Below are 42094 nucleotides of genomic sequence, written 5' to 3'. Positions count from 1 at the left end.
AGGGGGTAACCGCTGAAAGCATCTAAGCGGGAACCCCTCCCCGAAAAGAGGCGGCCATCTGCTACTGGGGTTTCCCGGTAGCGGCGAGGGCTCCCGTAGAAGACGGGTTTGATGGGGTGGGGGTGTAAGCCTCGAGGGTTCGCCCGAGAGGTTGAGCTCACCACTCCCAATCGCCCGAGGCTGTTGGGCGCACCTGGGGGCGGGTTGCACGCTATTATGGCACGCGTGGCCCGCTGTGGGACTCTAGCCAGGGCTGAGAGGCTGGGATTAAGCCTCTTGCCACATTGGAGTCGGCCTTTGTAGTCTGGGCTTCAAAACCCTAAAACGGCGCTTCATCTTTGTATTACCTTGTTGTAATGATTAATCGTTGTTATGGATGAATCTCCTCTTAGGGTTTAATTTTGCCGAGTAGACTTGACCCTGGAGAGGCTCCTCCCGAAGTCGAGGATCTAGGAGTTAGAAAAGCCATAGACGAATATCTATTGGCACTAGAGTTAGCTGGTGCTAGTAAAAGAACCCTCAAAGTTTATAGGGCAGCTTTACTCGATTTCGCCAGGTTTGTAGGTGAGGATGTGAAATGCTCCGATGCTGCTAAGAGGCTTAGAGATTGGCTTGTTGCTCGGAGGAGAAATGGATTTTCCAGGAGTAAGTCAAAAGGCAAAAGTGCCATTGTCACACTTCACTATTATTACATGTTTGTCAGGAGATTCCTCTCCTGGTGTGGAATTAAGCTCCGTGCACCTAGAGTTCCAAGGCCTATGAACGGCATTAGCGATGTTTTAAGGTGGGATGACATTGTTAGATTACTTAGAGCTTCTAGAGATTTGCTTGATAGAGTCATTGTTTTATTGCTAGCTGAAACAGGTTTACGTAGCAGTGAGCTTCTAGGATTGAAAGTCGAAGATATAGACTTTGATTCTGGAGAAATTGTAGTTCGGAACGCTAAGTACGGAAAAGAGAGGATAGTGTTCTTGGGGGAGGAGAGTGGAAGTGTTCTCCAAGAGTATATAGACTTAAAGAGGCTTAGTTCCGAGGAAAAAATTATCCAATTATCATACCAAGCATTATACAAGAGGCTCAAGAGACTCGCTAGAGACGCTGGGCTTCCCGTTGAGAAGGTTAGGCCTCATGTGCTAAGGCATACTTTTGCTACAGAGGCTCTTAGAAGGGGAATGAGTTTACCTGCACTACAGAGGATTCTCGGGCATAGTGATATCAAGATTACCCAGGTTTACCTGCATCTGGTTAAGGAAGATGTGAAAAGAGAGTATCTTAGCATTTTCAACAAACTACCTCGTGATAAGGCCGGGATTTCTAGTAATACTTGAGGCTATGTACGTCCTCAACACTTCTCTGGCTCCCTCACCTATATCTAACGCCCTCGAATCTCTGTAGAGTCTCTCAGGCTTAGAGTGAAATTCTAGTCCCCTTCCACCATGTATCTCCACATCTATCCAAGCAGCTTTCTGTGCTATGTGAGCTGCCTCATTCTTCAATACAGCAGCATCTACAGGATCTATATTAGGAAGCTGATCCACTGCCTGTTTGTATAACGCCCTTACAGACTCAAGCCTCGAGTAGGCATCAGCTATCATCCATTGAATGCCCTGAAAATCCTTGAGACTCTTGCCGAAAGCGCTCCTACTCTTAGCATATTCAAATGCATCAAAAAGAGCTCCTTCAGCTATTCCTACACCTATGGCAGCATACCCTAGTCTACCTAGATTTATAGCCTGAAGAACTGTTCCCAATGCTTTTCCCTCGCCTAATCTAACTGCTCTTGCACATTTATATAGTACTCTAGAAATGCCAGCACCCCTAAATGACGAAAGATTAAGCGGCTCCACCTCTATAGAGCTCTTATCATCCGTCAGGAATAGTGAAGGTTCACCATTGTATAAGGCAAGAACCAGGAAGTAGTCCGCATATAAGCCATTGCTCGTAAATATTTTCTCACCATTCAAACAATAACTGCCTCCAGCTCCTTCTGCTTTAACAGTTACATTTCTAGCAAGATCGCTTCCCCCTCCTTTTTCAGTCAGGGAAACAGCAGATAACCCTCGGCTTAAGACTTCTATAGCTAAACCGTCCCCAGTATAACCTACAACATGATATAATAGGAACTGAACGCTCAGATTTATGAGTACAACACTCGCCAATCCAACAGAATCTCTAGCCAACACCCTTACAGACTCGATTCTCCCCTTAGCGGTCTCAACACCCGTATAAGGGCCTAGTAAGCCAGACAACTCTAGCCTCGACAAAATACTTGAAGGAACATTGTTCTCCCTATCTATAAGCGAGGCTTCCTCCTCGCTCAGGCTTGGAAGCGTATAGTTAACCAAAGCAAACACCCTAAACAGCTCTAAATGGTGCGGGGGGTGGGATTCGAACCCACGCTGGCCTACGCCAACGGGTCTTGAGCCCGCCCCCTTGGGCCGCTCGGGCACCCCCGCAATCCACTGCTCCAAAATGAATACGGGTCACTGGAGGGCTATAAAACCTAACACACTCACAAGCCATGGAAACAGTTACAATGAACCCTCTAACTAGGATAATGTGATAACCTATAGAGCCATCTATAGTTTGACAGCACAGAACAACAGGGAATGATTAATGGTAGTCACAAAATGCCCCTACTGCGGTTCAAAAAATCTGGTTACAGACTATTGGACAGGCACAATAATATGCGCGGATTGCGGCTCTGTTATAGAAGAGAACATAACAGAATACGAAATGAATGAAGCTAGAAAAACCACTAGGTTAAAGAGCAGGTTTAACATGAAAAAAAGCGATGCCAAACCGAGATTCAATAGAATGGTGTGGAAAAATGGCAAACCGGTACATATTGCCTCTTATGTAGCCTTGAACACTTGGAAACTTCTAAAAGAAGAACAACCGTTCATAGAGGAATACCTTAGAAAACTAGAAGACCATTCTTTACTTATAGGTAGGAGTATTAGAGTGAGACTTGGCCTAGCATACGCATTATATCTATACAATAAACGGGGAAAACCCCTCTCAAGAGCAGTAAAGGAAGCTGCATCACGGTTTTATTTAAGTGAGAAAAACCTTAGAAAACTGTTTAACTACTATACTAGCGATACACATCTGGGAATCTTAAATGAATAATAGGCTTGAGACGATTACACCTCCAGAGAAAGCAGAACATATACAGGTACCTGAATACAAGGAACTATTAACAAGAATGAAGAGAAGGTACGAGAAAGTTGGGAGAAACCTCCCAATACTAGAAATGGAATTAGCACGTCTACAAATGATAGCTGACACTATTGAATCTAAAACAAGCTTCGTAAAAGAACTATACCACTTGCTGAAAACACTGCATCCATTTTACAGGAGTCTTATATTCCTAGAATTCGATGAAAACAAGGTTTACAAATACATAGAATGCGTCTTCAAAGCACGTAAAATAGCACAATATTTTGCCAAGAAATACCGGTATATACTTATGGCACAAGAAGAGAGGAAAACCATTAAGAAAAAAGCCAGTGAAGCCAGGGGTAGAATGCTATCCCCTATTAAAAGATGCAGCAAAGGGTTACTATACTTGAAAAACCTTGTTGTTTACCTTTCTCATCTACCAGGAATAAACCCATCCTTACCTACAATTATAGTTGCAGGACCTCCTAGTGTGGGTAAATCCAGCTTTGTAGCATCAGCCTCCAGGGCCAGAATCAACATCGCAGAATATCCCTTCACAACAAGAGAGATACACGTAGGGCACACGAATATACGGGGAAAAGACATTCAACTCATAGATACGCCAGGGCTTCTTGACCGGAAACTAGAAGAAAGGAATGAAATTGAATTAAAAGCTATTATGGCATTAAAACACCTTACTGGCATAGTCATATTCCTCCTAGATCCCACGGAAACTGCCTCCTATCCCATAGGGGTACAACTAGAAATAGCGGATGATGTAAAGAGTATAACTGGAAACAAACCGTTCGTTTATACGATATCGAAAATAGACTTAGTCTCCCGGAAAACACTCTCCAACACCCACGAACTCATCAAAGCTAAAGCAGGAGTAACTCCTTATTCAGTGAAAGCCAGCGACCCTCAATCAGTTCATAAATTACTCGAAGAACTTGTAGACAAATGTTCTGGAGAATAGTTTTTCATCCCCTTGAAAAAGGCTTTACGCCTTTCAGCTTCAAGAAAAAGGGTCCGTCCACTTCCCCGTCTAACTCGTATTCAAACCCTTCATCCCCTAAAATAATCTTCAACAACTCAAGAACCGTTTTAGCATGCATTGTTAATTTAGCCCCTCCTATCTCTGAGACACCCCCAGTGAATGCCAAGAATGGAGGTAACATGTCTGACATATGCCTATCAAATGCCATTCCTGTGGATAGATCCTCAACTAATACAGATGCAGCCTCATCTCCTACCCTCTCAGCAGGCTTCCCCCTAGCTCCTAGGCTATCGGATCCCAAAAGCGTTTTTCCACAATTAGCCCATAAGACTATTCCACTTCCTGGGCCTAAATGCGGATCCCATTCCTTCTTGTAATGTTCAATCTCGACTGAAACAGGTATTTCCCCCAGTTTTTCTCTAATATAATTCCTCGCGGCTAAAGCTTGCCTACTAGCAACATGGAAGGGAAGCTTAACCGCGTGGGATAACCCTTTAATCCCGAGTATCCCACCCCGCCTAATAGCCTTTAAAGGCCTTAACTTGGAGGCCATTTTCTCTATAACTAACTCAACTACACCACCGCCTTTTGGGTAATGGCCCCTACGATGAAGAACTATATCGAAGCTCACGCCGAGTAACCGGAGATTATGCTTAAAAACATACCGCATATAGTCTATCGGGGGGGCCATTGGAACATCAGTTCCACCAGATAACCTCACAGTACTCGGTTCACTTGCAAATAATAGAGGTAAAATCACAGCTTGTATAACTAGAGATACACTACCAGCTGTACCTATATCAAATCTGTACGAACCCCCCTTCAACTCCTTAGGTATGAAGATTACTTCAGTTGAACCTACATGAGCCCCAGACACTTCAGCTTGAGCTATCTGCGAAAGTGCTTTAACAGCAATAAGGTGTTGAGGTCTCAAACCTGGCTTAGACCGTTTTGCTCTAACATCATGTACTCTAACTGGTTTACCTGAAACAGTGGACAAAGCCAAGGCTAACCGTAAAATCTGACCACCACCTTCTCCCATGCTACCATCTATATCGATTACCCTTGTCACCAACTACTCATCGCCTCTAGAGAGTCTCCTAAGCCTCTCAGCGAAACCCATAGTGTTTAAATCCTTAACTATTAATTCAGGAACGCAATCCTCCCATTGAGACCCCTCGATAATAGCTTTCCTAATATGAGTTCCACTACACTTACTACGGTTGAACATAGGAGGATGGTAAACCTCGTATCCGCTATCCTCGAATAATAATTGGACTAGCGGGTTCCCAGAGACCACTGCATGAAAGGGAGGTAGGAGCATTTCCAAATATCTAACCCACTGCTTATTGCTGTTTATATCCATAATAGGAACAATGGTTATCCTATGAAGATAAGTGCCCGCCTCGTTCACAAGAAGCTTTCCTAAGAGAGAGAATCTCTCTCCGGCAGTTAGAGGGTTATTCAATGAAAAACTATCCTGCGCAGACCCAATGATAACTATCAGTTCATCAACCACCTTGTCTAATGCCCATTTAATTGCTTTAACATGACCGTAATGGGGTGGCTGAAATCTGCCTGGAAACACGCCCCTCTTCAAACCTCACGCACCCAAACAATTTAGAGTGAAACCTGTACTATTAAAGATAAAAAGGAAGAAGGAAGGGAGAGAAGTGATAAAGCAACGAAATGGAGGTTTAAAGCAGATTTTCACGTTGGAACCGAGCAGAGAAGCCAGGAGACTAGCAGAGAAATACGGGTATAAACCGTGGATGATTGAAAGATACCTTCAAATGCTCCCTTATAACGAGGTAATAGACCTCCTGGAAGCCAACGAGAAACCTTTACCGAAAGCAATTAGATGTAATAATTTTCTTATAAATTGTGAAACCCTGAAAAAGCGGCTGCTGGAGAAGGAAGTAGAACTAGAGAAGATACCGTTCACAAAATACGGGTATTATGCCAAGAAAGGTAGTGGGAAAATAGGATATTTACATGAATACCTCTTGGGATACTATTACATTCAAGGACCCGCTTCAATGATACCAGTAGATGTGCTTAACCCGAAAGCAGGTGAAGACATACTTGATGCAGCGGCAGCTCCCGGAGGAAAAGCAACTCAAATACTCCAGTACACACATGACAAGGCCTTCCTAACAGCCATAGATAAAAACAGGGATAGATTAAAAGCCTTGAGAAGCCACCTCTCCAGAATGGGTTTCACCAACTACATTATCATAAGAATGGATGCGCTTAACGTGCCTTCCACGCTATTATACAATAAAATACTCTTAGATGCACCCTGCAGCGGAGAGGGTATAATCCGGAGAGATCCCCTGAGGAAAAAATCCAGGAAAATCAGTGATCTAGTCTACTTATCAGAACTCCAAGTCAGCCTTCTAAACCATCTAAAAGCAAACGTGAGGATTAATGGAACCATAGTGTATTCTACCTGTACAATAGGGGTTGAGGAAAATGAGTATGTCCTAACGAAAATACTAGAAAATGATCCGTGCCTAGAACCAGTTGATATTAAAGCTCCAGGAGTAAACGGGTTAGTAGAATACGGTGGAATAAAATTTGATGAAGGAGTGAAGAGATGTAAAAGAATGTTTCCACACACCCTAGACACGGAGGGATTCTTCATATGCAAACTAAGAAAAAAGTGCTAACACTAAGAGAATTGGCCAAGAAACATTCCAGGCTGATATTAAATCTACTACATACAGTTACAAGCTGCAATCACACTGAAATCCTACCTGGAAAACTCTACGGCCAATACGGTGGTCCATATATCGATATATACAATATATCAACTAGCCTATGGGTGCGAGTGAAGGAGATACTTGATGCAAAAATCAATCCATACTCCGCTGGTTTATATATTGCAACTATAAAAAAGAGGGAAGTAACCCCAAGCCTAGATCTAGCAAAACGCATCGCCCGGAAATGCAATCTAGGTAATTACAGGTATGCCAGAGTCTCGCTGAAAGGAGAACAAGTTTTCCTATACGGTAGGGATATTTTCGGAGAAAATATCATCGAGTCAGCTAAGGGAGAAGGCCCCCTTATAATCCTTAGCAGGGAAGGAGAACCCTTAGGATGGGGATACCTGAAACTGGCAGATAGAAAAGAACTTTTAATAGAAAATATTAAGGATGTTGGATGGTACGTTAGGTCAGGAGGGTAAGAACAATGCCTATACAAGATGGAGATATAGTATTAGTATCATATACTATACACGATAAAGAAGGAAACCTAGTTGAAACAACAAACGCTGAACTAGCTAGAAAAGAGAATAAATACCGTGAAGACGAGTATTATGGTCCAAAAACAATAGTTGTTGAAGAAAACATACTTGTCAAAGGATTCTATAAAGCTCTAAAAGAAATGGACCTAGGAGAAAAGAAAACTGTTGAGATACCGCCGGAGGAAGCATACGGTCCCAAAGAGCCGTCCAAAATAAGGAAATACCCTGTCCGGAGATTCCTGAAAGCAGGAATAAGGCCAGAGGCCGGTAAGATCGTTGAAATAAACAGCGAGCTCGGAGTCATTACCAGAGTAACTGATAGAATAGTTGAGGTGGATTTCAATCACCCACTAGCAGGTAAAACACTCGTCTATGAGATTGAAATCCTCGATAAAGCCGATACACCGGAGAAAAAAACTAAATTCCTTGTTGCTAGAAGACTAACAATCAACCCTGAGGAGGTTAATGTAAATATAGAGGATGGAGAAATAATCATAGAGCTAAAACCGTCAGTACTAAACATCAAAGATATCCCTCTCTATATTAAAGTTCTAGGCGCCGAGGTAAAGAAGCATATACCTGAAGCCAAGAAGCTAACATTCAAGGTCTCTATTATATATGAACAGGAGAAACGAGAAGGAGAAAAGGAGAAAACAGAAGTCGGTGAGGAAACTAGTCAATAACCCCTGTCTTCCTAGCTAGTGCTTCAGCTGCTTCCCACGTTAAACCTTTCTCTCCCAGTATAGTGTATCGCTCTGGTCTTATTTTGTGGGCTATAGTTAGAGCCCTTATTACCTCAATATCCTTGATTCCTAACTCTTTAGCCTTCACTGGTAATCCTACTCGAGCCATGACTTTCTTCGCTTTCATCCAGTTTCTACCGTGCAAGTAAAGCATCATAATTGTTCCTAATGCTACTTGCTCTCCATGGAGGGCCGGTTGTTTGGCAACAATATCAAGTGCATGGCTAAACAGGTGTTCAGAACCGCTCGCGGGTCTAGAGGACCCTGCAATACACATAGCCACTCCACTACTAACTAGAGCTTCTAAAATTATTCTAGTACCTTCAGGAGTCATTGAGGCGATTTCATCTGAATTATTTATTACATGCTTAGCAGTCATTAAAGCTAGCGAAGCTGCATAAGCTCCATAGTATTCTCCTTTAAGCTTATGAGCTAGTTTCCAATCCAGCACTGCAGTCCATTTTCCAAGTATATCGCCAATACCCGATCTTATAAGCCGCTTAGGAGAGTTCGCTATCAAACCCGCATCTAAAAGAATTAACTGTGGAACACTAGCCCTAACCGATATAGGTTTTTCAAACCCCTTAAGACTCGCGAATGGAGAAGTTATACCATCGTGAGACGCGGCAGTAGGTATACTAACGAAATCCTTTGACATTTTGAATGAAGCAAACTTAGCTACATCTATAGATTTCCCCCCACCCAACCCCGCTACTACGTTGTATTTCAATTTCAATATCTCTTCAACAGCATGCTCAGCTACATCGACTGTAGGGTTTTCAACAATCAAATAATTTACATCGAACCCTGCGTCTTCAAGGCTTTCCTTTACCCTAGGATAAATAAACGAGTATACGTGAGGTCCCGTCACTATAAGTACATAAGTACCCTTAGGCCATAGTTTAGCAAAATACGATCCTACCTTATCAATCACCCCATTACCCACTACAAGATTTCTGGGAAGGGAAAAATAATGCTCCTCCAACACTTCCACCTTCATTCCATACTCTATCCTTAGAAGGATCACTATCCTTTATTTGTAATGGCTAACTTTTATTATAACTGGTCATTCTAAACCATCTACCAAGGGGAGATCCTTTGTTCGAAGCATGGAGAAACGAGTTAAACCCTACTGGAAACCCGAAAATCGAACTATTCCACGGAACCACGACTATAGGCATTAAGGCAAGTGAGGCTATCGTCCTAGCAGCTGATAAACGAGCTACTGCAGGGCACTTAATAGCTAGTAGGACAGTCAAGAAGATAGTCAAGATTACAGATAACGTAGCAATGACTATAGCCGGAGTTGTAGCAGATGCTCAGTCTTTAGCTGATACGGTAAGGGCTGAAATGGAGTACTATAGTATAACAGCGAAAACGAGGCCGAAAGTAAAGAACTATGCGAGCCTTTTAGCTAGAATACTCTTCTCATCCAAATGGTTCCCATACATAGTCCAGTTAATTGTAGGAGGATACGATGACTCGCCTCGACTATATAGTTTGGATTGGTATGGAAGCATATTAGAAGAAGATTCGTTCACCTCGACAGGCTCGGGATCCCCTATAGCCTTGGGAGTCCTAGAAGAGGGTTACAGAAATAATATAAACGTAGATGAAGCTATTGAACTAGCAAAGAAATCTATTAAAGCAGCTACAATGAGAGACTCTGCATCGGGAGATGGTATTGATGTCATTGTCATAGAAAAAAATGGTTCAAGAGAACTTACAGTTAAGTTCTCTTAAAACCTGTCCTAGAAGATTATTTCGCTGAACAATATTAATCACTTATAAACCCCAATTAACATACCTTAAGAGATAGCATCAGCTCCTAAGACCCGAAACGTGATGCATTCCAAATGAGTTATGAATATCAATCTCTCGAGAGAGGTGCTTAATAGTTTGACATCAACTGATTCACGTGGGAGCGAGAGGTTAACAGGGAAGAAACTTAGGCTATTTCTTATGAGAAATATCTACAAATACCTAGGTAATGCCGATATAAGCACTGTAGAGTTCGAAGGCCCCGAAATAGCTATCTATGTTAAAAACCCGAAATTCATAGTTAAAAATAGCGATGTAATCAAAGAATTAGCAAAAAAACTTAAGAAAAGAGTTGTGATACGAACAGATCCCAGTATCAGGAAACCACAGGAAGAAACCAAGGCATTCGTCCTAGATCATGTAGACCCTGAGGCAGGTATAGACCCCAACCTCATAGAATTCGATGAAGTTCTAGGAGAAGTTATAGTGAGGGCAGAGAAACCCGGGAAAGCTGCAGGTAGAAACAAGCAGTTCATTAATAAAGTACTAGCAAACACCGGATGGCGAATGGTGGTCTATAGGAAACCGCCGTTAATCAGTAACGTTTTAAATAGTATTCTAAGCCATATGCTTAGATCATCCGCGGAAAGAAAAAAGGCATTCAGAGAAATCGGTGAAAGAATATTCAGAGATACCATCAGGGGAACGCAACATGTAAGAATAATAGGCCTAGGATCATTCTGCGAGGTTGGTAGATCAGCTATACTAGTAGATACTGGCGAAAGCAAAGTACTATTAGACGCTGGAATAAACCCTGGGGGATCAGGAGTAGATAGGTTTCCTAAGTTGGATTCGCCCGAATTTAACATCGAAGAACTTGACGCTATCGTAATAAGTCACGCACACTTAGATCATGTTGGAATCTTACCACTGCTATACAAATACGGTTATAGAGGACCTGTTTATGCTACGAAGCCTACAAGAGATATAATGGTTCTAGTTCAGAAAGATCTGATCGAACTAGCACGCAAGGAAGGAGAAGAACCTCTTTACGGTATGAGAGAAATATCTATGATGCTTTCAAGGACAATAACCGTAGACTATGAGGTCGTCACTGATGTAGCTCCTGACACCAAACTTACATTCCATAATGCTGGGCACATACTTGGATCTTCTCTAGTGCATCTACATGTTGGACAGGGGCTTTACAATATACTGTACACGGGAGACCTCAAGTTTTACAAGATAAAGGGGGATACAGCCACGCGTTTACTTCCCCCTGCGAACCACGAGTTCCCCCGCATAGAAGCCCTTATAATGGAGTCAACTTACGGAGCTACAGAACAACAACCAAGGGAAGAAGCAGAGAAGCAATTACTCGATGTGGTTAGGAAAGTCGTTGGAAGAGGGGGGAAAATACTCATACCAGTAATGGCTGTCGGTAGAGGCCAAGAAATTCTAGTAGTATTGAATGAGGCTATGAAGAATAAGGAGATACTTGAAATACCAATATATGTTGACGGCATGGTATATGAAGTAACAGCTATATATACCAATTACCCTGAACTGTTAGTTCCACCTATTAGAAACAAGATACTTCATCAGGGTGAGAATCCCTTCATCAGTGAAAATACTGTATATGTAAGCCATAGAGAAGAACGGGAATCCTTGATGCAGGGAGATAAAAGCGCTATAATACTAGCAACATCTGGGATGTTAACAGGAGGGCCTAGTGTGGAGTATCTAAAGGCTCTAGCAGATGACGAGAAGAATGCCTTAGTCTTTGTCAGCTACCAAGCAGCTGGAACCTTGGGGAGAAGAATAGTAGAGGGAGACCGAGAAATGCAATTCATAGAAGAAGGAAAAGTCAAAAGCCTGAAAATAAAAATGGAAATACAAAGGATAGAGGGGTTCTCCGGACATGCTAGTCAATCAGAGCTACGGATGTTTTACAAGTTCCTGAAACCTAAACCAAGAAATATAATATTGAATCACGGTGAGCCTTCAGCGATTCAAACCCTCAAAAACCTGTTATTTAGAGACGCAACAAAGCTAGAGGAGAAAGGAGTGATAAACAGAAAGCCTGAAATTTATACGCCGAAACTCCTTGAATCGATTAAACTCTACTAATCTAAACTACAGCTCTTTCCATACTTTGTCTCCCACGTAATGAAGATTAGCGACAACCTTTCCACGGGACTTGGATGAAACCATAGCCTCTAATTCCCTAGAAGATACCATTGCCTTACCTACAGACACTGGCGCATTCGACTCTTCATCTATAATTATTACCATATCACCGGGGTCAAAATATGCAGTAACCCTTCTCACACCAGGAGCCATCAAATCTGCTCCCCGCATTAAAGCCTGGACAGCTCCTCTATCTACTTCTATATCGCCGATTGAGATGCTTTTTCTAAATACTTGTAAAAGCCTCTTCAAGCAAGGCACATAAAGGTTTTCTCCTCTGTACTCCACAATCAATATGAAGCACTGCGAGTCACATAGATACACTACAGCGTCATCATATTCACCAACCTCTAATAGATTACAGCTATTGTAATCTAGTATCCTTAGAAGCTTATCTGTAAGAATCCTATGAAGCTTCTTCCTTTCCTTTTTTGATAACAAGTGTCTGTTTTTCAGTTGGGCTGGCATTTCAGCATGTTCACCCAGTAAATTGGTTTAATGAATATACCTTTTTATAGTAGCTTCCCTTAGAAAACGGTAATGAGACCACGACTGAAGCTATAGGTGGAGAAGATTGTCTGACACGCATACACTGCTTAGCGAATCACTCGAGAAAACCGTATACATAAGACTCAAAGGAGGTAGAGAGGTTAGAGGTACCTTAAAGAGTTTTGACCAACACCTGAACATACTACTTCACGATGCAGAAGAAATCAGGTCAAACGGAGAAACAAAAAGACTAGGAATAATACTAATAAGGGGAGATAACGTCGTAATGATCTCCCCGGCAAGCTGAGGTGTAGGTGATGGGTAAAGGAACGCCTTCAATGGGTAAGCATGGAAGAAGCAAGACACATATAAGATGTAGGAGATGCGGTAGAAACTCGTTCAATGTCGCTAAGGGATACTGTGTGGCATGCGGATTCGGCAGATCAAAAAGAATACGCAGATACTCATGGCAAAACAAGAAAGTCACAACAAAAGCTAGATTCCGCTAAATCTACTTCACACACATACCATGCAAACTTCTATACGTAATCGTAAAATACCATTCCAACAAATTTGTGCAATCTATGTTTTAACCCCTAATATCAAACTAAAACTACTTGAAGAGACAGGTGGTTTGACTTGTGGAAATCTCCTTCCAGGCTTGAGAAGCTAGTAGAGAAAGAGGGTTTGAAAGACCCTGTGATAGTAATATCTAATCCTTCTAACGTTACATATTTTACAGGCATACCTAGCCCAATAGGATCTATTCTAATATCTATGCCTGCCAGGCAAAACCATATCATCCTGACAAATATCCTAGAATTCTACAGGTTTCAAGACCAATCCCCCAGTTGGTTGAAAGTATACGGTTTCTATAGGTCTGCCAACGAGATGATTATATCAGACGATATTAAAGTGCTGGGGGATGATCCTTATTCGTCCGTATCCAAGATAATAGGGGAAGAAGGGGAAGTCCTATGTGATCTTGGAGGCCTTCCTTGCAGTCATAGAGAGAAATTTAGCAAAATATGCAAGAAGGGTTCCATTGAAAATGAAATCAGTGAAATTAGAATGATTAAAACGGCTGAAGAAATAGATATTATAACGGAAACAATCAAAATAGCTGAAGAAGCTTTTATTAGAACAGTCAATGATATGGCTGAAGGAGTTTCAGAGCTATACCTTGCGGGAAGACTGGGACTACACCTGCGGGCACTTGGAGGGGAAAGAGAAGCGTTCCCAACTATAATTGCCTTCGGAGAAAATGCAGCTTACCCGCATGCAATACCTACAAACAAAAGTCTAACAAGAAATAATCTAGTTCTCATTGATTGGGGAGCAGTAAAGCAGAACTATAACAGTGATTCTACGAGAACGTTGATCTATGGCGGAAACAGTGAGTTGAAGAAAGTAATAGAAATAGTGAACGAAGCCGTTGAAGAGGCTATAGATACGGTAGAACCAGGGATTAAAGCTAAGGATATAGATAACGCTGCAAGAAGAGCCTTAGAGAACCAAGGATTCGGCCCTAAATTTATTCATGGACTAGGTCATGGAGTAGGTGTGGATGTACATGAGGAGCCTTATATAAGACCGGGCTCAGATACTGTAATCAAAAGGGGAATGATATTTACTATTGAACCAGGAGTTTACTTACACGGCAAGTTTGGAGTACGAATAGAGGATATGATACTAGTTACGGAAACAGGTGCCAAAGTTTTAACAAGGCTCCCCCGAATTTTTAGTTAAGGTGTTCATGAATGTACGTGCAGGGATCGACTGTTGTTGGTATCAGAGTAGATGGAGGCATTATCATAGCTGCTGATAAAAGATATACCCTCGGTAACTTAGTTATTAGCGGAAAAGCAAAAAAGGTGCACGTAATAACTGATAAAATAGTGATTGGAGCCGCTTGGATGTATGCTGATTCGCAAGCAATTGCCTCCATACTTAAACATGAGCTAGAATACTATAAACTATCAAGCAAATCTCCTTTATCAGTGAAAGGCGTGGCAAAATTACTTTCAAGTATTCTTTATTCCAGTAAAATGCTACCATATTTGACTGAAGTTATGGTCGGAGGGGTCGATTATACGGGTTCTCATCTATATGTACTAGATAGTCTTGGAGGATATAGTGAGGAGAAATACGCTGCCCTAGGAACAGGGGCCTCCCTCTCTCTCGGCCTCCTTGAGGATAAGTACCATGAAGAACTGGCCCTAACTGAAGCTGAGAAGCTTGCGGTTGAAGCAGTAAAGACTGCGATTAAAAGGGACTCATTATCCGGTGACGGGATAGACGTGGTTTTAGTGAGTGGCAAAGAGGTTAAAGAGTACAGTGTACAACTATAATTCCACTGGAATGTGTAAAATCATCCGATCTAAATTCAATTACAGAAAAGCGTTTAATGCCCAAAAAATCCTTGCAAGAAAGGTTCTAAAGGATGACTATATAGGGACTATCAGAAGTATCGGGGGGTTAGACCTCTCCTACTCTAGCGATAGGACTATAGGAATAGCTGTCCTATCTATTTTCAACTATCAAACTCTAAAATTAATACAGTGTTTTTATGCTATAACTTATACCTGCGTGCCCTATATCCCCGGGTTACTTGCATTTAGAGAAATGCCGCCAATAGCTTTGTTGCTAACTTGGGCAAAGAAGAGAGGACTACTACCTGATCTACTGCTTGTTGATGGCCATGGAATAGCTCATCCAAGAGCATTTGGTATCGCCTCTCACGTAGGGGTAGCATTCAATATTCCATCGATCGGTGTAGCTAAACACCGATTGACTGGTTCGGAAGAAGATGATAGAGTTATAGATAAAAAATCTGGCGAGGTAATCGCTTATATAATATACAAAGGAAATAGAAAGATATACGTTAGTATAGGACATAAGATATCTCTTAATACTGCTGCTGAAATAGCAAGGAAAACATGGATAAGAGGAAGGATACCCATACCTACTCTTATAGCAGATAGGTTCTCAAAGCAACTCAAGCATAATGTAGATAATAAAGATATAGGTTCAGTAAAGGAATGCCCCTCTTTAAACTTTTATTAAATCGCAATAGTTTTTACATATCAACTCGATAATATCTGTAGAGCTTTTTATGCCGTTGAAAGCCTTTTTAGCGGGATACCTTGTTACCACTGGCCTGTATCCCAGTCTTCTCTCTACTTCCCCAGCAACAACTTCTTCAGATATTGCCTGATCGGGGCCCAACGCGATTATATCGGGGCGAATATCCTCTATAGGAGCGAATATGTCAGCTTCATCACCTAAACGTGCATCATAAACATATCTAATGCCTTGTACAATCCTCAGCCTAATAGACTCTGACAACACTGGGAGCCTCCCTTTAGATTTCAAGACATTAGCATCCCTAGCCACAACAACATACAGTTTCCCTAGTCCTGAAGCCCACTTCATCAACTCAATATGACCTGGATGAATTATATCAAATGTCCCTGCAAGAAAAACCCTCTTCTCCTGCTTACGCTCAGGCCATTGTATTTCTAGTTCACCAATATACTTAAGAGAATCCAATAGACCTTCAGCATAAGCTACCGACACTAAACTTGTTTCAGCATCCCCCTTCTCCAAGTAATAACGGGAGTCATTCACATACCGCTTAATAGCATCCAAAAGACCAGGGTACCTATTACTCAAGAGCCTGGATACTCTGTTCAAAGAGGTTTCCAGCCCATCAATATAGTGCCTAATTCTATCAACGTTAATCTCTAATTCCAAAGCCGAACACCGTTCACTTGTTCCTAACAATAAAACCAGCCATCATTCAACTATAATTTTATATCCCCACTGAAATACCCTAGAAGGATGGAGGGGCCCGTAGCTCAGCCAGGATAGAGCGGCGGGCTTTTAACCCGTAGACCGGGTGCCTTGCCTTTGGGCTCTGGGCGGAGGTCCCGGGTTCGAATCCCGGCGGGCCCGTCACATCACCCGCCGCCCACAAGGCTCCTACGAACTAATATGTCAAGGATTAACATAGAGATGATCAAATTTAATAAACCCGATATCAGACGTTTCTTGAGTTTGCAGGTGGAAGGGGGTTTATATAGAGATGACCCCGTCAAAGGTCAAAGTTAAGAAGAAGATCCTTAATCACGAGCTTGCCCCGAAACACGAGCTTCTTAGCGTAGAGGAGGCAGCTAAAGTGCTAAAAGAATACGATGTAAAACCATACCAGCTTCCTCATATTAGTGTTAATGATCCCGTAGCTAGATTATTGAATGCGAAACCAGGAAACATTATTAGGATTACTCGAAAGAGTCCTACTGCGGGCGAATCCGTGGTCTATCGAATCGTTGTAGCTTATTAGGGGGATATTTAGTTTGACATCAGACAATAATTGGATCCCAGGACAGAGAGAATTGTTCATCTTAGCTAAATCCTTCATAGAGGAAAAAGGCCTATCACGTCAGCATCTTGAGTCATTCAACAGATTTGCACAGAAAACCATTTATGAAATAGTTGCATCAAGAAAAACTATTCATCCAGGACCTGCTAGGCCATATTACTACTATGGTAGACGTCAACCAGTAGAGCCTCATCCTCTTATGTTCTCTACCTTTGTAAAAATTGGCAAATTAAGGATGGGCAAACCTCTCGTGAAAGAGGTGGATGGCGCAAAGAGAAGTGTTAACCCTACCGAATGCCGATTAAGGAACTTAACATATAGTGTTCCACTGTACTTAGAAATGACCCTAGTAGAAAATGGCATTGAACGTGAACCAGAAGAGGTTCACATCGGAGATCTTCCAGTAATGATCAGATCAGTCTTAGATCCCCTAGCAGATAAGAGCGACGAGGAACTAGCGGAGCTCGGTGAAGATAGCAGAGATAAAGGCGGGTATTTCATCATCAATGGAAATGAAAAAGTTGTTGTAGCCCAAGAGGAATTAGCCATTAACAGACCATTAGTATCTGTAGGAGGAGGTAGCTTTGCCGCTTCTTCCAAAGTGACATATAGTGCCAAACTTTCATCTCTCAGCCAAGGTGTTAGAAGCAGAATAATGATCGATAGAATGGCTAACGGTACATTTCAAGCTGTAGTAACAAGGATAAGAGGGAGAATACCTATTGCGATACTGCTTAAAGCACTTGGATTAGAAACCGATAAAGAAATACTCATGGCAATATCACCAGACCCGGAATTCCAGAACGAGTTCATACTTTCCCTACTCGAGGTCTCCATGATAAGAAGCCGAGAAGAAGCACTCGAATTTATCGGAAACAGAGTCGCAAGCGGGCAACCACGAGATATTAGAATACAGAGGGCGCAGGAAATACTTGACAATTATTTCATGCCACACATTGGTAGATCACCCGATGAAAGAGTTAGAAAAAGAAAAGCTTTGCTTATAGCTGACATGATTAGACGTATAATAGAACTCATGAAAGGGTATCGTGAACCAGACGACAAGGATCACTACGGGAACAAACGGCTTAGATTAGCAGGAGACCTCATTTCAGAGGTCTTTAGACTGGCATATGATACCTTTCTAAACAACATGGCTAAGCAGATGGAAATTCTCATAAGCCAGCGTAGAAAGATACATTTAGCCCAAATAGCTAGGTCAGATATAATTACTGACATGTTAAAGAGAAGCCTAGCAACAGGTAATTGGCCAGGTAATAGAACAGGAATAAGCCAAACCTTAGACCGTGTTAACTGGATATCATCCCTCAGTCATCTTAGAAGAGTAGTCTCCAGCTTATCTAGGACGCAAAGCCACTTTGAGGCGAGAGACCTACATGGCACGCACTGGGGAAGACTATGTCCTTTCGAAACTCCTGAAGGCGCGAATTGCGGTTTAGTCAAAAACCTTTCATTATTATCATACATATCCGTAGGCCTTACAGAGATTGAGAACACCAAGCTTATAGATAGATTATATAAGCTTGGTGTTCTACCTGTCGAAGAAGTTCTAGAGAAGGCTAAAAACGATGACTCTCAAGCAATAGATGCGCTTGGGAAATATTCGAGAGTTTTCCTCGATGGTATACCTTTAGGCTTTCACCCCAACGGTAAGAAACTAGCTGAGGAGTTCAGAAAACTCCGTAGACAAGGGGAAATACCCTTCGAAGCAAGCATAGCTTTCATAGAATCAGGTAAAATAGGAGAAGTCTATGTCAACACTGACCCAGGACGATTAATGAGACCCCTTATTGTCGTGGAGAACGGTCAGATAAAGCTCATAAAGGATCATATTGAGAAGATTAAAAAAGGAGAAACTAGTTTCACAGACCTAGTAAAAGGTGGAATAATAGAATACGTCGACCCTGAAGAAGAGGAAAATACATATGTAGCGTTATATCCAGGAGATGTGACCAAAAAACACACTCATCTTGAAGTATGGATACCGGGTATTTTCGGCGTAGCCGCTTCAACTATACCGTTCCTCGAGCATAACCAAAGCCCACGCAACACATACCAGTCTGCTATGGCAAAGCAAGCACTCGGTTTATACGCCGCTAACTATAAATTAAGAACAGACAGTCGCGGACACTTATTCTACTATCCTCAAAAACCGCTAGTACAAACCCAAGCATTAGATCTGATAGGATTCAATGACAGACCCGCTGGAATAAATGCTGTAGTAGCTATAATGTCATTTAGCGGATATAACATAGAAGACGCGTTGATATTCAACAAGTCATCTATAGATAGGGGATTTGCCAGATCCACATTCTTCCGTCTATATTCGACTGTTGAGAATAAATACGCCGGAGGATTAGAAGATGAAATAACGATCCCACAACCAGGAGTCATAGATTATAAGCAACCTGAACATTACAGACATCTAGGTTCAGACGGAATCATTGCTCCTGAAGTTAAGGTATACGGAGAGGATGTTTTAATAGGGAAAGTGAGCCCTCCAAGATTTACTGCCGAACAGCAGCTAGTCACTGGGGTTTCACCTTTCCAGGCAAGAAAAAGAGATACTAGCATAGTGATGAGGCCTAAAGAAAAGGGCATAGTCGATACAGTACTTATAACACAAACGATAGATGGCAACAAACTTGTTAAAGTAAGAGTAAGAGATGAGAGAATACCTGAAATAGGAGATAAATTCGCCTCGAGGCACGGTCAGAAAGGAGTGATAGGTATGATGTTCCCTCAATACGATTTGCCCTATACTGAAGATGGGGTTACTCCTGACATAATAATAAATCCACACGCATTCCCGTCTAGAATGACGCTAGGACAGCTCATCGAAACTATAGCCGGTAAGGTAGCTGCCCTATCCGGGAGATTTATCGATGGAACACCGTTTATAGGAGAGAAAGTAGAGAACATCAAAATGGAGCTTCTGGACAAGGGGTTACCTGAGGATGCTAGTGAAATTATGTATGACGGAAGAACTGGTCTAATGTTGAACAAACCTGTTGTAATAGGCATAGTTTACTACCAGAGACTACACCACATGGTAGCAGACAAGATACATGCACGTGCCAGCGGGCCTGTTCAAATGTTAACAAGACAACCCACAGAAGGTAGAGCCAAGAAAGGAGGATTAAGGTTTGGTGAAATGGAAAGAGACACATTGATAGGACATGGTACTGCAATGGTACTGAGAGACAGGTTGCTAGAGAATAGTGATGCTTATATTATGTATGTATGTAAGAAATGCGGGCATATAGCATGGTTTAATGCAAACAAACGGAAATTTGAGTGCCCTATTCACGGAACAGACGGAGATGTTGTACCTGTAAAAGTTCCATACGCATTCAAACTCCTTCTCCAAGAAATAACTAGCCTGATGATTAAACCTAAGCTCTTAATTTCAGATGTCTCCAGCGTTGTTGAACGTGAAGTAAGGGAAACAGAGTCAAACTCATCAAATGGAAAAGGGAGAACAGGGTGATTTGTGGTGTTGAGGTTTGAAGACTATGTTATTGATGGAATCAAATTCGGTATCATAAGCCCGGATGAAGCTAGAAAACTAAGCAGAGTAGCACTAGTTACCGACAAATTATACGACGAGGAGCTTCCTGTTAGAGGAGGACCCAGGGACCCTCACATGGGTGCCATAGAGCCAGGTGAAAGGTGCCCTGTATGTGGTAATCCCCCATCTACTTGTCCAGGCCACTTTGGTCATATAGAACTGGCTGCACCAGTTATTCACGTCGGATTTGTTAGCATGATAAATGATATGTTGAAATCAACCTGTAGATCTTGTGGAAGGATACTTCTCCCTCAAGATGAAATTAAACGCGACTTAGAGTTATACAGGAAACTGAAAGTGAAATGGCCTCGACTAGCCAAAGACTTGGTTAAAAACGTTATACAGAAAGCGGCAAAAACCCCTAAATGCCCACATTGTGGGGAGCAGCAATACAAGATCATACTAGATAAACCATATAAGTTCTATGAGGAGAGACCTGAAGGAAGAATTTTCCTGAACCCTCACGAGGTAAGGCAAAGGCTTGAAATGATACCTGATGAACACGCTGAACTACTAGGATTAGATCCTGAATATGCCCGTCCTGAATGGATGGTCCTTACAGTCCTACTCGTACCACCGTTACCCGTCCGTACTCCAATATCCCTAGAGACTGGAATTAGAAGCGAGGATGATTTAACGCATATTCTTGTCACTATTATACGCGCCAATAACGATCTCAAGAACATTATCATGAGCGGTGCACCTCAAAGCATCGTCGAAGAGAGATGGAATGTTCTCCAATACAATGTCTCTATTCTCTTCGACAACGAATTGCCAGGTGTTCCGGTTGCAAGACATAGGAATCTTAGGCCGCTTAAAGGGATAGTTCAAAGGCTTAAAGGCAAGGAAGGCAGGTTCAGAGGTAATCTCTCCGGTAAGAGGGTTAATTATTCAGCAAGAACTGTAATTTCACCAGATCCTCTAATAAGTATAGATGAGGTAGGTGTGCCAGAAGAAATAGCAAAAACTCTTACAATAGCAGAACACGTCACTCCCTTCAACATCGAGAAACTAAGGAAACGAGTTCTAAACGGCCCGAACAAGTGGCCAGGTGCGAATTATGTAGTAAGGGATGACGGTAGGAAAATCGACCTCAGATTCTTCAAGGACAGGAAAGCTTTAGCGGAAAGCCTCAGACCCGGCTATATTGTTGAAAGACATTTGGAAGACGGGGATATAGTGTTATTCAACAGACAACCTAGTCTTCACAGAATGTCAATGATGGCCCATATAGTCAGAGTCTTCCCGGGCAAAACTTTCAGACTAAACCTTCTCGTCTGTCCACCGTACAACGCTGACTTTGACGGTGATGAAATGAACTTACACGCATTACGATTACCAGAGGCTATAGCTGAGGCATATGAATTAATGCTAGTGGAGAAGCATATATTATCACCTAGATACGGAGGGCCAATAATAGGAGGCGGCCAGGATTATGTTAGCGGTGCTTATCTTCTGACAAGCAAGACAACACTACTTACGAGGGACAATGTCGAATTTATATTATCAGTAACTGGTTATCGCGGAGAACTGCCTGAACCAGCTATTATTAGACCAGAAGAATACTGGACTGGAAAGCAAATAATTAGCTTGTTTTTGCCTAAAGGATTTAGTTTCCAAGGAAAAGCCAAGATCAACTCGGGTAAACTCGAATGTAGTAGTCCTGATTGCTTCTTCGATTCCTATATAGTGATAAGGAACGGTGAACTTCTGGAGGGTGTATTCGATAAGAAAGCGGTTGGAGCACAACAATCGGAAAATGTAGTGCATCATATGATCAAAGAATACGGAGAATCTTTTGTTAGAGAATTCTTTGACAAGGTATTCAAAACGTTTATCAGAATGCTAGAGCTTAAAGGGTTTACAATGACTCTAAGTGACGTTGAGATACCTCCGGAAGCTAAGGAGAAGGTTGAGCAAGTTATCGAAGAAACATACACAAGCGTAGATGAGCTTATAAAACAATACCAAGAGGGTATACTAGAACCTATACCTGGAAGAACAATAGAAGAAACTCTGGAGCTAAAGATAATTCAGACGCTCAACGAGGGCAGAGAACGTGCAGGAAAAGAAGCCATTGAATACCTCGACCCGTTTAATAATGTTTTTATAATGGCGCGTACCGGGGCGAGAGGCTCAGATGTTAACATAACCAACATGGCCGTAATGCTAGGTCAACAGGTAGTCAGAGGCAAGCGAATAACAAGAGGGTACAGAGGTAGAACATTATCACACTTCGAAAAAGGAGACTTAAGCCCTGAGAGCAGAGGTTTCGTTAAAAACAACTTCAGATCAGGTTTGAATCCTCTTGAGACATTCTTCCATGCGGCTGCTGGAAGAGAAGGTCTAGTGGATACTGCAGTAAAGACCAGTCAAAGCGGTTACATGCAGAGAAGACTTATCAACGCATTGATGGATCTACGTGTAACCTATGATGGAACTGTTAGAGACAGCGAAGGTAATATTGTACAATTCTCCTACGGGGAAGACCTAGTGGATCCTATGAGATCGATGCATGGAAAATCTGTCGATATAGGCAGGATAATCGAGAAATACAAGGAGGTGTAAGAAATGGCTTCTAAATCATTGAAATCTGCTTTAGTTGCAGCCGAAGAAATACTTCCTCCCATAATATATGATGAACTTGTTGAAAAACTGGAAACGTCTGGATTAGACGCGAAAAAGAAAAGAGTCGTCGTAGAGGAGGTAGTTAGAGAATATTTAGCAAGCCAGATACATCCTGGTGAAGCTGTTGGAATAGTAGGGGCTCAATCGATAGGTGAACCCGGTACACAGATGACGCTGAGAACATTCCACTATGCTGGCATGCTAGAGTTTGACGTCACACTAGGTCTTCCTAGGCTGATCGAAATAGTTGACGCTAGAAAGAAACCCTCCACACCAACAATGAGAATATATCTAGGTGAAAAGATAAGGAAAAACCTGGAAAAAGCCAGAGAAATAGCGAGAAAGATAGAATATACCACCATTGAGAAAGTTATGAGTGAACTTCAGAAAGATATTGTAAACTATACTATAACCATAATATTTGATAAGGAAATGATGGATGATAAAGGCGTTACACTAGACGACATCATACCACTTCTCAAGAAACTCAAAATAGGAGAAATAGAGATAACAGGCGATAAGCCGCCAACACTAACAATATACCTAAACGAAGATATAGATATACGTACCTTGAGTAGGGTTGAGGATAAAATAAAGCAAACCAAAATAAAGGGAATAAAAGGAATAACAAAAGTTGCCATAGAAGCAGAAAAAGATAGAGAAGGAAACTTAGTTGAATATATAATAGTAACTGAAGGATCTAACTTAGCTGAGATCCTCGATGTAAAAGGAGTAGATTATACTAGAACATACACTAATGATATTACAGAAACAGCACAAGTTCTCGGTATAGAGGCTGCTAGGAACATAATTATCAGAGAAATGCAAGATGTGCTAGAGAAACAGGGTCTAGACGTAGATATAAGACACCTTATGTTAGTAGCAGACCTAATGACTTGGACTGGTAGAGTCAAAGCTATTGGTAGAACAGGTATAGTAGGAGAGAAAAATAGTCCACTGGCAAGAGCGGCTTTCGAGGAGACTCAGAAACATCTGTATAGAGCAGCTGCTAGAGGGGAGATAGAAGACTTTAAGGGAATAACCGAGTCCATTGTAGCTGGTAAGGTTATAAATGTGGGTACTGGTATGATTATCCTTACACAGGAAGTGCGGTAGGTAGGTGATAGAGTATGGCAAGCTTTGAGAGAGAGCTGAAAAACCTGCTCAAAACTGGGAAATTCATTATAGGATCGAAAGAGTCCATTAAAATGGTGAAAAACGGTAAAGCAAAAATGATAATCGTTGCCATAAACGCTTTGCCTAGGTATAAAGAAAGCGTAAAGTACTATGCAAAGCTAGGCAATATACCTATTTATGAGTATAAGGGGACAACAGTTGAACTTGGAGCTCTCTCTGGTAAACCATATCCAGTATCTATGATAGCAGTACTGGATGAGGGCTCTTCCAGGGTATTAGAAACTATCGAGGAGGGTTGAAACCGGGTGCCTGAACGGAAGCTTGGACCCGAAGAACTAAGGTATATTGCCTTATTTCAAAGCATAACTGGCACAACAGTGCTTGATTGCATAGTTGACGAAGACTTCAACAGAATAATCTACACAGTCCGTCCGGAAGATATGGGAAGAGCGATAGGAAGGAAAGGAATCAATGTCAAGAAACTCTCCGATCTATTGAAAAAGAACATAGAGATCGTTGAACACTCTGATAACCTTGAAAACATGGTTAAAAACGTATTCAGAGAGGCAAGGGTAGTTTCCATTAATCTCGTTGAAAGAGCAGACCAGAAGACATTATATGTACGAGTACCCGACACGGATAAAGGGAAGGCTATAGGAAGAGAAGGAAAGAACTTGAAACGAGCACGGCTTATTCTAAAACGCTTTTTTGACATCGATAAAATAGTTGTAACCGCATAAAACAGCGGAAAGAATATTTAGACCTTGAATGAAAATTACGGTTTACAGGTCAAGAGGTGTGCACTAGATTTGACGGGAAAGAAGTCTCCTATGGGATTGTTTGCAGCTAGAAAATTGAAGAAAAAGAGGCTAAAATTCAGGTGGAGTCAAAGGGAGTTCAAGATTAAAATGCTTGGATTAAAACTGAAGGTAGACCCACTAGAAGGGGCGCCTATGTCGAGAGGCATCGTTCTCGAGAAAGTGGGTGTAGAAGCAAGGCAACCTAACTCCGCTCTCAGAAAAGCAGTAAAGGTTCAACTTGTAAAGAACAACAAAGTTGTCACAGCATTCGTACCATGGGATGGAGGCTTAAAGATGATAGACGAACACGATGAAGTTATAATAGAAGGGATTGGCGGGCCTAGAGGAAGATCGATGGGTGACATTCCAGGTGTTAGATATCGGGTGATAATGGTTAACGGAGTTAGCCTGAAAGAACTGCTAAAAGGGAAGAAGCAGAAACCTAGAAGATGATCCCCAAGACCATATTATATTACTTCACTAACTCTGCTCTCCCGCCTCTTCTACAAGAGACTTGTGTATGTAAATAGGTTTACCCGCTATTTTCGCTAAGAATATCGCGTGACTGGGGATCATTTTCTTCTGAATAGTTACAGTATCAAAGGTTAATTCAATGGTAGCAGTATACAGTCCTGTTGACTCGTCTAGAGAGTCTATTAATACTCTCCTTATGGTTTTCTGAGCACTGTCTTTAAAGAACTCTAACTGTGGCAGAAGATCGAATAATGATTCTCTTTTTACTACATACTCCTCAGCCAATTCCTCATTATCTAGTTGATTAAGAGCAGACACTATTTCTAGGGGTACATAATACATTGTGAATGTCTTACCATTCTCCAAGAAAAGGTTTATCACACCAACATAGCCAAACTCTTCTTTGTCTACTACAACGAATGTGTTAAGATCAACAGCTTCCAAAAGTTCCTTTTCTTTAGAGGAGCTCATTATACCCAACCATCTCCTTGTTCAATACATCCTTGTAGAGAGCATTTATTAATTACATGGTATATAGCCTGAGTTTGCGTGGAAGATTTAAAATAGGCAGATTAAAAGAGGTTAAATGCTTAGAGTGTATGGTGTAGATAGAGGTGTTTGGCTTGTCTAACGAATTAGCGGATGTAGAGCTTAGAGCTGATGAGGTAAGATTATTCAGTAAATGGAGCTTTATAGGAGTTAATGTCAGAGATCCTGGTCTAAAGAAATACATATCGCTTAAACCCGTATGGCTTCCGCATACAGGGGGCAGGCATGAGCATAGAAGGTTCGGTAAAGCAGAGATACCTGTTGTAGAAAGGTTAATGAACAAGCTGATGCGTCCTGGGAGAAACGGGGGCAAGAAACATTTAGCATATAATATTGTGAAAACAGCGTTTGACATAATATATCTCAGGACAGGTGAAAACCCCTTACAAATACTTGTAAGAGCTATAGAAAATAGTGCACCTCGAGAAGAAACCACGAGAATAACCTACGGTGGAATAACCTATAGAGTATCCGTAGATGTGTCCCCACAAAGAAGAGTTGACTTAGCACTAAGATTCATAGCCGAAGGAGCTAGAAATTGCGCGTTTAACAATCCAAAATCTATCGAGGAGTGTCTATCTGATGAGCTTCTCCTGGCAGCAAGCGGCGATCTTAACAGTCACGCTGTCAAGCAGAAAGAGGAGATAGAGCGTATAGCTCTCAGCTCGAGATAATGACATAGTTAATCTTTTAAAACCTCTATCCCACGAAGTATTATCTCCCGAATATATAGGGTGGTGTAGAATGGCAGAGAAATCTCACATGAACCTGGTGGTAATAGGCCACGTAGACCATGGTAAGAGCACCCTAGTAGGTCATCTGCTTTTCCGTCTAGGGTTCGTTGACGAGAAAAAAATTAAAGAACTAGAAGAAGCTGCAAGAGCTAAAGGAAAAGAATCCTTCAAATTCGCATGGCTACTCGACAAGCTAAAGGAAGAAAGAGAAAGAGGAGTAACAATCGACTTAACCTTCATGAAGTTCGAGACCAGGAAATACTACTTCACAATAATCGACGCTCCTGGACACCGTGATTTCATCAAGAACATGATCACCGGTGCAAGCCAAGCTGATACAGCCGTAGTAGTTGTTTCAGCTAGGAAAGGAGAGTTCGAGGCTGGTATGAGTCCTGAAGGACAGACCAGAGAACATCTATTACTAGCTAAAACCATGGGTATAGATAAAGTTGTAGTTGCAATAAACAAGATGGATGCCACAGACCCGCCATACAGTCAGAAGAGATATGAGCAAGTGGTATCTATACTCAAGAAGTTCATGAAAGGACTCGGATACGATATTGACAAGATAGCCTACGTACCAGTCTCAGCATGGACAGGGGCAAACCTGATAGAGAGAGACCCTAATATGCCGTGGTACAATGGGCCAACTCTAGTAGAAGCACTAGACCAGATCGAGCCTCCAGCAAAGCCTGTGGACAAGCCTTTAAGGATACCTATACAGAATGTGCTCCAAGTGCCTGGAGTAGGTGTAGTACCTGTAGGTAGAGTGGAGACCGGGGTTCTTAAAGTGGGAGATAAACTAGTGTTCATGCCTATAGGTAAGATAGGTGAAGTCAGAAGCATAGAAATGCACTACACAAAACTTGAGAAAGCAGAACCTGGAGACAATATAGGATTCAACGTTAGAGGAATAACAAAGAAAGATGTTAAGAGAGGAGACGTGGTGGGTCATCCAAACACACCGCCGACAGTAGCTGAAGAGTTTACAGCACAAATATTCGTAATATGGCATCCATCAGCCATAACAGTTGGTTACACACCAGTCATCCACGTCCACACAGCAAGTGTAGCATCAAGAATAGTTGAAATAGTGGCGAAAGTGGATCCAAGAACGGGTAAAGTATTAGAGGAGCACCCAGACTTCCTCAAACAGGGTGATGCTGCTATAGTAAGATTCAAGCCAATAAAGCCGCTGGTAATAGAGAAGTACAGTGACTTTCCGCCACTAGGAAGATTCGCAATGAGAGACATGAATAAGACCATAGGAATAGGAATAGTCAAGGACGTAAAACCTACAACTGTAGAAATAAAGTAAACCATACAAACCTTCTTTACTTTACTCCAAGAAGAAATCTCATCGTATTTTACTTTGCAAAACAAGTACCTAGGGATTATAAATCAGTCTATGCCGGTAATTCCAACATCTCAAAACCAATCCTCGATACATCAACGAATATAAGCAGTGCAAGGAACCAGCGGAATATAACACTTACAGTTGTACTCGAAAAATCTTCCAGTTGAGGTTTTATTATTGTATACATAGAACATGATGATTTTGCTGATGATTTTGCAGTGAACCTTGGTCTATTCCGAGAAGTATCTTTTAAGATTTATTATTGTAAGCAAAAACTCCTAAGAAAGCTAATGTTAGCCTTGGAATTGAATAAATTGTTTAAGCTTCACTTATATGTCAATTAGATTTATCAGCTACAACAAGCTTTATACTTCCCAGAACATTACTTTTTCGAAACAAAGACTAGTGTTTTAAGATAAAAGTAGAGGATAGACTTATAAAGTGAATATTAATCGCAAATAACCCTTATACTCCTTTATTGTGACAAGCTACATGTTATACTAATACCTAGATAATAAAGGCTCACTCAAGTTTATTGTATTTAGAAGCAATTATCGTGTATGGCAAATGGCGCCGGGGGCGGGATTTGAACCCGCGCGGGCTTCCGCCCACTGGCTCTCAAGGCCAGCCCCTTGGGCCGCTCGGGCACCCCGGCACACCTATTATTATATGTAAAAGTTCTCGATTGTAACTGTAATTAATATTAATGCCTGATCTAGGGATTTAAAGGATTTATGTAAAAGATTAAACTATCTTAATTTCTATATAGACATCCTTTGGTACCCTTACCCTCATTATTTGCTTCATCACTCTTTCATCAGCTACTATATCAATTAACCTCTTATGTATCCTCATTTCCCAATGCTCCCAGTGTTTCGACCCTTCACCATGAGGCAATCGGAATACCGGTACCTTCAGTCTCTTCGTGGGAAGCGGTATAGGGCCTCTCATCCTAGCACCCGTTTTCTCTGATATCTTCCTTATCTGCTCTTCAACATGTCTTAGACTATTTACATTAGGACTCCACAGCCATATTCTGACTTTGTTTACCATACCACTACTCCCCCATAACCTTCTTCCATACATGCATCATCATATAAGGTTTATCCCCCTAATAAAAAGCTAATATTTAATGCTGACCGGCTCTCATCATTTTGCCTAATGGTTGATGAGCGTTGAGTGAATTGGAAGAGGAAGTGATAAAAAAATACTTGAGAGCCGGGGAAATAGCGAGGGAAGTACGAGAGTACTCTGACAAAATCGTAAAACCTGGTGAGAAAGCATTAAACGTTTGTTTAGAACTTGAGAGAAAGATTATAGACATGGGCGGTAAACTGGCGTTTCCATGTAATATATCCATCAACGAGGTAGCAGCACATTTCACTCCTTTATATAACGATACCACAATTATTCCACCGGATGCTGTTGTAAAAGTGGATCTCGGCGTTCATATAGATGGATATATAGCAGATACTGCCAAAACCATAGATTTATCAGATAAACACGTTCTTCTCCTCGAAGCCTCTAAAGAGGCCCTTGAAAAAGCTATTAAAACATTGAAACCAGGCGTGAAAGCGTTTGAGATAGGCTTAGCTATAGAGCATGTTATAAAGAACTATGGGTTTAAACCGGTAAGAAACCTAACAGGACATAGCATCGACCGATATAGAATACATGCTGGTCTCTCTATCCCAAACTATGGAGACAGGTTTGCTGTCTTCAAAATAAATAAAGACATGACCATAGCCATAGAACCGTTCGCAACAAATGGGAAAGGTTTAACGAGAGAGGGGAAAATAGCTAATATTTACTCACTGGCAAAAACGAACCCACGTAAACTGGATCGAGAATCACGAGAAGTCTTCGACTATATTTCACAGGAATATAAAACCCTTCCATTCACACCCAGATGGCTTGTCCCTGTTTTCGGAGAGAAGACTGTTGAACACGCTATGAGAGTTTTAATAAAAACTAAAACCCTTTATGTCTACCCTATTCTGGTTGAGGTGGGTAGAGGATTAGTATCCCAATTCGAGCATACTATCTTGCTTACAAAAGATGGTAAAATGGTTACCACTGCGTGAGGTGCACTTATCAAATGACAACAGATGGAACAAGCTTAGCCGACTGGATTTCAGCTATAAGCCAGCTTGCATTCCTCCTTATATTCGTATTACTGTTCGTTGGGGCCAACCAGAGGTTCCAAATGTATTTATGGGGTAAGGAAGTGAGAGCATCCCTCGGAATATTCTATAAATACTACACTGAGGCTGAAGAGAAAACCCGGGACATGCTTGTTCGGAATGGCGCCAAGAGGCCTAAAACCATAGTCGATAGAATAAAGGATTATGTGACAATTTCACCAGTAGATATAGAGCCGACAGACATTATTAGAAGACTAGATCATATATTAACGACAGAAAGAAACCATATAAAAGAACTCCTACTTAAGGAAATGCCGGAAAGGGATAAAAGCATTCGATATAAAATTGAAACCTCTCTGGAAATCACATATGCACTAAACATGATATACAAGATCGTGAGGCACTATTTAATAACAAGCGAGAAAACCAACAACTATATACTACTAATGCAGCTCAAACTCATTCTACCTCAAATACTCAAGATAGCAGAAAGCTATCGAAAAGCACTAGACGATTTTGCAAAAGGAGCTCCCATAGGCGACGCCATAGGCCCCTTAATAGCACACAGAATAGCTCGATTTAATGGAACACCTGAATGGATAAACATAGATGAAGACACTGTAGCCTCGCTCGTAGAATTCGAAAACCGTAAAATCATACTAGTAAAGGCTAGTGGCCCAGAATCGAATGTAGGTAGACCTGGGGTGGCTATAGAAGAGATAATAGAAAAAGACCTATTCAAAACGGGAAAACCGAGACTGTTAATCACGGTTGATGCTGCATTAAAGCTAGAAGGAGAAGACACAGGTTCTGTAGCTGAAGGTGTCGGAGCAGCAATAGGTGATCCAGGGCCTGAGAAAATCAGGATTGAAAGAGTAGCAACGAAATATGGAATACCTCTTAGAACAGTTATAATAAAGATGGGAATGGAGGAGGCGATATACGCCATGAGAGAAGAGATATACAAAGGCGGTGTTGAAGCATTGAATAGGATAAAGACCATTCTAAAAGAAGAGACTCAGAATGGTGATGTTGTTTTACTGGCAGGCATAGGAAACAGTATGGGGGTATCACAGTAGGTGGGAATAGTGCTTAATACGCAGAATAATCCATATATGCAGTTCCTTTTCCTCCTACTACTTATAGGTTCAACGATTTACCTCTTTATACAATCAAGTCAGTCAAGGAAAAAGGAAATCCCAAGAAAGCTTATTACCTTGATAGAATGTAGTGAAGACGGTAAAGAGGAGAAGAGAGACTTCCAGGAAGGCGACTATATTGGGAAAAACCTTGGAACCTGCGGGGAGCATGGTGTCAAAATAATAAAAGCAATTTATAGTACCGAGATAAAACAGCAGTAACCCCCCTTACAATGTGAGATAACTTTATAATCTTTCAGAAACCGATGTATATGACTTGCCCGGCCCGGTCATAGCGATCGGGGAACACCCGGACTCATCTCGAACCCGGCAGTTAAGCCTGTCGCGTTGGGGTACCCGGTAGGGTCCGAGAGGACCTGCAGGGGCCCTAAACCGGGACCGGGCACTACTTCTTACATTCTTCGGATAACAATTTTATCCCTCTAGTATTTTTCATTGAACAAGCTAGGGCTAATGAAAAGGACGGTGTTAGCTTATGGCTAAGATTATAGTAACATCGGCATGGCCTTATGTAAACAATGTGCCTCACTTAGGTACACTTATAGGTAGTTTGCTAAGCGCGGACTTTTTCGCTAGAGCAATGAAGCTATCTGGACATGAGGTTATATATGTAACAGGAAGCGATGAGCATGGTACCCCTATAGAGCTTGAAGCCAGGAAAAGAGGTATCGAGCCTCGGGTACTTACAGATCAGGTCCACGATTACGACCTTAAATTGTTTAATGAATTTAACATCAACTTCTCTCTCTACAGCCGAACTGAAAGCGAGATCCATAAAGAATTTGTCAGGGAAATGCTTAGGAAAATATACGACAATAGCTATATATTTGAGCAAACAGATATACTTCCATATTGTCCTAATGACAAAATGTTTCTTCCAGACAGATACGTTGAAGGAACTTGTCCATATTGTGGATATGAAAAGGCAAGGGGGGATCAATGCGATAATTGTGGTAGACTTCTACACCCAACCGAACTCATAAACCCCCACTGTGTTTTATGCGGTGTAACACCTATATTCAAAGAAACCAAACATTGGTTCATAGATCTTAGAAAACTACAGAATCGGCTTAAGGAATGGTTGGCAAACCACAAGCACATGCCGGAAAACATTAAGAAATACAGTCTCTCATGGCTCGAAACAGGGCTTAAACCAAGAGCAGTTACGAGGGATATAAAATGGGGTATACCGGCATCTTTCCCTGGAGCGGAAGGTAAAACTGTATATGTATGGTTTGATGCACTTCTAGGATACGTTTCCGCTACAAAAGAATACTTAATAATGAAAACAGGAAATCCTGAAGAATGGAAGAAATGGTGGTTCAACCAGGAAACAAGAACCTATTTCTTTATAGGTAAGGACAATATCCCATTTCACTCAATAATTTTCCCAGCAATGTTAATGGCTTCAGGTGATCCTTACGTTTTACCCTATATAATATCAGCCACAGAATACCTTACCTTCAAAGGAGAGCAATTCAGTAAATCCCGTGGAATAGGCATATGGGCAGATGAGGCGCTTGAAATTGCCCCGTCGGATTATTGGAGGTGGGTATTGGCTAGGATTAGGCCAGAGCAGAGGGATATGAACTTCTCATGGAAAGAATTCTACCGCATAGTAAATACTGAATTAAACGATACCATAGGAAACCTTGCCCACAGAGTTCTCACATTAATATACAGGAAGCTTGATAGGAAAACACCGTGCAATCCTCTGATAGAAGATGAAGAAGCTGAGGTATTGGCAAATGCCCGAGGAAAAGCTTGGAATGTTGTCCATAGCTACGAGGAAGTGAAAATCAGGGCAGCAACTGAGGGAATATTAGAAATAGCTAGACTAGGAAACCAGTATCTAAATGCCTCCGAGCCGTGGAAGTATATAAAAACAAACCGTGACAAAGCTACAGGCATTCTATGGACAGAAGCAAATATTTTATATCTAATAGCCCTCACATCCTGGCCTATCATACCAAATGCGTCTACCAAGCTATGGATTATGCTGGGACAAAAACAAGGAATAAGCAAAGCAAGATGGAGCTACATCAATAAAACACTAGATAAATGTGTTGAGATACCTAGACCAGAGCCTCTTTTCAAGAAACTCCGTGAGGACTTTCTTGAAAATGCTGGTCAAATGCTTGAAAAGGCAAGGAAGAAGGCTAGGCTGAAAAGACCTCCAGTCCTCAAAGGGTATAAGGTCGCGGGATAAAACCTATAAACCAACCAATCTATACATAATTCTTGCCCACAGCAAACGTGGGTCAAGCCGGGGTAGCTCAGCTGGTAGAGCGTCGGGCTGTTAACCCGATGGTCGGGGGTTCGAGTCCCCTCCCCGGCGCCATAACTTGTGGAGAGGGGACCCGGCACGCAAACCTTTTACTCCTAACTTCAGCCCCAGTTTGAGTTAACCCTTAAAACCCTAGAAAGATAATTCATTGAAAACTAGGGGCGGACGGGGGCCGATGCTCCAGTAATCCCTGGCTCCAGACCCGACGAATGGAATACGGGTCTTATGACCCCTAAATGTGGGGATGAACTGTTACTGGAGCTAAGCTCGGAGAGACCCGTAGGTCAGGGGTTCGAGTCCCCCCGGGCCCACCACACCCAAACAGGGGGAATAACGGGCTCCTAACACCCCCAATCACCCATTAAGTTTCCTGTGGGATGAGAATAATGTCATTAATAGTTGAAAACCGATATGGAATAAAGATTATAATCATAATCCGTCAAGAAAAGTTAAACAGTCTAGACACTATGACACTAAACAATCTAGCAGAAAAAATCAAAAACGCCTGCCAAGACTCTAGCGTAAAGGCAGTAATGATAACAGGTAAAGGAAGACTGTTTTCCTCAGGAATAGATCTGGAAGAGGTAGCTAGATCCGAAACACCTAGCGAGGCGAGGAAGCCTTTTGATGCGCTGGGTAACCTACTCGAAGCTATGATAAACTGCTCTAAACCTGTTATAGTATACCTAAACGGCCCAGCAATAGCAGGGGGCGCAGAAATAGCATTAGCAGCAGATATTACTTTCTCGAGCCCGACAGCATTTATATCCTGGCCTGAGATTAAGTGGGGGCTAATGGCTCCAATGCTAGCAGCTAGGCTCCAATCAACACCGCATCACAAATTACTGCATGCTGCATTAACAAGTGATAAGTTGACAGTAAAAGAAGCTGAAAAAATGGGGTTAATCGCTGGTATTTACGATACGTTAGATGGTGCTGTTAAGCATATAGCTGAAACACTTGAAACAGCCTCTAAGAATCCTCTAGCAACAAAACTATATCTTGGATACAGGAGAATGCACCTAAAAGAGAATCTAGATAAAATAACTCAACTAGCAAGATTAGCTGAAACACCTGAACTTATAGAAAAAGCTCGGAAATTTCTATCTAAACAACAAATTTAACACTTATTTATTTAGAACAAATCGATTAAGAGAAACACCCCGGTAGGGCCCGTCGTCTAGCCTGGTTAGGACGCCGCCCTCACACGGCGGAGGTCCGGGGTTCAAATCCCCGCGGGCCCACCACTGGTACAATTTAATTCTCATAGTCCTTATTCGACAGTTATTCAAGGCGATAAAAATTAAGGGCTTCATGCAAGCTATTCTTGTAGGGGGAGGCTGTTAATGACTGTAGGAGAAGAAAAGCTGTTATATAGCGAGTTACGTGAGCTGAGGGCTATACTAGAGCGTATTGAGGCCTTGTTGGAAGAACGGCTTATAGGTATCGAGGAACCCTTGCCCGACGAGGTTGACGCGATCAGAGAGTATGAGGATGATAAAAAGAAGGGGAAAATAGAACTTGTGAGCCTAAATGACGTCCTCAGGGAGTAAAAGTGACGAGATACACTGTTAACCTCACCAAGAAGGCCTTGAAGCATCTCAGGGAGCTCGACGAGCCTATTAGAAATAGGATCCTTGAAGCGCTAGTTACACTTCAAGACTACGGCTTCACGGGAAGACTAGACATTAAGAAACTGCGTGGCTACAGGAATCATTATAGAATTCGAATAGGAGAGTATAGAGTTTTATTTGAACTAGAAAAACCCAACACAATAACAGTATATGCAATAATCCTCCGAAAGAAAGCATATAAGAAATAATGCACTGGAACCCCTTGTTATGCATATGTGATGGTGTTTAATATCATTATTTGATATCCCAACTGATATTCGTTTTGGAGCAAATGCATATTCAGCAATGAGGAAACAAGCAGGAGATAATAGAAGGTCTAGTAGCAACCAAGACCGAAATCCACACTCCAAAACTAGAAGCATCAGACAAGGTAAAGAAATGTTAATCTTTTGGAAACAAAGCAGGCCCGCACCCCAACGAGCCCCAGTATTTGATAAGAAAAATAGAACTATGATTCTACGAGGAGAGCAGGGAATTTAACTCAATAAGAATCGCTAGCATCGAGCTCGATCCAGTCTACTCAGAGCCAGAAATAGCCATAAAGGTCAAACTAGAGAAAAGCGGCATTATATACGCCCTAGTATACTTCAATCTTCACGGAGTATGAGAGGAAAGAAAAGACATAACAGTAGAGTAAAGTAACGCAAAATTATTAAATAATTTTCCATTTTTATAGCTATCTAGTTTTTATGAGCTAAGTTATTGGCCTGTATAAATTAACTTACAGCTACAATCATATTATTATATAAATAGTTACATGACCAATCATTGTACACTAAAAATGACTAGTTATACAAAGGTTTATTAATGCTCTACTAGCATGCTTATTTAAGAGGTGTTTTTTGTATTCTATAGAAAAAACACACAGTGCAAGTGATTGTCCTTGGACTTATGGTGTGAGAAGCCCTGATCCTAGGAAATATGGTATTGATATTTACGGAGGATTTATTGTAGTTAGAACTCCTCTAGTGCTTCCTAAGCTTGATCATTTAGTAGTCGTTTGGGCCTCAGTATCGTCAGATGAGTATTTCTACCAAACTTCTCTAGGCTATCATGCAGAATGGGGATGGCGTATTTCTGCTGGGTCTTGTAGCCGGGAAAATGGTGGCCCTCACCCAAATTTACCATGCGATTGCGGATGTCCCCCATTTAAGGTTGATGATAAGATCTTCAAGCCGCAACATAATCATGTATATGAACTGGGGATCAGATTCATACCTAAGCAAGGCAGTGGTTACAGAGTATTTCTGTATTTTGTTGATTATAGTACTAATATATTGTATAATATTTATACGTTAAACGATAGTAGTAAGCCATCTACGCCTGTTGGGGGAATGATGGAATCCGATACAACTGATACTAGTGATCTAATAAAGGTAGGGAATAACAATGCATTTAAAATAGAGACAACTAATTGGCTGCTAGAGCCTTGGGTTTCGGAAAGGTGGCCGCATGGAAAAGTATATGCAGACTTTAAAGAAAATGAAAAAGATATAGAAGAGCGTATTCAAATAAAACTATTGTCTCCAGGGAAATTCTATATAGGCTATGATATAGGAGGCACTCATTATAAAAAAGAGGCACAATTATGGTAATAGGTGTACAGAAAAATAAGAGAATGATATACTATATTGCTATTATTGTTATTTTACTATTCATGGGAATAATATTTATTAATAACTTCTATACGGTGAAAACTCCTTCAAAATCAGCTACTTCTAGCACACCCCCGGCTTCTCATGTACCTGGCCAAGGTTCTGGCTTGGTTAACGTTCCCAGCCTTGTTAAAGCCTTTCTCGCTAATACATCAAGATTTTACCTAGAGCATAAAGAAGCAAATATTATAGACGGTTTTTGTAGAACATTAATTCTGCATGGGAAGGTTGTAAATGCTACCCTTATCCAGATACCTATAGGTAGCTATAAGGTTCGGCTCATTAATGGCGAAACAGCTAACATTAACCATATTTCGGTTTCTGGAGGTCTTTATCACTACGGCTTATTAGCTTATATATCCTCTAACGGTAATTACTGGTTTGCAAGGCAACTAAAACTAGGAGGCATTGTGGTCACTCACATCTCTCCTTTAGAGAATATCACCATTACTGGTAGTTTCGGTCCAGCACAGTGGTTTCGCATAAGTAGTGATAACACAACAAAAGTGTTATGGTTCACGAGCTACCCTGGAGTCGTGTACAAAGATAAGGTAATATGTAGCTCGGAGGCAATAGAGCTTAAGGGGAACAGTATAATTATAGTTAGGATCTTCATAGTAAAGACGGAGAATGTGCCGAATACAGTTGAGAGTAGTTTATGGCTGGTTCTCTCACCTATTGACACCAAGTAATGTTATAAGCTTTCGCTTCACAAAATATTATAGCATGGCAACTCTAGGATAACTATGTCTCCTTGTCTATACTTTGAAGAATTCTCTAGCATCTTCACCCTCCCTTAAAAGCCTGAGGTATGCATAGAGTTTCTCAACATCAACATCTTTGACACCCACAATCTTTATCCTAACTTTCTTACCCTCAAGCTCGGCCAAACTCTTCAGTGGAATAATCACACCGCCCTTAACGATACCCTCTATCTCAGGCATACTCAATACACCAAATGCCATTATTACGGTAGGAGGTAATCAATTTCGCTTAATTTTATATTTATTCTAGCCAATGCCGTAAAACGAATGCATAACTTTTAGGTGGTAGGCCCGGGGTTCAAGTCCCCGCGGGCCCACCATTATTGTGTGGTAATACCTGGAGGAATTCAAGCCTACTTGTTTTATAGACAACCTGCGTCTTAACAAGAAACTTCTAAAATAATACTATGCAAAGAGATTTACTTTATGTGCCTCTCCTAACTTCAGCGAATTCAAAATAATCTATGTTTATACAAAATCTATTATGACTTTCGTTTATGGATAATATTATTAGCAATAAACTTACTACCGCTTAATATATAGATTCTTATTATTCTTTCCATCATAATATTTTTATATCTAAACACGTAACCTATAAAACATACATTTTTACATAAAATCAAAGAGAACTCATTGGATAAAGGTGGGGAAAATGGCTAGTCCTCCTCCTCTCTCTGAAGTGGCTATGACTACTCTACTATGGGAAGCAGCTGTCATGACCCTGGTTATCGGTTTGGTGAACCTGGGGGCAGGCAAGGAAAAAATTAACTTAAAGGACTATGGTGTGATAATCCTCAGTGGTGCAATAATGGAGACTCTCGCATTGGGTTACGTTATAGCTGATAGAAATGTCTTCGCTGCAACCATAGCAGCAGCATTTGTCTTACTATTATGGATATTGGGTGTGTCTTTAACTATAGGCGGAACTAACCTTTACTTAGCGAATCATGCCCTGTGGTTCACTGGAATACTCTTTGCAGCGTTCTCAACATTTACTGGCATAGAACTACACTTGATCTTCCTAACAACAGCACTCGGACTCTTAGTACCAGTTACTGTTTGCGGTGCTATCCATGGCTATACAGGGAATGAGGCATGTGCAAAAATTGCTGGGATAACATCGTTTATTGATGGCTTTGTCTTTATGACTATGGCTTTTGCTGGAGCTATAGGAGTGGTTCTTCCCTAAAAGACATCCTTTTTTTCTTTATTCTTTCATTTCTATATAAGACGATGTTTTTATAGGTCGTGAGAAAATTGGTTCTAAATAATCATCTTCTCAGCGAACTCTTCTAGTTTTGCGAGAGGGTTTTGCGCCTTCATGACTGCAGACGCTACTAGTACCCCCTGTGTTCCCAGTTGTATTGCTTTAATAGCATCGCCTGGAGCAGAGATCCCAGCTCCTGTTAGAATTGCTGATTGTGTATTGTGCTGCCTTACTAGTCTAACTGTATCAGTTATAACTTGAGGTTTTGCCTTAGATACGGGTATTCCCGTTCCAATAAGTTCCGGCGGTTCGATTGCTATCATTGTTGGATTAAGTAGTGATACAGCAACCGCTTCCTCGGGCGTTTCAGCACATACGAGTGTTTCTATTCTTGTTACCTTTATAATCGATTGTATGTCTCTATACAGGAGTTTCTTCTCACTATGATTCAACAGGACACCTTTTGCTCCAGCTTCCTCCGCCATTTCTACTGTTATGTGTCCTGTGTAAGATCCTTCTATTACAGAGTCAACTGATTGAATGTACGTGTCTTCATGTATTTTGGAGATCCTATAAACTTCCGTGGCCGGTACAGCTAATATTATTCTTATCCTACCTGTAGATGAAAGATCTGAAGCTTTCTTTGCTATTTCTTCTGCTATTTTTCCATAACTTGTAGGGTAAGCTTTGTAGTTAACTACAAATACAGGTATCATAGCTTCCACCAATTAGATGTCATATCCTTGAAAAAGAAGAATGTGGTTACTCATGAAGTTCTTCCAGCATTTCAGAGTGACGTATTTTTGCTTTATATCCAATGTCAATTTTAACGAAACGGTCTTTCAGTTTTTCCAGCACATCTGGTAATGTTGTATACTCCATTTCTTCTGGACCTAGCCTATGAGGCATGAATGGCCCGTGACGGCGAAGATAGTCTGCTATGACGTTAGCTGTTCTTCTCGCCTCGTCGAATGCTGGATCATCAAAGAGGTCTGCTGGGCCGACAAGCCTTCCGTCCTTGACTTGGAACCCCAGTGCTATTATTCTAGGTGGGCCATCGAATCTCGTGCATTTAGCGTGACGTAGGCCTACTGGCATGAGTGGCCCGTGGTGGCTTCCTCTCATCCATCCTGCTACCAAGTGTGGGAACGCAAATGGTTCTAGTACCTCTCCGGTTGCCGGGTACCCGCTCTGGGCTCGGACTATCGAAACTGGATCGTCTTTTCCTACATATTTTCCGGCTATTAGGTTTAGTCTTTCACTGCTTACTACCGCTCCTATTACATGGTTATTTTTCCTGTATACCCTTTTTACCACATATCTTCCTGGCGTCCCTATCAGCGCTAGTATATCATACATTTCCTCTGGCGCTTTTAATTCAACTACTTTTCCTTCGAAGACGTCTAACACTTGAAATATGAAGCCATTGTGCATCCTAGGATCTATTACTAGTCCTGCAGTATTGAAGGGATCTGCAAAAATTTTGAATAATGGCATATTAAATGCTCCAGGTTCTGTTTTGTCTGCCATGAATATAATTATAGGCTCGGCCGGCCTTTCTTCTATTTCCATTTCAGCTACTCCCGGGCCTAGGCCTCTTATGTTTCCAGAGAACGCGTCTGAGAGTAGGTCTTGACCTGCTGCATAGAGTCCTAATTCTTTGGCTACTTTAGCTGCTTCGCTAAATGCCTTCCAAGCTAGGCCATGTATGTCAGAGTTGTCCTCCCCCTTGTTGTGAGTCATTATCAGCTGTAAGTCGTCTCCTACGTGGGTTACATAGAAGTCTTTTATGAGCCCTTCCTTTTTTGCATCAACTAGAACTTTTGAGGCTGCTGCAAGAGTATCAGGGTGAGTTACGTGATGACCTGCGAGAGATCCTATATCTGCTTTTATAACACTTATAGTTGTCTTGACCATGATTATCCTCCTCCTAGAAAGTAGATCTAATTATAAATGGTTAGAGAATGGGAGTTATATATTGATTAATAATCATTTACTCGTAAAAATACTCTCCCCTAGATTTTTGGAGTCTATCCAAATAGCTTCCTTCTTTATTGACCCTAGGCCTTCCTGTCTCGGGGTCTCTTCTGAAAGTAACTCCCAGTTCTTTGAGGAAAATATTCATACCTTCTCTTAGTGTCAATGGTTTACTTGCACATCCTTCATATCCTGGTTGACCTAGTATAACAATTAGTTTGTCACTAACATAGTCTTCTATAACTACGTCATGTTCTACAACAAATGCTGCCACTTCCCTAGTCTCTGTGAGTCTTCTTATAGTCTTGGCAACTGTTAGCCTCTCTTCAACATCAAGATAAGCAGAAGGCTCGTCTAGCAGATAGATTTCGGCATTTCTAGCCAGAGTTTGAGCTACAGCAAGTTTCTGGAGTTCTCCTCCACTGAGTTCGTTTACCTGCCTGTCAAACAATTTGTCTAGCCTGAGTTTCTTCACTAGTTCCAAGTAAAGCCAACTTCCAGGATTGACTGAGTGTGAGTTAGCTTCTTTTAGAACATCATAGACAGTGCCAGTATAATCCTCGCTTTTTATGTACTGTGGTTTGAAGCTTATCTTATAGTCGCCTAATACAGTGACATAACCTTCATGAGGCTTTATTTTTCCAGCCACAGTATCCACAAAGGTTGTTTTACCTATACCGTTAGGGCCTACAATGCCTATTACTTCACCCTTATAGATCCTGCCTCCTTCTGCTTGAAGTGTAAATAGCCCCCTTTCTACTTTTATGTTGCTCCATTCCAAGTACGGTATAGGGCTTTCTTGCCTCTGTTCTGGAGTGTAAACCCTGAATCCTATGGGTTCCTTTCTTATTCTCATATTCTCAGCTGGGAGAAAACCGTCTAGAAAATAATTTATTCCGTTTCTAACACCATATGGTACTGAGACTATTCCATAGACTCCCGGCTCTCCATAGAGTATTGAGATGTTATCAGAGAGATAATCGAGAACTGCTAAGTCATGTTCTACTACTATATAG

At 41.5% G+C, this 42094-nt stretch carries 45 protein-coding genes, 5 tRNA genes and 2 rRNA genes (1 of these 52 cut by a window edge); 38 read left to right on the top strand and 14 right to left on the bottom strand.

Annotation, left to right across the window (positions count from 1 at the left end; all coding sequences use genetic code 11):
- Together F7B60_07940 and F7B60_07935 are read left to right on the top strand one after the other, a co-directional pair.
- Positions 1–190: ribosomal RNA gene (locus F7B60_07940) — 23S ribosomal RNA — on the top strand; the annotation flags it as partial.
- Between the two features lie 211 nt (positions 191–401).
- Positions 402–1328, top strand: coding sequence for a tyrosine-type recombinase/integrase (locus tag F7B60_07935; protein MCE4615434.1), 927 nt, complete (start codon positions 402–404; stop codon positions 1326–1328).
- Here F7B60_07935 and F7B60_07930 read toward each other — a convergent pair.
- The gene (locus tag F7B60_07930; GenBank protein MCE4615433.1) at positions 1290–2345 is read right to left on the bottom strand and encodes an acyl-CoA/acyl-ACP dehydrogenase; all 1056 of its coding nucleotides are present in this window, start codon (positions 2343–2345) and stop codon (positions 1290–1292) included. The genes F7B60_07935 and F7B60_07930 overlap by 39 nt on opposite strands.
- 25 nt (positions 2346–2370) lie before the next feature.
- Positions 2371–2456: transfer RNA gene (locus F7B60_07925), tRNA-Leu, on the bottom strand.
- Positions 2457–2616: 160 nt separating this feature from the next.
- On the opposite strand from F7B60_07925, the gene F7B60_07920 reads away from it, so the two are divergent.
- Complete coding sequence (locus tag F7B60_07920; GenBank protein ID MCE4615432.1) at positions 2617–3132, top strand: TFIIB-type zinc ribbon-containing protein; 516 nt, start codon at positions 2617–2619, stop codon at positions 3130–3132.
- Entirely contained in the window at positions 3125–4141 is a 1017-nt protein-coding gene (locus tag F7B60_07915) for a 50S ribosome-binding GTPase (protein MCE4615431.1), read from the top strand. The genes F7B60_07920 and F7B60_07915 overlap by 8 nt, the downstream gene beginning before the upstream one ends.
- 4 nt (positions 4142–4145) lie before the next feature.
- Here the strand turns inward: F7B60_07915 and F7B60_07910 are convergent, their stop codons facing one another.
- Both F7B60_07910 and F7B60_07905 read right to left on the bottom strand, forming a co-directional pair.
- Positions 4146–5204 (bottom strand): RNA 3'-terminal phosphate cyclase, encoded by a 1059-nt coding sequence (locus F7B60_07910; protein MCE4615430.1) that lies wholly within the window; start codon positions 5202–5204, stop codon positions 4146–4148.
- A 33-nt stretch (positions 5205–5237) separates the two neighbouring features.
- Complete coding sequence (locus F7B60_07905; GenBank protein ID MCE4615429.1) at positions 5238–5762, bottom strand: nicotinamide-nucleotide adenylyltransferase; 525 nt, start codon at positions 5760–5762, stop codon at positions 5238–5240.
- Positions 5763–5835: 73 nt separating this feature from the next.
- On the opposite strand from F7B60_07905, the gene F7B60_07900 reads away from it, so the two are divergent.
- The 3 genes from F7B60_07900 to F7B60_07890 are packed head-to-tail and all read left to right on the top strand — an operon-like array spanning position 5836 to position 8095.
- A complete protein-coding gene (locus tag F7B60_07900; protein MCE4615428.1) occupies positions 5836–6834 on the top strand; it encodes an RsmB/NOP family class I SAM-dependent RNA methyltransferase in 999 nt (332 codons plus the stop codon).
- Positions 6810–7352, top strand: a complete 543-nt coding sequence (locus tag F7B60_07895) for a hypothetical protein (protein ID MCE4615427.1) — start codon at positions 6810–6812, stop codon at positions 7350–7352. Before F7B60_07900 ends, F7B60_07895 begins: the two co-directional genes overlap by 25 nt.
- A 5-nt stretch (positions 7353–7357) precedes the next feature.
- Complete coding sequence (locus tag F7B60_07890) at positions 7358–8095, top strand: peptidylprolyl isomerase (GenBank protein ID MCE4615426.1); 738 nt, start codon at positions 7358–7360, stop codon at positions 8093–8095.
- Here F7B60_07890 and F7B60_07885 read toward each other — a convergent pair.
- A complete protein-coding gene (locus tag F7B60_07885; GenBank protein ID MCE4615425.1) occupies positions 8085–9140 on the bottom strand; it encodes an NAD(P)-dependent glycerol-1-phosphate dehydrogenase in 1056 nt (351 codons plus the stop codon). The two genes, F7B60_07890 and F7B60_07885, sit on opposite strands and share 11 nt — an antisense overlap.
- Positions 9141–9301: 161 nt before the next feature.
- On the opposite strand from F7B60_07885, the gene psmB reads away from it, so the two are divergent.
- Together psmB and F7B60_07875 are read left to right on the top strand one after the other, a co-directional pair.
- The gene (psmB, locus tag F7B60_07880; protein MCE4615424.1) at positions 9302–9898 is read left to right on the top strand and encodes an archaeal proteasome endopeptidase complex subunit beta; all 597 of its coding nucleotides are present in this window, start codon (positions 9302–9304) and stop codon (positions 9896–9898) included.
- Between the two features lie 156 nt (positions 9899–10054).
- On the top strand, positions 10055–12046 hold the full coding sequence (locus F7B60_07875; protein ID MCE4615423.1) for a beta-CASP ribonuclease aCPSF1: 1992 nt from the start codon (positions 10055–10057) through the stop codon (positions 12044–12046).
- Positions 12047–12052: 6 nt separating this feature from the next.
- On the opposite strand, the gene F7B60_07870 is transcribed toward F7B60_07875, so the two are convergent.
- The gene (locus F7B60_07870; GenBank protein ID MCE4615422.1) at positions 12053–12574 is read right to left on the bottom strand and encodes a DUF1947 domain-containing protein; all 522 of its coding nucleotides are present in this window, start codon (positions 12572–12574) and stop codon (positions 12053–12055) included.
- Positions 12575–12680: 106 nt separating this feature from the next.
- On the opposite strand from F7B60_07870, the gene F7B60_07865 reads away from it, so the two are divergent.
- The 5 genes from F7B60_07865 (at position 12681) to F7B60_07845 (ending at position 15661) form a co-directional block, all read left to right on the top strand.
- The gene (locus F7B60_07865) at positions 12681–12902 is read left to right on the top strand and encodes an RNA-binding protein (GenBank protein MCE4615421.1); all 222 of its coding nucleotides are present in this window, start codon (positions 12681–12683) and stop codon (positions 12900–12902) included.
- A gap of 10 nt (positions 12903–12912) precedes the next feature.
- On the top strand, positions 12913–13104 hold the full coding sequence (locus F7B60_07860; protein ID MCE4615420.1) for a 50S ribosomal protein L37e: 192 nt from the start codon (positions 12913–12915) through the stop codon (positions 13102–13104).
- 130 nt (positions 13105–13234) lie between these two features.
- Positions 13235–14344 carry an aminopeptidase P family protein gene (locus tag F7B60_07855; GenBank protein MCE4615419.1) on the top strand — a complete coding sequence of 370 codons (1110 nt, stop codon included), beginning with the start codon at positions 13235–13237 and terminating at the stop codon, positions 14342–14344.
- A gap of 11 nt (positions 14345–14355) precedes the next feature.
- Positions 14356–14946 carry a proteasome subunit beta gene (locus tag F7B60_07850; GenBank protein MCE4615418.1) on the top strand — a complete coding sequence of 197 codons (591 nt, stop codon included), beginning with the start codon at positions 14356–14358 and terminating at the stop codon, positions 14944–14946.
- On the top strand, positions 14909–15661 hold the full coding sequence (locus F7B60_07845) for an endonuclease V (GenBank protein MCE4615417.1): 753 nt from the start codon (positions 14909–14911) through the stop codon (positions 15659–15661). Before F7B60_07850 ends, F7B60_07845 begins: the two co-directional genes overlap by 38 nt.
- Here F7B60_07845 and F7B60_07840 read toward each other — a convergent pair.
- Positions 15647–16351, bottom strand: coding sequence for a cytidylyltransferase family protein (locus tag F7B60_07840; GenBank protein MCE4615416.1), 705 nt, complete (start codon positions 16349–16351; stop codon positions 15647–15649). The genes F7B60_07845 and F7B60_07840 overlap by 15 nt on opposite strands.
- 93 nt (positions 16352–16444) lie before the next feature.
- Between F7B60_07840 and F7B60_07835 the strand changes: the two genes are divergently transcribed.
- From F7B60_07835 to F7B60_07800, 8 genes are all read left to right on the top strand, one after another.
- Positions 16445–16552, top strand: a tRNA-Lys gene (locus F7B60_07835).
- Between the two features lie 130 nt (positions 16553–16682).
- Positions 16683–16940: a DNA-directed RNA polymerase subunit H gene (locus F7B60_07830; protein MCE4615415.1), complete on the top strand. Its 258-nt coding sequence runs from the start codon at positions 16683–16685 to the stop codon at positions 16938–16940.
- A gap of 13 nt (positions 16941–16953) precedes the next feature.
- Positions 16954–20490: a DNA-directed RNA polymerase subunit B gene (locus F7B60_07825; protein MCE4615414.1), complete on the top strand. Its 3537-nt coding sequence runs from the start codon at positions 16954–16956 to the stop codon at positions 20488–20490.
- A 9-nt stretch (positions 20491–20499) separates the two neighbouring features.
- Positions 20500–23139 (top strand): DNA-directed RNA polymerase subunit A', encoded by a 2640-nt coding sequence (gene rpoA1 / locus F7B60_07820; protein MCE4615413.1) that lies wholly within the window; start codon positions 20500–20502, stop codon positions 23137–23139.
- Between the two features lie 3 nt (positions 23140–23142).
- Positions 23143–24315: a DNA-directed RNA polymerase subunit A'' gene (rpoA2, locus tag F7B60_07815; protein MCE4615412.1), complete on the top strand. Its 1173-nt coding sequence runs from the start codon at positions 23143–23145 to the stop codon at positions 24313–24315.
- 14 nt (positions 24316–24329) lie between these two features.
- Positions 24330–24635 (top strand): 50S ribosomal protein L30e, encoded by a 306-nt coding sequence (locus tag F7B60_07810; GenBank protein MCE4615411.1) that lies wholly within the window; start codon positions 24330–24332, stop codon positions 24633–24635.
- A 6-nt stretch (positions 24636–24641) separates the two neighbouring features.
- Positions 24642–25076 carry a NusA-like transcription termination signal-binding factor gene (locus F7B60_07805; GenBank protein ID MCE4615410.1) on the top strand — a complete coding sequence of 145 codons (435 nt, stop codon included), beginning with the start codon at positions 24642–24644 and terminating at the stop codon, positions 25074–25076.
- 90 nt (positions 25077–25166) lie between these two features.
- Positions 25167–25589, top strand: coding sequence for a 30S ribosomal protein S12 (locus F7B60_07800; protein MCE4615409.1), 423 nt, complete (start codon positions 25167–25169; stop codon positions 25587–25589).
- A gap of 27 nt (positions 25590–25616) precedes the next feature.
- Here F7B60_07800 and F7B60_07795 read toward each other — a convergent pair whose 3' ends face one another.
- The gene (locus tag F7B60_07795) at positions 25617–26081 is read right to left on the bottom strand and encodes a DUF151 domain-containing protein (GenBank protein MCE4615408.1); all 465 of its coding nucleotides are present in this window, start codon (positions 26079–26081) and stop codon (positions 25617–25619) included.
- A gap of 152 nt (positions 26082–26233) precedes the next feature.
- Here F7B60_07795 and F7B60_07790 point away from each other — a divergent pair, with 152 nt between their 5' ends.
- Both F7B60_07790 and tuf read left to right on the top strand, forming a co-directional pair.
- Positions 26234–26833, top strand: a complete 600-nt coding sequence (locus F7B60_07790; GenBank protein MCE4615407.1) for a 30S ribosomal protein S7 — start codon at positions 26234–26236, stop codon at positions 26831–26833.
- Between the two features lie 70 nt (positions 26834–26903).
- Entirely contained in the window at positions 26904–28211 is a 1308-nt protein-coding gene (tuf, locus tag F7B60_07785; protein MCE4615406.1) for a translation elongation factor EF-1 subunit alpha, read from the top strand.
- A gap of 607 nt (positions 28212–28818) precedes the next feature.
- Here the strand turns inward: tuf and F7B60_07780 are convergent.
- Positions 28819–28905, bottom strand: a tRNA-Ser gene (locus tag F7B60_07780).
- Positions 28906–28994: 89 nt separating this feature from the next.
- Complete coding sequence (gene rpsJ / locus F7B60_07775) at positions 28995–29303, bottom strand: 30S ribosomal protein S10 (protein ID MCE4615405.1); 309 nt, start codon at positions 29301–29303, stop codon at positions 28995–28997.
- 122 nt (positions 29304–29425) lie between these two features.
- Between rpsJ and map the strand changes: the two genes are divergently transcribed.
- The 13 genes from map (at position 29426) to F7B60_07710 (ending at position 37822) form a co-directional block, all read left to right on the top strand.
- A complete protein-coding gene (gene map, locus F7B60_07770) occupies positions 29426–30334 on the top strand; it encodes a type II methionyl aminopeptidase (protein MCE4615404.1) in 909 nt (302 codons plus the stop codon).
- A 14-nt stretch (positions 30335–30348) separates the two neighbouring features.
- Entirely contained in the window at positions 30349–31473 is a 1125-nt protein-coding gene (locus F7B60_07765; protein ID MCE4615403.1) for a DUF1512 domain-containing protein, read from the top strand.
- A gap of 9 nt (positions 31474–31482) precedes the next feature.
- Positions 31483–31755: a hypothetical protein gene (locus F7B60_07760; GenBank protein ID MCE4615402.1), complete on the top strand. Its 273-nt coding sequence runs from the start codon at positions 31483–31485 to the stop codon at positions 31753–31755.
- 60 nt (positions 31756–31815) lie between these two features.
- Positions 31816–31935: ribosomal RNA gene (gene rrf / locus F7B60_07755) — 5S ribosomal RNA — on the top strand.
- 94 nt (positions 31936–32029) lie between these two features.
- Complete coding sequence (gene metG, locus F7B60_07750; GenBank protein ID MCE4615401.1) at positions 32030–33763, top strand: methionine--tRNA ligase; 1734 nt, start codon at positions 32030–32032, stop codon at positions 33761–33763.
- 56 nt (positions 33764–33819) lie between these two features.
- A tRNA-Asn gene (locus F7B60_07745) sits at positions 33820–33895 on the top strand.
- Positions 33896–34227: 332 nt separating this feature from the next.
- Positions 34228–34965, top strand: coding sequence for an enoyl-CoA hydratase/isomerase family protein (locus tag F7B60_07740; GenBank protein ID MCE4615400.1), 738 nt, complete (start codon positions 34228–34230; stop codon positions 34963–34965).
- Between the two features lie 45 nt (positions 34966–35010).
- A tRNA-Val gene (locus F7B60_07735) sits at positions 35011–35088 on the top strand.
- Positions 35089–35187: 99 nt separating this feature from the next.
- Positions 35188–35394, top strand: a complete 207-nt coding sequence (locus F7B60_07730; protein ID MCE4615399.1) for a hypothetical protein — start codon at positions 35188–35190, stop codon at positions 35392–35394.
- A 2-nt stretch (positions 35395–35396) separates the two neighbouring features.
- Complete coding sequence (locus F7B60_07725) at positions 35397–35663, top strand: type II toxin-antitoxin system RelE/ParE family toxin (protein ID MCE4615398.1); 267 nt, start codon at positions 35397–35399, stop codon at positions 35661–35663.
- A 350-nt stretch (positions 35664–36013) separates the two neighbouring features.
- Positions 36014–36082, top strand: a complete 69-nt coding sequence (locus F7B60_07720) for a hypothetical protein (protein MCE4615397.1) — start codon at positions 36014–36016, stop codon at positions 36080–36082.
- 235 nt (positions 36083–36317) lie between these two features.
- Entirely contained in the window at positions 36318–37070 is a 753-nt protein-coding gene (locus F7B60_07715; GenBank protein ID MCE4615396.1) for a hypothetical protein, read from the top strand.
- The gene (locus tag F7B60_07710) at positions 37064–37822 is read left to right on the top strand and encodes a hypothetical protein (GenBank protein ID MCE4615395.1); all 759 of its coding nucleotides are present in this window, start codon (positions 37064–37066) and stop codon (positions 37820–37822) included. The genes F7B60_07715 and F7B60_07710 overlap by 7 nt, the downstream gene beginning before the upstream one ends.
- 66 nt (positions 37823–37888) lie before the next feature.
- On the opposite strand, the gene F7B60_07705 is transcribed toward F7B60_07710, so the two are convergent.
- Positions 37889–38074: a DUF104 domain-containing protein gene (locus tag F7B60_07705; protein ID MCE4615394.1), complete on the bottom strand. Its 186-nt coding sequence runs from the start codon at positions 38072–38074 to the stop codon at positions 37889–37891.
- 472 nt (positions 38075–38546) lie between these two features.
- Between F7B60_07705 and F7B60_07700 the strand changes: the two genes are divergently transcribed.
- Complete coding sequence (locus F7B60_07700; GenBank protein ID MCE4615393.1) at positions 38547–39083, top strand: hypothetical protein; 537 nt, start codon at positions 38547–38549, stop codon at positions 39081–39083.
- A 74-nt stretch (positions 39084–39157) separates the two neighbouring features.
- Here F7B60_07700 and tpiA read toward each other — a convergent pair whose 3' ends face one another.
- The 3 genes from tpiA to F7B60_07685 all read right to left on the bottom strand — a co-directional run.
- Positions 39158–39817: a triose-phosphate isomerase gene (tpiA, locus tag F7B60_07695; protein MCE4615392.1), complete on the bottom strand. Its 660-nt coding sequence runs from the start codon at positions 39815–39817 to the stop codon at positions 39158–39160.
- 46 nt (positions 39818–39863) lie between these two features.
- Positions 39864–41021 carry a fructose-1,6-bisphosphatase gene (locus F7B60_07690; protein MCE4615391.1) on the bottom strand — a complete coding sequence of 386 codons (1158 nt, stop codon included), beginning with the start codon at positions 41019–41021 and terminating at the stop codon, positions 39864–39866.
- 73 nt (positions 41022–41094) lie between these two features.
- Positions 41095–42094, bottom strand: the 3' portion of a protein-coding gene (locus F7B60_07685) for a ribosome biogenesis/translation initiation ATPase RLI (protein ID MCE4615390.1). It continues 809 nt past the right edge of the window; 1000 of the gene's 1809 nt are visible here — the last part of the coding sequence; its start codon lies beyond the right edge, outside the window; its stop codon occupies positions 41095–41097.

The organism is Candidatus Tiamatella incendiivivens, from assembly GCA_015522635.1.
Classification (GTDB): Archaea; Thermoproteota; Thermoprotei_A; order Sulfolobales; family Acidilobaceae; genus Tiamatella; species Tiamatella incendiivivens.
The sequence above is the reverse complement of the archived record's forward strand: the minus strand, read 5'-3'. Positions and strand labels throughout refer to the sequence as shown.

Excerpts from the sequence above, each read along its gene's own strand:
- F7B60_07915 (MCE4615431.1), top strand. The coding sequence starts at position 3,125 with ATGAATAATAGGCTTGAGACGATTACACCTCCAGAGAAAGCAGAACAT.
- F7B60_07800 (MCE4615409.1), top strand. The coding sequence starts at position 25,167 with ATGGGATTGTTTGCAGCTAGAAAATTGAAGAAAAAGAGGCTAAAATTC.
- metG (MCE4615401.1), top strand. The coding sequence starts at position 32,030 with ATGGCTAAGATTATAGTAACATCGGCATGGCCTTATGTAAACAATGTG.
- F7B60_07920 (MCE4615432.1), top strand. The coding sequence starts at position 2,617 with ATGGTAGTCACAAAATGCCCCTACTGCGGTTCAAAAAATCTGGTTACA.
- F7B60_07890 (MCE4615426.1), top strand. The coding sequence starts at position 7,358 with ATGCCTATACAAGATGGAGATATAGTATTAGTATCATATACTATACAC.
- F7B60_07870 (MCE4615422.1), bottom strand. The coding sequence starts at position 12,574 with ATGCCAGCCCAACTGAAAAACAGACACTTGTTATCAAAAAAGGAAAGG.
- F7B60_07765 (MCE4615403.1), top strand. The coding sequence starts at position 30,349 with ATGACAACAGATGGAACAAGCTTAGCCGACTGGATTTCAGCTATAAGC.
- tuf (MCE4615406.1), top strand. The coding sequence starts at position 26,904 with ATGGCAGAGAAATCTCACATGAACCTGGTGGTAATAGGCCACGTAGAC.
- F7B60_07830 (MCE4615415.1), top strand. The coding sequence starts at position 16,683 with ATGACCCCGTCAAAGGTCAAAGTTAAGAAGAAGATCCTTAATCACGAG.
- F7B60_07860 (MCE4615420.1), top strand. The coding sequence starts at position 12,913 with ATGGGTAAAGGAACGCCTTCAATGGGTAAGCATGGAAGAAGCAAGACA.
- rpoA2 (MCE4615412.1), top strand. The coding sequence starts at position 23,143 with ATGGCTTCTAAATCATTGAAATCTGCTTTAGTTGCAGCCGAAGAAATA.
- F7B60_07795 (MCE4615408.1), bottom strand. The coding sequence starts at position 26,081 with ATGAGCTCCTCTAAAGAAAAGGAACTTTTGGAAGCTGTTGATCTTAAC.
- F7B60_07895 (MCE4615427.1), top strand. The coding sequence starts at position 6,810 with ATGCAAACTAAGAAAAAAGTGCTAACACTAAGAGAATTGGCCAAGAAA.
- F7B60_07810 (MCE4615411.1), top strand. The coding sequence starts at position 24,330 with ATGGCAAGCTTTGAGAGAGAGCTGAAAAACCTGCTCAAAACTGGGAAA.
- rpsJ (MCE4615405.1), bottom strand. The coding sequence starts at position 29,303 with ATGGTAAACAAAGTCAGAATATGGCTGTGGAGTCCTAATGTAAATAGT.
- F7B60_07730 (MCE4615399.1), top strand. The coding sequence starts at position 35,188 with ATGACTGTAGGAGAAGAAAAGCTGTTATATAGCGAGTTACGTGAGCTG.
- tpiA (MCE4615392.1), bottom strand. The coding sequence starts at position 39,817 with ATGATACCTGTATTTGTAGTTAACTACAAAGCTTACCCTACAAGTTAT.
- F7B60_07710 (MCE4615395.1), top strand. The coding sequence starts at position 37,064 with ATGGTAATAGGTGTACAGAAAAATAAGAGAATGATATACTATATTGCT.
- F7B60_07740 (MCE4615400.1), top strand. The coding sequence starts at position 34,228 with ATGTCATTAATAGTTGAAAACCGATATGGAATAAAGATTATAATCATA.
- F7B60_07700 (MCE4615393.1), top strand. The coding sequence starts at position 38,547 with ATGGCTAGTCCTCCTCCTCTCTCTGAAGTGGCTATGACTACTCTACTA.
- F7B60_07910 (MCE4615430.1), bottom strand. The coding sequence starts at position 5,204 with ATGGGAGAAGGTGGTGGTCAGATTTTACGGTTAGCCTTGGCTTTGTCC.
- F7B60_07705 (MCE4615394.1), bottom strand. The coding sequence starts at position 38,074 with ATGCCTGAGATAGAGGGTATCGTTAAGGGCGGTGTGATTATTCCACTG.
- F7B60_07850 (MCE4615418.1), top strand. The coding sequence starts at position 14,356 with ATGTACGTGCAGGGATCGACTGTTGTTGGTATCAGAGTAGATGGAGGC.